Annotated in this window: 43 protein-coding genes, 1 tRNA gene and 1 rRNA gene (1 of these 45 cut by a window edge); 13 read left to right on the top strand and 32 right to left on the bottom strand. The window is 73.9% G+C overall.

The genetic code is table 11. The features are described 5' to 3' along the window. The 3 genes from ACGF15_RS10785 to ACGF15_RS10775 form a co-directional block, all read right to left on the bottom strand. Positions 1-379, bottom strand: the start of a protein-coding gene (locus ACGF15_RS10785; protein WP_392797804.1) for a GNAT family N-acetyltransferase. The gene continues 395 nt to the left of window position 1, outside the view; only the first 379 of its 774 coding nucleotides appear in the window; its start codon is at positions 377-379; its stop codon lies off the left edge, out of view. Between the two features lie 76 nt (positions 380-455). Next, positions 456-2,342 (bottom strand): IucA/IucC family protein, encoded by a 1,887-nt coding sequence (locus ACGF15_RS10780; RefSeq protein ID WP_362611833.1) that lies wholly within the window; start codon positions 2,340-2,342, stop codon positions 456-458. A 98-nt stretch (positions 2,343-2,440) separates the two neighbouring features. Next, positions 2,441-3,835: a diaminobutyrate--2-oxoglutarate transaminase family protein gene (locus ACGF15_RS10775; protein ID WP_345613848.1), complete on the bottom strand. Its 1,395-nt coding sequence runs from the start codon at positions 3,833-3,835 to the stop codon at positions 2,441-2,443. Between the two features lie 404 nt (positions 3,836-4,239). Here ACGF15_RS10775 and ACGF15_RS10770 point away from each other — a divergent pair, with 404 nt between their 5' ends. Next, positions 4,240-5,415 (top strand): trypsin-like serine peptidase, encoded by a 1,176-nt coding sequence (locus tag ACGF15_RS10770; protein WP_392797799.1) that lies wholly within the window; start codon positions 4,240-4,242, stop codon positions 5,413-5,415. A gap of 130 nt (positions 5,416-5,545) precedes the next feature. Here ACGF15_RS10770 and hflX read toward each other — a convergent pair whose 3' ends face one another. The 6 genes from hflX to miaA all read right to left on the bottom strand — a co-directional run bounded on the left by hflX (position 5,546) and on the right by miaA (position 13,688). Continuing rightward, positions 5,546-7,036 carry a GTPase HflX gene (gene hflX, locus ACGF15_RS10765; RefSeq protein WP_345613846.1) on the bottom strand — a complete coding sequence of 497 codons (1,491 nt, stop codon included), beginning with the start codon at positions 7,034-7,036 and terminating at the stop codon, positions 5,546-5,548. A 190-nt stretch (positions 7,037-7,226) separates the two neighbouring features. Continuing rightward, a complete protein-coding gene (locus ACGF15_RS10760) occupies positions 7,227-8,741 on the bottom strand; it encodes a M1 family metallopeptidase (RefSeq protein WP_392798281.1) in 1,515 nt (504 codons plus the stop codon). A 155-nt stretch (positions 8,742-8,896) separates the two neighbouring features. Next, complete coding sequence (locus ACGF15_RS10755; protein ID WP_392797796.1) at positions 8,897-10,993, bottom strand: RelA/SpoT family protein; 2,097 nt, start codon at positions 10,991-10,993, stop codon at positions 8,897-8,899. Between the two features lie 250 nt (positions 10,994-11,243). Further along, positions 11,244-12,158, bottom strand: coding sequence for a diaminopimelate epimerase (dapF, locus tag ACGF15_RS10750; RefSeq protein ID WP_362611844.1), 915 nt, complete (start codon positions 12,156-12,158; stop codon positions 11,244-11,246). A 44-nt stretch (positions 12,159-12,202) separates the two neighbouring features. Then, complete coding sequence (locus ACGF15_RS10745; RefSeq protein WP_345614007.1) at positions 12,203-12,643, bottom strand: hypothetical protein; 441 nt, start codon at positions 12,641-12,643, stop codon at positions 12,203-12,205. 106 nt (positions 12,644-12,749) lie between these two features. Further along, on the bottom strand, positions 12,750-13,688 hold the full coding sequence (miaA, locus tag ACGF15_RS10740; RefSeq protein ID WP_345613842.1) for a tRNA (adenosine(37)-N6)-dimethylallyltransferase MiaA: 939 nt from the start codon (positions 13,686-13,688) through the stop codon (positions 12,750-12,752). A gap of 346 nt (positions 13,689-14,034) precedes the next feature. Here miaA and ACGF15_RS10735 point away from each other — a divergent pair, with 346 nt between their 5' ends. After that, positions 14,035-14,295 (top strand): antitoxin, encoded by a 261-nt coding sequence (locus tag ACGF15_RS10735; RefSeq protein WP_345613841.1) that lies wholly within the window; start codon positions 14,035-14,037, stop codon positions 14,293-14,295. An 83-nt stretch (positions 14,296-14,378) separates the two neighbouring features. On the opposite strand, the gene ACGF15_RS10730 is transcribed toward ACGF15_RS10735, so the two are convergent. Next, positions 14,379-15,101: a hypothetical protein gene (locus tag ACGF15_RS10730; protein WP_345613840.1), complete on the bottom strand. Its 723-nt coding sequence runs from the start codon at positions 15,099-15,101 to the stop codon at positions 14,379-14,381. Between the two features lie 88 nt (positions 15,102-15,189). After that, a complete protein-coding gene (gene miaB / locus ACGF15_RS10725; protein ID WP_345613839.1) occupies positions 15,190-16,719 on the bottom strand; it encodes a tRNA (N6-isopentenyl adenosine(37)-C2)-methylthiotransferase MiaB in 1,530 nt (509 codons plus the stop codon). A gap of 122 nt (positions 16,720-16,841) precedes the next feature. On the opposite strand from miaB, the gene ACGF15_RS10720 reads away from it, so the two are divergent. Both ACGF15_RS10720 and ACGF15_RS10715 read left to right on the top strand, forming a co-directional pair. Beyond that, positions 16,842-17,843 carry a TAXI family TRAP transporter solute-binding subunit gene (locus ACGF15_RS10720; protein ID WP_392797790.1) on the top strand — a complete coding sequence of 334 codons (1,002 nt, stop codon included), beginning with the start codon at positions 16,842-16,844 and terminating at the stop codon, positions 17,841-17,843. A gap of 96 nt (positions 17,844-17,939) precedes the next feature. Continuing rightward, a complete protein-coding gene (locus ACGF15_RS10715; protein WP_345613837.1) occupies positions 17,940-18,323 on the top strand; it encodes a VOC family protein in 384 nt (127 codons plus the stop codon). A gap of 94 nt (positions 18,324-18,417) precedes the next feature. Here the strand turns inward: ACGF15_RS10715 and ACGF15_RS10710 are convergent, their stop codons facing one another. Both ACGF15_RS10710 and ACGF15_RS10705 read right to left on the bottom strand, forming a co-directional pair. Continuing rightward, complete coding sequence (locus ACGF15_RS10710; RefSeq protein WP_345613836.1) at positions 18,418-19,824, bottom strand: HAMP domain-containing sensor histidine kinase; 1,407 nt, start codon at positions 19,822-19,824, stop codon at positions 18,418-18,420. A gap of 14 nt (positions 19,825-19,838) precedes the next feature. Further along, positions 19,839-20,549, bottom strand: coding sequence for a response regulator transcription factor (locus ACGF15_RS10705; protein WP_345613835.1), 711 nt, complete (start codon positions 20,547-20,549; stop codon positions 19,839-19,841). A 357-nt stretch (positions 20,550-20,906) separates the two neighbouring features. Between ACGF15_RS10705 and ACGF15_RS10700 the strand changes: the two genes are divergently transcribed. The 5 genes from ACGF15_RS10700 to ACGF15_RS10680 all read left to right on the top strand — a co-directional run bounded on the left by ACGF15_RS10700 (position 20,907) and on the right by ACGF15_RS10680 (position 26,131). Further along, positions 20,907-21,692 (top strand): amino acid ABC transporter ATP-binding protein, encoded by a 786-nt coding sequence (locus ACGF15_RS10700; RefSeq protein WP_345613834.1) that lies wholly within the window; start codon positions 20,907-20,909, stop codon positions 21,690-21,692. A 61-nt stretch (positions 21,693-21,753) separates the two neighbouring features. Further along, positions 21,754-22,596: a glutamate ABC transporter substrate-binding protein gene (locus tag ACGF15_RS10695; protein ID WP_392797785.1), complete on the top strand. Its 843-nt coding sequence runs from the start codon at positions 21,754-21,756 to the stop codon at positions 22,594-22,596. Between the two features lie 75 nt (positions 22,597-22,671). Then, a complete protein-coding gene (locus ACGF15_RS10690) occupies positions 22,672-23,340 on the top strand; it encodes an amino acid ABC transporter permease (RefSeq protein ID WP_345613832.1) in 669 nt (222 codons plus the stop codon). Beyond that, entirely contained in the window at positions 23,337-24,236 is a 900-nt protein-coding gene (locus ACGF15_RS10685; RefSeq protein WP_345613831.1) for an amino acid ABC transporter permease, read from the top strand. The genes ACGF15_RS10690 and ACGF15_RS10685 overlap by 4 nt, the downstream gene beginning before the upstream one ends. 269 nt (positions 24,237-24,505) lie before the next feature. Then, positions 24,506-26,131 carry an FAD-dependent monooxygenase gene (locus ACGF15_RS10680; RefSeq protein ID WP_345613830.1) on the top strand — a complete coding sequence of 542 codons (1,626 nt, stop codon included), beginning with the start codon at positions 24,506-24,508 and terminating at the stop codon, positions 26,129-26,131. A 178-nt stretch (positions 26,132-26,309) separates the two neighbouring features. Here ACGF15_RS10680 and recX read toward each other — a convergent pair whose 3' ends face one another. The 4 genes from recX to ACGF15_RS10660 form a co-directional block, all read right to left on the bottom strand. Then, complete coding sequence (gene recX, locus ACGF15_RS10675; RefSeq protein ID WP_256525593.1) at positions 26,310-26,879, bottom strand: recombination regulator RecX; 570 nt, start codon at positions 26,877-26,879, stop codon at positions 26,310-26,312. A gap of 3 nt (positions 26,880-26,882) precedes the next feature. Beyond that, positions 26,883-28,001, bottom strand: coding sequence for a recombinase RecA (gene recA, locus ACGF15_RS10670; RefSeq protein WP_345613829.1), 1,119 nt, complete (start codon positions 27,999-28,001; stop codon positions 26,883-26,885). Between the two features lie 222 nt (positions 28,002-28,223). Continuing rightward, positions 28,224-29,366, bottom strand: a complete 1,143-nt coding sequence (locus ACGF15_RS10665) for an AI-2E family transporter (RefSeq protein WP_392798278.1) — start codon at positions 29,364-29,366, stop codon at positions 28,224-28,226. Positions 29,367-29,748: 382 nt separating this feature from the next. After that, positions 29,749-29,943: a DUF3046 domain-containing protein gene (locus ACGF15_RS10660; protein WP_392797779.1), complete on the bottom strand. Its 195-nt coding sequence runs from the start codon at positions 29,941-29,943 to the stop codon at positions 29,749-29,751. Positions 29,944-30,022: 79 nt separating this feature from the next. Between ACGF15_RS10660 and ACGF15_RS10655 the strand changes: the two genes are divergently transcribed. Continuing rightward, positions 30,023-30,964, top strand: coding sequence for a hypothetical protein (locus ACGF15_RS10655; RefSeq protein WP_345613826.1), 942 nt, complete (start codon positions 30,023-30,025; stop codon positions 30,962-30,964). A gap of 82 nt (positions 30,965-31,046) precedes the next feature. Here the strand turns inward: ACGF15_RS10655 and ACGF15_RS10650 are convergent, their stop codons facing one another. The 3 genes from ACGF15_RS10650 to ACGF15_RS10640 form a co-directional block, all read right to left on the bottom strand. Further along, the gene (locus tag ACGF15_RS10650) at positions 31,047-31,355 is read right to left on the bottom strand and encodes an AzlD domain-containing protein (protein WP_345613825.1); all 309 of its coding nucleotides are present in this window, start codon (positions 31,353-31,355) and stop codon (positions 31,047-31,049) included. Continuing rightward, on the bottom strand, positions 31,352-32,110 hold the full coding sequence (locus tag ACGF15_RS10645; protein ID WP_392797775.1) for an AzlC family ABC transporter permease: 759 nt from the start codon (positions 32,108-32,110) through the stop codon (positions 31,352-31,354). The genes ACGF15_RS10650 and ACGF15_RS10645 overlap by 4 nt, the downstream gene beginning before the upstream one ends. A 207-nt stretch (positions 32,111-32,317) precedes the next feature. Continuing rightward, positions 32,318-33,193 (bottom strand): AraC family transcriptional regulator, encoded by an 876-nt coding sequence (locus tag ACGF15_RS10640; protein ID WP_345613824.1) that lies wholly within the window; start codon positions 33,191-33,193, stop codon positions 32,318-32,320. 259 nt (positions 33,194-33,452) lie between these two features. On the opposite strand from ACGF15_RS10640, the gene ACGF15_RS10635 reads away from it, so the two are divergent. Both ACGF15_RS10635 and ACGF15_RS10630 read left to right on the top strand, forming a co-directional pair. After that, positions 33,453-38,078 (top strand): ATP-dependent helicase, encoded by a 4,626-nt coding sequence (locus ACGF15_RS10635; RefSeq protein WP_392797772.1) that lies wholly within the window; start codon positions 33,453-33,455, stop codon positions 38,076-38,078. A 185-nt stretch (positions 38,079-38,263) separates the two neighbouring features. After that, a complete protein-coding gene (locus ACGF15_RS10630) occupies positions 38,264-39,061 on the top strand; it encodes a DNA-formamidopyrimidine glycosylase family protein (RefSeq protein WP_362609876.1) in 798 nt (265 codons plus the stop codon). On the opposite strand, the gene ACGF15_RS10625 is transcribed toward ACGF15_RS10630, so the two are convergent. The 10 genes from ACGF15_RS10625 to ACGF15_RS10580 form a co-directional block, all read right to left on the bottom strand. Next, entirely contained in the window at positions 39,018-39,242 is a 225-nt protein-coding gene (locus ACGF15_RS10625; protein WP_392797769.1) for a hypothetical protein, read from the bottom strand. The genes ACGF15_RS10630 and ACGF15_RS10625 overlap by 44 nt on opposite strands. Positions 39,243-39,394: 152 nt before the next feature. Further along, positions 39,395-39,865: a DNA starvation/stationary phase protection protein gene (locus ACGF15_RS10620; RefSeq protein ID WP_345613821.1), complete on the bottom strand. Its 471-nt coding sequence runs from the start codon at positions 39,863-39,865 to the stop codon at positions 39,395-39,397. A gap of 160 nt (positions 39,866-40,025) precedes the next feature. Next, entirely contained in the window at positions 40,026-40,409 is a 384-nt protein-coding gene (locus tag ACGF15_RS10615; protein WP_256525581.1) for a helix-turn-helix domain-containing protein, read from the bottom strand. Positions 40,410-40,518: 109 nt separating this feature from the next. Beyond that, positions 40,519-41,028, bottom strand: a complete 510-nt coding sequence (locus tag ACGF15_RS10610) for a CinA family protein (RefSeq protein WP_392797765.1) — start codon at positions 41,026-41,028, stop codon at positions 40,519-40,521. After that, positions 41,025-41,702 carry a CDP-diacylglycerol--glycerol-3-phosphate 3-phosphatidyltransferase gene (gene pgsA, locus ACGF15_RS10605; RefSeq protein ID WP_345613819.1) on the bottom strand — a complete coding sequence of 226 codons (678 nt, stop codon included), beginning with the start codon at positions 41,700-41,702 and terminating at the stop codon, positions 41,025-41,027. The genes ACGF15_RS10610 and pgsA overlap by 4 nt, the downstream gene beginning before the upstream one ends. Beyond that, positions 41,699-43,165 (bottom strand): 30S ribosomal protein S12 methylthiotransferase RimO, encoded by a 1,467-nt coding sequence (gene rimO / locus ACGF15_RS10600; protein WP_345613818.1) that lies wholly within the window; start codon positions 43,163-43,165, stop codon positions 41,699-41,701. The genes pgsA and rimO overlap by 4 nt, the downstream gene beginning before the upstream one ends. Before the next feature lie 129 nt (positions 43,166-43,294). After that, entirely contained in the window at positions 43,295-44,119 is an 825-nt protein-coding gene (locus ACGF15_RS10595) for a helix-turn-helix domain-containing protein (protein ID WP_256525577.1), read from the bottom strand. A gap of 199 nt (positions 44,120-44,318) precedes the next feature. Next, a complete protein-coding gene (locus ACGF15_RS10590) occupies positions 44,319-47,072 on the bottom strand; it encodes a DNA translocase FtsK (RefSeq protein ID WP_345613816.1) in 2,754 nt (917 codons plus the stop codon). Positions 47,073-47,281: 209 nt separating this feature from the next. Next, positions 47,282-47,959, bottom strand: coding sequence for a response regulator (locus ACGF15_RS10585; protein ID WP_345613815.1), 678 nt, complete (start codon positions 47,957-47,959; stop codon positions 47,282-47,284). A 274-nt stretch (positions 47,960-48,233) separates the two neighbouring features. After that, entirely contained in the window at positions 48,234-53,681 is a 5,448-nt protein-coding gene (locus ACGF15_RS10580) for a HAMP domain-containing protein (protein WP_345613814.1), read from the bottom strand. Positions 53,682-53,961: 280 nt separating this feature from the next. Here ACGF15_RS10580 and ACGF15_RS10575 point away from each other — a divergent pair, with 280 nt between their 5' ends. Then, positions 53,962-56,625 carry a SpoIIE family protein phosphatase gene (locus ACGF15_RS10575; protein ID WP_345613813.1) on the top strand — a complete coding sequence of 888 codons (2,664 nt, stop codon included), beginning with the start codon at positions 53,962-53,964 and terminating at the stop codon, positions 56,623-56,625. Between the two features lie 67 nt (positions 56,626-56,692). On the opposite strand, the gene ACGF15_RS10570 is transcribed toward ACGF15_RS10575, so the two are convergent. Both ACGF15_RS10570 and rrf read right to left on the bottom strand, forming a co-directional pair. Further along, positions 56,693-56,768, bottom strand: a tRNA-Thr gene (locus tag ACGF15_RS10570). A 303-nt stretch (positions 56,769-57,071) separates the two neighbouring features. Continuing rightward, positions 57,072-57,166: ribosomal RNA gene (gene rrf, locus ACGF15_RS10565) — 5S ribosomal RNA — on the bottom strand; the annotation flags it as partial.

The raw sequence follows: 57,166 nt of genomic DNA, 5'->3' as shown, positions 1-57,166 counted from the left end.
GGTGGGCGAGGGTGGTGGAGGCGGGGCCCGCAAGCTCCCAGAAGGCGGCCACGGCGGGGTCGTTCATCCAGCGGACCAGCAGGTCGAGGTCGCGTTCCGGGACCACGGGCACGAGGCGGAAGGCGCCGGCGGGGGTGGGGACGGTGCTCCCGCCGGGGGGCAGTCCGTCTGCGGCGGGGGACGGGCGCGGGGCGGCCGGGGCCCGGCGGAGGGGCGGTGCCGCCGGGTACGGGGCGGGGGGCCCGGCGGGGTCCTCCGGGACGGCGGGCTCCCCGGGGCCGGCCGGCGCGGGCCCCCGGCCCGCGGTGCGGGGGTGCGGCGCGGCCTGCGGGGGTAAGGGCACGCCGGTCCTCGCACGCGGCGGGGGCGTTGCGCTCATCGGGGCCTCGGTTCCTTTCGTTCCGCTCCCCCGGTCGGGGCCGGCGGGCCGCGACCGGGGCTGGTGGGAGGCCGTCTCAGGTGTGCAGCGGATTGGCGATCTCCACGTACACGGACTGGGTGTCGACGGGCCCGACGAGTTCGTCGAGTCCTCGCAGCCGGGTCAGGAGGTTGGCCTTGGCGCGCAGCACCGGGGCGTCCAGGAGGAGGCCGGGCAGCGGGGAGCCCTGGGCCGCCTCCGCGGCCAGGAAGCGCCGCAGCCCCGCGAGGAGCACGCGCTCGTCGGCCAGGTGCTGGGAGCCGAACGCGCCGATCAGGCCGAGGACGTTGTTGATGCCCAGGTAGTAGGCGAAGCGCTCGTCGGCGATCCGGTCGGGGACGAAGGTGTCGCTTCGGTCTCCGATGCCGGGCAGCCGCCGGGTGAGCTGCTCCCGGTGGGACTCTCGGAAGTAGTAGCCCTGGTTGTCGCGGTAGCGTCCGCCGACGGGCCAGCCGTCCGGGTCCAGGACGACCAGGGTGTTCTGCTGGTGGGCCTCCAGCGCGACACCGGCCTCGGCGTCGAGCCACAGCAGGGGGCGCACGACGTGGTCCAGATAGCGCAGGAACCACTCGGCCGCGACGGCGGTGGAGGGGCGCCCCGAGCGGCGGGCGAGGCCCCCGACCACGGCGGCCAGGCGGGAGCGCATCCGCGGACGGCCGGGCCAGGGGCGGGGGGAGGTGAGCGAGGCGATGCACACCGCGTCGTCGCCCGGGCCGAAGGGGTTGTGGCGCAGCACCAGGTCCAGTCCCGGGACGGGCTCGCCGTCCGGGGTGTCGACGGCCGCCCAGGCGGGGTCGCGGACGATGTCGAAGCCGGGGTGGGCCGCCCGCCACCGCGCGGCGAGCCCGGTGCGCAGCAGGCGGTGCACCTCCACCCCGCGGTGCAGCTCCTTGCGGAGGTTCTCGCGCCGGGAGTTGGTGATGCGCAGGCCGAGGGAGAGCTTGAGCATGGCGGGTGCGCCGGGGCGGTGGACCGTCCGCACGGAGGAGGTGGGGTGCCATGCGCCGCCCCGCGGCCCGAGGTCGCGCAGGAGTCCCGCGTCCAGCAGCTCGGCGACGGCCGGGCGGTGCAGGACCTCCCGCGCCTGCCAGGGGTGCAGGGGCAGCACGGCCGTGTCCGGCGGGAGGTCCGCCTCGGCCGCGGCCCGGCGGATGATCCGGTCGGCGCTCAGCGGGCGGCCCTGCTCGGTCCAGGCGGAGTCGGTGGCGAGCACGGAGTCCGCGACGGCGATCCAGTGCAGGGGGAAGGAGCCGTGGACCTCGGGTGAGAAGCGCCGGCCCTCCGTGTCGGAGAGCCCTTCGCGGCTCTTGGGCGTGGGGTGGAGGGGGTGGCCGAGCAGCAGGGACTGCTCGGCTGCGAGGAAGGCGTCGGCGCCCGGCGGGTCCTCGGGTGACCGGCGCCGGGCGGTGACGAACCCGGTGGTGCGGCGGACCGAGTCGGCGACCCGGCCCACCAGTTCGGCGGCCTCGGCCTGCCCGGCCTCCCGGCCCAGCAGGGCGGCGACGGTGACGGCGTCGGCCGGCTCCGCCCCCTCGGGGCTGCCGTCGAGCACGGGCGGCCCGAAGCGGTGCCAGCCGGTGGGCGACCAGTAGCGGACGGGGACCAGCAGTGCGGTGCCGCTCGCCGCGAGGGGGATGTGCAGGACCTCGCCGGCGGGGCGGGGCAGGGCCCGTTCGCGGACCCAGCAGCGCAGCAGGTTCTCGGTGGCGGCCGCGTCGGCGACCCGGTAGGGGTCCGGGGCGTCGAGGGGATCGTCCGCGGCGGGCAGGGAGGCGTCGTCGAGGCGCTTGGCGTGCTGGCGGGGCACCGCCGGAGCGTCGGCCTCCGGGGCGAGGGGGGCGCGCGGCGCGCTCCCGCCTGCGCCCCGGCCGGGAGCGCGGTCGCCGCGGGTCTCGGGCGCATCGGGTGCGGGGGTGGGGTTCACGGGCTTCCTTGGGCGGTTCCGGGGTGCGGGGGCAGGGTGGCGGCCGCGGAGGGGGGACCGGAGCGCGGCTCGCGCTCCGGCGTACGGCCCGCGGCCGGTCAGCGGGCGCGCGGGGGCGCCGCCCCGGCCGCGCGGGCGGGAGGGTCCCCGACCGCGCGTTCCGCCGCGGCCAGGGCGTCGGCGAAGCGGTCCAGTACGGCCTCCGCCTGCTCGTCGGTGAGGGTGAGCGGGGGGAGCAGCCGCACCACGGCGGACTGCCGCCCGCCGAGCTCGACGATCAGTCCCCGGCGCAGGCAGGCGTCGCGCACCGCGGCGGCGAGACCGGGGGCGGGGGCGGGCGCGGAGGATCCGGCGGACGGCGTGTCCGGGTCGACCAGCTCCACACCGATCATCAGCCCCCGCCCGCGTGCGTCGCCCACGCACGGGTGGCTCGCCGCGAGACCCTGGAGCCGGGCCAGCATCCGCGCCCCGAGCGCGGAGGCGCGCTCGGCCAGGCGGTTCTCCCGTACGAAGGCGAGGGTGGCGGCCCCGGCGGCCATGGCCAGCTGGTTGCCGCGGAAGGTGCCCGCGTGGGCACCCGGGGGCCAGGCGTCCAGGGCGGAGCGGTAGACGACCACCGCGAGCGGGAGGGAGCCGCCGATGGCCTTCGACATGACCATCACGTCGGGGACCACCCCGCTGTGCCCGACGGCCCAGAAGGCCCCCGTGCGCCCGACGCCGGTCTGCACCTCGTCGGCGATGAGCGGGATGGAGCGGGCCTCGGTGAGGGCGCGCATCCGGCGCAGCCACGCGTCGGGCGCGGGGACGACACCACCCTCGCCCTGAACCGGTTCGAGGATCATGCCGGCGGGGGACGGGGTGCCGCTCTTGGGGTCGTCGAGCAGGCTCTCGGTCCAGCGGGCCGCGAGTTCGGCTCCGCGGTCCCCGCCGACGCCGAAGGGGCAGCGGTAGTCGGACGGGAAGGGCAGGCGGGTCACCCGGGTGTCGGTGGCACCGCCGGACACGTCCAGCGCCCCGGCCGTCATGCCGTGGTACGCGCCGGTGAAGGCGAGCATGCCGGTGCGGCCGGTGGCGGTGCGGACGAGCTTCAGGGCGGCCTCGACGGCGTCGGTCCCGGCCGGCCCGCAGAACTGGATGCGGGCGTCGGCCGCCAGAGCGGGCGGGAGGGTGGCGAACAGCTCCGTGGTGAAGGCGTCCTTGACCGGGGTGGCCAGGTCGAGGACGTGCAGCGGGGCGCCCGAGTCGAGGACCTTGCGGACCGCTTCCAGGACCACGGGGTGGTTGTGGCCCAGCGCCAGCGTGCCGGCGCCGGAGAGGCAGTCGAGGTAGCGGCGTCCGTCGGCGCCCTCGATAGTCAGCCCCCGGGCGCGGACGGGCACGATCGGCAGCGAGCGTGCGTAGGTCCGGGCGGCCGACTCGCGCAGGGCCTGCCTGCGCAGGATCCCCTCATGGGCGGTGGTGGCTGCCGTCGGGGCTGGTTGGGTCACGGCCACGGCTGTCGGTCCTCCCGCTGTCACGGTTGCGTCGTCCCCGGATGCACCGGGTGGGCCGGGCGATCGCGGCGCCCGCCTCCCTCCGGGGTCCCTCCCGGAGTACGGCCGCGGCGCGCCGAGCGCTCGATGCGGGGCAGCACCGCTGTCCCCCCACAAGGACCAACGACCGTGGTCCCGAAAGATCACGGGCTGCGCGGAAGAAGCCCGGAGCGGGGAACCGAGGACCTGGTGATCGCCGTCCCCATCGGCACCGGCATAGTGGGGGGCCGCAACCGGTGGCCGTCCGGGCCGGGAGGCAGCGGACGGCCGCCCGCTCCTTCCGGGTGCGGCGAGGCGCCGACACCTCCCGCAGGTTGCACGGTCCGGACAGATCAGCAGCACCGAAGTCCCAGGGGGATCACGAGATGCGACCCATTCGCCCGACGCTGGCGGCGGTTTCCCTTGCCGCCGCACTCGCGCTGACCGCCACCGGCTGCGGTCCGGGCGAGGACTCCGCGGCGGACAAGCCGAGTGCCCCGGCGAGCCAGGCGGCCGACGGCGCGCTCACGATCCCGGACGATCTGGTGGACCGGCTCAAGGAGCAGGGGATCGACCTGGACAAGTGGCGCGACGGCGAGTGGCGCGACTGGGACGCCGACACCTGGCTCCGCGAGGCGAAGGACTTCGTCAACCCCATCATCGAGGACCTGTGGGACCCGGACCGGATGCGGGACGCGGAGACGCCCCCTGCGGACCCGGTGGACCCGGACATCTCCGGGGACGAGGGCGTGACGGACCCGACGCCCGCACCCGTCGACGCGGTGCCGGCGAAGGCCCCGTACCACGCGAGCGCGGCCGAGGCGGGCAAGGTGTTCTTCGACGGGCCGGAGGGCTCGATGGTCTGCTCCGCGACCGTGGTGGAGGACCCTGCCAACCCGGGGCGCTCCAACATGGTCTGGACGGCGGGCCACTGCGTGCACGCGGGCAAGAGCGGCGGCTGGTACCGCAACATCGCCTTCGTGCCCTCGTACAACGACGGGGCGCTGCCCACCGCGGAGTTGGAGCAGGCCTCGGAGGACCAGGTCGCGCCCTACGGCGTGTGGTGGGTGGACTGGGCGCAGACCTCGGACCAGTGGATCGCCGAGGGCGGTGCCACCGGGGGCGACGGCGCGTCCTGGGACTACGCCGTCATGCACGTCACGCCCGAGAAGGGCGGTTCGGGCAAGTCCCTGGAGGAGACGGTCGGCACCGCGCTGCCCGTCGACTTCACGGCACCCGCGGTGCCGGAGATCGCGTCCCTGACGGCCACCGGCTTCCCGGCGTCCCCGCCCTACGACGGCCAGCGGATGTTCCAGTGCACCGACGCACCGGGCCGGCTCTCGCTCGGTGCCGGGCAGCCCACGATGTACCGGATCGGCTGCACCATGACCGGTGGCTCCTCCGGGGGCGGCTGGGTCGCGCAGGGGCGCGACGGCGCGCCCGCCCTGGTCTCCAACACCTCGATCGGCCCGGTGACCGCCGGCTGGCTCGCCGGACCGCGGCTGGGCGAGGAGGCGCGGGGCGTCTACACGGAGGTCAGCCGGAAGTTCGCCGGGCAGTGAGGCACCGGGACCCGGCCGCGGGGCGGCCGGGTCCCGGCGGCTGCGCGCCGCCCGCACACGCGGAGCGAAGGAGCCCGGGACCGCCCCCGACGGGGGGCGGTCCCGGGCTCCTTCGCGGGGCGTGGCCCGCTCAGCGGGCCGCGGGCACGTAGGGGGCGAGCGCCGAGGCCAGTTCCTCGTGCACCCGTGCCTTGAGCAGGGTGCCCTCCGTGGTGTGCTCCTCGGAGATCACCTCGCCCTCGCCGTGGACCCGGGAGACGAGCCCCCCGTGGGTGTACGGCACGAGGGCCTCGACCGCGACCTCGGGCCGCGGCAGCAGGGCGTCGATCATCGCGAGCAGCTCGGGGATCCCGGCACCCGTGCGGGCGGAGACCGCGAGGGCCCGGCGCTCGATCCGCAGCAGGCGCTGGAGCACCAGCGGGTCCGCCGCGTCGGCCTTGTTGACCACCACGATCTCCGGCACGTCGACGGCGCCCACCTCGCGGATCACCTCGCGCACGGCGGCCAGCTGCTCCTCCGGCGCGGGGTGCGAGCCGTCCACCACGTGCAGGATGAGGTCGGAGTCGCCGACCTCCTCCATGGTGGAGCGGAACGCCTCGACGAGGTGGTGCGGCAGATGGCGCACGAAGCCGACGGTGTCGGCCAGCGTGTACAGCCGCCCGCTCGGGGTCTCGGCACGGCGCACGGTCGGGTCGAGGGTGGCGAACAGCGCGTTCTCGACCAGGACGCCCGCCCCGGTGAGCCGGTTGAGCAGCGAGGACTTGCCGGCGTTGGTGTACCCGGCGATGGCCACCGAGGGGACCCGGTTGCGGCGGCGCTCCTGGCGCTTGATCTCGCGGCCCGTCTTCATCTCCGCGATCTCGCGGCGCATCTTGGCCATCTTCTCGCGGATCCGCCGGCGGTCCGTCTCGATCTTGGTCTCACCGGGGCCGCGCGTGGCCATGCCGCCGCCACCGCCGCCGCCCATCTGCCGGGAGAGCGACTGGCCCCAGCCCCGGAGCCTGGGCAGCATGTACTGCATCTGCGCCAGCGCGACCTGGGCCTTGCCCTCACGGGACTTGGCGTGCTGGGCGAAGATGTCGAGGATCAGGGCCGTCCGGTCGACCACCTTGACCTTGACGACGTCCTCCAGGTGGATCAGCTGTCCGGGACTGAGCTCACCGTCGCAGACGACGGTGTCCGCGCCCGACTCCAGGACGATGTCCCGCAGCTCCTGCGCCTTTCCGGAGCCGATGTAGGTGGCCGGGTCGGGCTTGTCGCGGCGCTGGACGACACCGTCGAGGACCAGGGCGCCCGCGGTCTCGGCGAGCGCGGCGAGCTCCGCGAGGGAGTTCTCCGCCTCCTGGGCGGTGCCGGTCGTCCAGACGCCGACGAGGACGACGCGCTCCAGCCGCAGCTGGCGGTACTCGACCTCGGTGACGTCCTCGAGCTCGGTGGAGAGTCCGGCGACCCGTCGCAGCGCGGCACGGTCGGAGCGGTCGTACTGCTCGCCGTCCCGGTCCGTGTCGTGTCCGTGGCTCCAGGCGACGTCCTCTTCCATCAGGGCATCGGCCCGAAGGCTCCGGTCGCGCGTCTCCGCGAAGCTCTGCTCGGCCTGGGAAGGGGATGAAGAGGAGGTCATTGGATCCTTCGCGTGGAGGAGGGGTCGGCGGGCCGGGGGCCGGCGCCGTCGAGGGGAGGGCCCGAAGGGCGCCCCCCGGGCAGTGTGCCCGGTTTCACCGGGAAGAACGTGTCACGGCCGGGGAAGATTCCCGGCCGTGTCCCGGGGCGGCCGGCGGCCCGTCGATGGTCGCACGGCGCCGTCGGCGGCGTCACCCGGAATTCCCGGGTGCGGCGCCTCCCGGGAGGGCGGCCCGGTCCGCGGCCGCGGACGGCCCCTGCCCCGGGACGTCGCTGCGCCAGTCGGGGTGGCCCGGCATGGGCGGCGTCCGGGGGGCGTGCAGCCAGCCGTCGAAGAAAGCGTCCAGGTCGCGGCCCGTGACGCGGGAGGCGAGGCGGGCGAAGTCCGCGCTGTCCGCGGTGGCGTCCCGGTGGACGGACAGCCAGGCGCGCTCCAGCCGTTCGAAGGCGGCCGCGCCGACGGTCTGGCGCAGGGCGTAGAGCACCAGGGCGGAGCCGTCGTAGACGACCGGGCGGAAGATGCCGAGCTGCCGGCCGGGCGCGGGCGGGTCGGGGCGTGCCGGGGGGCCGCCGGCGGCGCGCCAGCCGTCGCTGAGCCGGTAGGCGCGGCGCATCCGCTCCGTGAGCGGCGGGCCGCCGTGCTCCTCCGCGTACAGGGCCTCGTACCAGGTCGCATGGCCCTCGCTCAGCCACAGGTCGGACCACATGCGCGGCGTGACGCTGTTGCCGAACCACTGGTGGGCCAGCTCGTGGACCATGATCGAGTCCACGTACCAGGAGGGCAGGGCCTCGCTGGTGAGCAGGGAGCGCTCGAACAGGGAGAGGGTCTGCGTCTCCAGCTCGAAGCCGGTGCGCGTGTCGGCGACGAGCACACCGTAGGTCTCGAAGGGGTAGCGCCCGACCCGCCGCTCCATCCACGCGATCTGGTCCGGGGTCCCGGCCAGCCGGGGCTCCAGCGCCTCGCGGTCGGCCGCGGGCACCACGTCCCGTACGGGCAGGCCGTGCGGCCCTTTGCGCTCGACGACGGCCAGGTCCCCGATGGCGACCTGGGCGAGTTCCGTGGCCATCGGGTGGGCGGAGCGGTAGGTCCAGGTCCGTGCGCCGTCCTCCTCGCGGACGAGGCCGGTGCGGCGCCCGCCCGCGACGACGGTGACGGACCCGGGCGCGGTGACCCGGAACGTGAGGTACGCCTTGTCCGAGGGGTGGTCGTTGCAGGGGAAGACCCGGTGGGCGGCGTCCGCCTGGTTGGCCATCACCAGCCCGTCGCGGGTCCGGACCCAGCCGCCCGCGCCGGCGGGCCCGCGGGGGTCGCTGGTGTGGGCGACGGTGATCCGCAGACGGCTCCCGCGGGCCAGGGCGCGGTCCGGTTCGATCACCAGGTCCTCCTCCGCGGTGGCGAAGGATGCGGGGGCTCCGTCGACCTCCACCGAGCGCACGGTGCCGTGGGTGAAGTCGAGGTTGACCCGGTCGAGGCGGCGGGTGGTCCGGGCGTCCACGGTGGTCACCGCCTCCATCGGCCGGTCGTTGGCACCCGGGTAGGCGAGGGCGATGTCGTAGGCGAGGACGTCGTAGCCGGGGTTGCCGAGCAGGGGGTAGAGGCGGTCGCCGACGCCGAGGGCGCGGGGCCCGGGCAGGGTGGCGGCGACGAGGGCCGCCGAGGCGGCGGTCAGCAGGAGGGCACGCACGCGGCGCCGTGGGGTGGCCAGCACGCCCCTACCGGTACCAGCGGGCCCGTCCGGCGCGGGGTGCGGCGCGCGAGGCCGGGGGCCGCACCCACCCGAAGGAGGGCGTCGGGGAGCCGGGGCGGGCCCGGGGCGGCCGGGTCCGGAGGCTCACTCCGAGCGCGGCCGAGTCCGGAGGCTCACTCCGAGCGCGGCCGGGTGACGGCCGGTGCGCCGCGGTGCTGGGTACGGCTCACGTCGTAGACCCCGGGAACGTCGCGCATGGCGCGCATCAGCGCCGTCAGGCCGGTCGCGTCGGGCAGGTGGAGCGTGTAGGTGTGCCGCACGCGCTGCTCGGTGGGGGGTTCCACGGTCGCGGAGACGATGGCGGCGCCCTCGGCGGCGATCGCCTCGGTGAGGTCGGCCAGCAGCCCGGGGCGTCCGAAGGACTCGGCGACCAGGGTGACCCGGCAGTCGGCGGCGTCGCCCCAGCGGACGGCCACCGGCGAGCGGCCCGCCCTGGTCATCCGGGCCACGGCGGGGCATTCCCGCCGGTGGACGGTGACCGCTCCCCCGCGGACGGGGAAGCCGGTGACCCGGTCCGGCGGCACGGGGGTGCAGCATCCGGCGAGGCGCACCGTGGCGTCCGGCAGGTCGACCACGGCGTTGGCCGCGGCGGGCCGCTCGGCGGTGCGCTGGGCGGGGCGGCGGGGAGCGGCGGGCGGCGTGCGGGAAGGCTCGGGGTGGGCGTCGAGCCAGCCGCCGATGGCGATGCGCGCGGCGGGGGTGCGGGCGTGGTCGAGCCAGTCCGGGGAGGGGCCCGAGCTGGTGTCCTGGGCGAGCAGCACCTGCACGGTGTCCCCGTCCCGCAGCGGCGTCCCCATGGCGGCGAGCCGCCCGTTGACCCGGGCGCCGACGGTGGCGTGGGCGCGCTCGCCGTACTGGGCGTACGCGGCGTCGACGCAGGTGGCCCCGGCGGGCAGGCCCAGGGAGCAGCCGTCCGCGCGGAAGACGGTGATCTCGCGGTTGTGGGCGAGGTCGGCCCGCAGCGAGGTCCAGAAGTGGTCCGGGTCGGGGGTGGACTGCTGCCACTCCAGGAGCCGGGAGAGCCAGCCGGGCCGGGTCGGGTCGGCGCGCTCGCCGTCCGCGGGCTCGGCTCCCTCGGTGGGCGCGTAGGGGTTGCCGAGGGCGACCACGCCCGCCTCGGCGACGGTGTGCATCCGGTGGGTGCGGATGAGGACCTCGGCGACCGCTCCGTCCGGCCCGGCGACGGCGGTGTGCAGGGACTGGTAGAGGTTGAACTTGGGCGCGGCGATGAAGTCCTTGAACTCGGAGACCACCGGGGTGAAGCAGGTGTGGAGTTCGCCGAGCACCGCGTAGCAGTCGGCGTCCTCGCCCACCAGCACCAGCAGTCGGCCGAGGTCGGTGCTGCGGGGCTCGGCCCGCTTCAGGCACACCCGGTGGACGGAGACGAAGTGGCGCGGTCTGAGCAGGACCTCGGCGGGGATGCCGGCCTCGCGCAGGACCGTGCGGAAGCGCTGGGCCATGGTGTCCAGGGCGGTGCAGGCCCCGGAGTGCTCGGCGATCAGCGCGCGGGTGCGCTCGTACTCCCGCGGGTGGAGGATCGCGAAGACCAGGTCCTCCAGCTCGGTCTTCAGCGCCTGGACGCCCAGCCGTTCGGCGAGCGGGATCAGGACGTCGCGGGTGACCTTGGCGATGCGGGCCTGCTTCTCGGGGCGCATCACGCCGAGGGTGCGCATGTTGTGGAGCCTGTCGGCCAGTTTGATCGACATCACCCGGACGTCGTTTCCGGCGGCGACGAGCATCTTGCGGAAGGTCTCGGGTTCGGCGGCGGCGCCGTAGTCCACCTTCTCCAGTTTGGTGACGCCGTCGACCAGGTAGGCCACCTCCGCACCGAAGCCGGTGCGCACCTGGTCGAGGGTCACCTCGGTGTCCTCGACGGTGTCGTGGAGCAGCGAGGCCGTCAAGGTGGTGGTCTCCGCGCCCAGTTCGGCCAGGATGAGGGTGACGGCGAGCGGATGGGTGATGTACGGCTCGCCGCTCTTGCGGAACTGGCCCCGGTGGGAGGACTCCGCGAGCACGTAGGCGCGGTGCAGCGTGGCGAGGTCGGCGTCCGGGTGGTGGGCGCGGTGGGCGTCGACGACATGGCCGATCGCGTCGGGCAGGCGGTCGCGCACCGCGGGGCCCATCAGGGCGGCGCGCCCGAGTCGGCGCAGGTCGATCCGGGGGCGGCCGCGGCGGCGGTTGTGGGCACCTGGGTTCGCGGCCTCTGTCATCGGGCACCTCCGGCGTCGACCGGCGCAGGGGAGAGTCGGGTCGCGCCTCCCTGCCGGTGCTTGATGCTACCGAGCCGACCACGTGGAGCAGTGCCGCTCTCGCCGAGCGTGAAACGGATCACCCATTCGAGGGATGGCGCGGGCGGGTTCCGTGCGAATCGGCGCGCACTCCGCGCCCGCACCGGCGCGACCGCGCGTCCGGCGCCTGGCCCGCGCCGCCGCCGGACGCCGCGCCGCGACGGCCGGGCCCTCAGCCGGCGGCGGTGCCCGCGAGCAGTGCGGGCTCCACGGTGCCCTCGGCGACGATGACGGCCGCACCGGTCATGTCGATCGCGCCGTCGGGGTGCTCGGTGATGACGAGGCGTCCGCCGGGCAGGTCGACCGTGTAGCTGACCGGGGTGCCGGTGGCCGCGGGGTCGGTGCCGTCCCTGCGGGCGGCGGCGACGGCCACCGCGCAGGCGCCGGTGCCGCAGGAGCGGGTCTCGCCGGAGCCGCGCTCGTGGACGCGCATCGCGACGTGGCGCTCGCCGCGGTCGACGACGAACTCCACGTTGACACCGTCGGGGTAGACGGAGGCGGGCCCGTAGGAGGGCTCCGTCAGCAGGTCCCCGGCGTGGGCGAGGTCCTCGACGAAGGCCACCGCGTGCGGATTGCCCATGTTCACGTGCCGCGCGGGCCAGCTGCGTCCGCCGACGGCCACGGTCACCTCGTCGTCCGGGGTCCGGGCCCGGCCCATCGAGACGGTCACGTCGCCCTCGGGGGAGCCGGTGCCCGCCTTGGCGATGTGGACCCGCTTGACGCCGCCGCGCGTGGCCACGGCGCACTCCCCGACCCGGGCGTGCCCGGCCCGCTGGAGGTAGCGGGCGAAGACGCGGACGCCGTTGCCGCACATCTCGGCGACGGAGCCGTCGGCGTTGCGGTAGTCCATGAACCACTCGGCCTCGTCGGCCATGTGCCGGGCCTCGGGGTGGGCGGCGGAGCGGACGACGCGCAGGATGCCGTCGCCGCCGATACCGGCCCTGCGGTCGCACAGGCGCGCGACGGCCGCCGGGGAGAGGTCGAGGACGCCGTCCGGGTCGGGGACGATCACGAAGTCGTTCTCGGTTCCGTGGCCCTTGAGGAAGCGGACGGGCTGGGTCTGCGTGGCGCTGGTCACGCCCCCCATCGTACGAGACGGGGTCCGGACCGGCCTCGCCGCCGGGAGGGGGGTCAGCGGAGGCGCGCGACCCGCCACACCGCCAGGGCGACGAGGACCGCGGCCACCCCTGCGTACAGGGCGACCACCCGCCAGTCGGGCCGCCGGCCGGAGCCGCGCTCGGGCAGGCCGGGCCAGGTGTGCCCGACGCGCCGTGCGGCCATGACCCCCCAGCCCGCGGCGCAGCCGCAGATGAGGAGGCCGAGCATCGCGACGACGGCCCCGCCGTCCCCGGTGCCGAAGGCGAGCGGGAAGGCGAACATCAGGGAGCCGAGGGCGGCCAGGCCCACGATGGGGGCGAGCTGCCAGATCCTCAGCCGCCGCGGGGGCCGGAGCTCGACCTCGACCTCGTCCGCGAGCACGTCCTGCTCCTCGGGTCCGTCGGGGCTGAGCCCCGGTGCCACCTCGACGGCATCGCGCTGCTCGTGCTCGGTGTCGCGAGGGCCGGCCTCCATCGCCACGCGCCCTCCCCACTCGGACTCAACTGTCGATCGATGCTCGATGATGGCACGCCCTCGGAGGGCCGTATGACACCCGGGGCATCCCGATGCCATCACGTGATCAGGCTGTGACCGCCCGTTCGATCAACGCCAGGGCACGCTGCGGAAGTTCCTCGCGGTCGGCTTCCGCGCCGCTGAGCCAGTGGACGCGGGGGTCGCGCCGGAACCAGGAGTCCTGGCGGCGGGCGAAGCGCTTGGTGGCGCGCACCGTCTCCTCGCGTGCCCGGAGTTCGCCGTACTCGCCCGCGAGCGCCGCGAGCACCTGCTGGTATCCGAGGGCCCGGGAGGCGGTGCGGCCCTCGCGCAGCCCGCGCGCCTCCAGCGTGCGCACCTCCTCCACCAGTCCGGCCTCCCACATGCGGTCCACGCGGACGGCGATGCGCTCGTCGAGCTCGGGGCGCCCGACGTCCACGCCGATCTGCACGGTGTCGTAGACGGAGTGGTGGCCGGGGAGGTTGGCCGTGAACGGCCTGCCGGTGATCTCGATCACCTCCAGGGCGCGCACGATGCGCCGCCCGTTGCCCGGCAGGATCGCCCGGCCCGCCTCGGGGTCCGCGGCGGCCAGGCGGGCGTGGAGGAGGCCGGGCCCGTCGGCCGCGAGCTCCTCCTCCAGCCGGGCGCGCACCGCGGGGTCGGTCCCGGGGAACTCCAGGGCGTCGATCGCCGCGCGGACGTAGAGGCCGGAGCCGCCGACGAGGACGGGGGTGCGGCCCTGGGCGAGCAGCCGGTCGATCTCGGCGCGGGCCAGTCGCTGGTACTCGGCGACGCTGGCGGCCTCGGTGACGTCCCAGATGTCCAGCAGCCGGTGGGGTATCCCGCCGCGTTCCTCCTGCGTCAGCTTGGCGGTGCCGATGTCCATGCCCCGGTAGAGCTGCATGGAGTCGGCGTTGACGACCTCGCCGCCGAGCCGCCGGGCGAGGTGGACGCCCAGATCGGACTTGCCGGCCGCGGTGGGTCCGACGACTGCGATGACCCGCGGTGCGGGAGCTGCGCTGTTCACCGCCCCAGTCTCCCAAACCGCGGGCCGTGCCCGGCACGGGCGGAGCCCCGCCCGGCCCCGGTGCGGGGCTGCGGCGGGCGGAGTCCGCGCGCCCGGCGACGCTCCGGCGCCCGAAGGGGGAGCCGCGGGTACGCTGAGGAGTGATCGCAGGCGTTTTCTTCCGGTTCTGCGCGGTATCGACCTGTTCGCCATGAGGTGGGGCGGCACGGCACCGGTCCCGTGCCGCGGGACGCATGTCCCGCGGCACCGCCGCCGTCGGCCCGCGGGGCGCGGCGAGGGCGGCGGGCGGAGCCGTCGGAGGACGCCCGGAGCGGTCCCCGCGCGGGACCACGAGGGAAGGTGGACCATGGGCTTCCTGGACACCCTGAAGACCAAGCTCGCCCCGGCCAAGGAGAAGGTCGCCGACCTGGCCCAGCAGCACGAGGGCAGGATCGGGCAGGGCCTCGACAAGGCCGCGAGGACGGTCGACGACAGGACCAAGGGCAAGTACAGCGACAGGATCGATACGGGCACCGGGAAGGCGAAGAACGCTCTCGGGCGCATCGCGCACCCGGAAGGGGGCGGGCGCCCCCCGGAGGGCGGCGGCCAGCAGCCTCCCGCCTCCTGAGGACCCGTGGCACGGGCCCCGGGCCGCCCCGCCGCGGAGCACCGCGCCGGGTGCGGGCCGGGGCCCGCGGCCGTCCCCGGGGGTCAGGACCAGGCGGCGACGACGTACCCGACCCCGTAGGGCGCGTCCTCGTAGAGCAGGCGTCCGCCCAGGCCCGCCCCCTCGGCGGCCCCCGCCAGGACCTGCCAGGGCGCCCGGCCCGAGACCTTGAGCTGGTGGGCGAGGCCCGTGTCGAGTGCGAGGAGCGCCGCGAGGTCGGCCGCTCCCAGGGCCCGCGCGATCCGGGTGTCGAAGCCGACGGCGCGCTCGTCGAGGTAGCCGGGCGCCTTCACGGTCCGGCGGGCGCTGCCGTCGCCCATGACCAGCAGGGCCGTGCGGCCGGACCGGCCGCCCGGGGCCCGTCCGGCGAGGTCGCGCCCCGCGGCGGCGCAGTCCTCCGCCGCGAGCGCCTCGTCGACCGCCAGGCCCTCCACGGGGCAGTCGCCGAAGTCGGCGCGGCCCAGCAGCCATGCCCCGACGGCGAGCGAGGGGGGCAGGGGGCGCTCGGCGCCGGTGCCGTGGCCGAGGCGGACGCCGAGGTCCACGCCGAAGCCGCGGAAGGAACCGGTGCTGCCCGGCGGGTAGGGCCCGTCGCCGTCCACGTCGGCCGGTCCGACCACGACGAGCCGGTCGGGCCGGGAGGCGGCGAGCACTCCGATGGCGTCCATGCAGGCGTCCCGCGCGGCGTCCAGCTCGGCGGCGGCACCGGCCGCCACCTCGGGGACGAGCAGCGGCGGGCAGGGGCACACGGCGGCGGCGGCAAGCATGATCGCCAGCCTAGTCCGTGCGGAGCGGGCATGGGCGGCGCCGTGCGGGGACCGCCGCACGGCGCCGGTGCCGGTCGCTCGCGGCCGGTCAGTCCCGGCCGCACCCGGGGGCGGCCGCGGCGGGCAGCGGCGCGGGGACGCCGACCGCCGGCAGGCCGAGCATCACCCCGGCCGGCTTCGCCGCCTCGGCCCGGCGGCGCTCCCAGGCGTCCCCGGCGCGCGTGCGGCGCACGGCGAGCGCCGCGCCCTCCGCCAGAAGGTGGTGCGGGGCCGCGTAGGTGATCTCGACGGTGACCACGTCGCCCGGGCGGACCTCCTGCCCGGGCTGGGTGAAGTGGACCAGCCGGTTGTCGGGGGCGCGGCCGGACAGGCGGCGGGTGGCCCCGTCCTTGCGGCCCTCGCCCTCGGCGACCATGACGTCCAGGGTGCGCCCGACCTGCTTCTTGTTCTCCTCCCAGGAGATCTCCTCCTGGAGGGCGACCAGCCGCATGTAGCGCTCCTGGACGACCTCCTTGGGGATCTGCCCCTCCATGGTGGCCGCCGGGGTGCCCGGGCGCTTGGAGTACTGGAAGGTGAAGGCGTTGGCGAACCGGGCCTCGCGCACGGTGTGGAGGGTCTGCTCGAAGTCCTCCTCGCTCTCGCCGGGGAAGCCGACGATGATGTCGGTGGAGATGGCCGCGTGCGGGATGGCGGCGCGGACCTTCTCGATGATCCCGAGGAAACGCTCCTGCCGGTAGGAGCGGCGCATCGCCTTGAGCACGGTGTCCGAGCCGGACTGCAGGGGCATGTGCAGCTGCGGCATCACGTTCGGCGTCTCGGCCATGGCGGCGATGACGTCGTCGGTGAAGTCCCGCGGATGCGGCGAGGTGAAGCGGACCCGCTCCAGCCCCTCGACCGCGCCGCAGGCGCGCAGCAGCTTGCCGAAGGCCTCGCGGTCGCCGATGTCGGAACCGTAGGCGTTGACGTTCTGCCCGAGCAGCGTGATCTCCGAGACGCCCTCGGCCACCAGTGCCTCGACCTCGGCCAGGATGTCGCCGGGCCGGCGGTCCTTCTCCTTGCCGCGCAGGGCGGGCACGATGCAGAAGGTGCAGGTGTTGTTGCAGCCGACGGAGATCGACACCCAGGCCGCGTACGCGGACTCGCGCCGTGTCGGCAGGGTGGAGGGGAAGGCCTCCAGCGACTCGGCGATCTCGACCTGCGCCTCCTCCTGCACCCGGGCGCGCTCCAGCAGGACCGGGAGCCTGCCGATGTTGTGGGTGCCGAAGACGACGTCGACCCAGGGGGCCTTGCCGACGATGGTGTCGCGGTCCTTCTGGGCGAGGCAGCCGCCGACGGCGATCTGCATACCGGGGCGGGACGCCTTCACCGATGCGAGCCGGCCGAGGTTCCCGTACAGCTTGTTGTCGGCGTTCTCGCGGACGGCGCAGGTGTTGAAGACGACCACGTCGGCCTCGCCGTCCGAGCCCCCGGGCGCGCGGACGTAGCCGGCCTCCTCCAGCAGACCCGACAACCGCTCGGAGTCGTGGACGTTCATCTGGCACCCGTAGGTGCGGATCTCGTAGCTCCGGGCAAGGCCCACGTCGTCCACCGCTCCCGCGCGGTCACTGCTGCTGGTCATGCCACCAGGGTAAGGGGGCCCGGGGACGGCCCCGTCCGCCCCGGGCCGGGGCCGTCGGCCGGTTGCGCCCCCGGACGGACCCCCCTGGCCAGGGCACCGGGGGACCTGGCAGGATCGCGCGCATGTGCCCGGCCTTCGTCCTCCGCCTCAGCCGCAACCGCGCCCTCGCGGCCTCGGTGACCGCGCTGGTGGTGTGCGGGCTGCTCGCCTGGTGGCTGGTCCCCTTCGGCCGTCCCTCGCCGAGCGGCGAGCTGACCTTCAGCACCGGCTCCCGCAGCGGCGTGTACCAGCGCTACGGAGTGCTGCTGGAGCGCGCACTGGCCGAGGACATGCCGGACGTCCGGATAGAGCTGAGGACCAGCGAGGGCTCCCAGCAGAACCTGGCCAGGCTGGCCTCCGGCGAGGCCGACTTCACCATCGCCACCGCCGACGCGGTGGCCACCTACCGGCACCAGGACCTCCCCGAGGCGGACCGGCTGCGGGGCTGCGCCCGGCTCTACGACGACTACGTGCACCTGATCGTCCCCCGCCGCTCCCCCGTGCGGTCGGTGGCCGACCTGCGGGGCAGGACCGTGGGCGTCGGGGAGCCGGGGTCCGGGATCCGGCTCGTCGCCGACCGGCTGATGGCGGCCGCGGGCCTGGACCCGACGGACGACATCACCCCCGTCCCGGCGGGCATGGACACGATGCCCGCGCAGCTGGAGGGCGGGGAGCTGGACGCCTTCTTCTGGTCCGGCGGCCTGCCCACCGGCTCGGTGCAGGCGCTGTCGGAGCGGTTCGACATCCGCCTGGTGCCGCTGGAACAGGAACTGGTCGGCAGGCTGCACGCCGGCGGTGACTCGACCACCTACTACCGCTCCGCGGTGATGCCTGCGGACGCCTATCCGCAGGCCCAGGGCGGGGTTCCGGTGCCGACGGTCGCCGTGGCGAACCTGCTGGTCACCACCGACCGGATCGGGCCGGTGCTGACGGAGGGCTTCACCCGCACGGTGATCGACAGCCGGGACCGCATCGGCAAGACCGTCCACCCCGCCCAGCTGGTGGACCTGCGCACGGCCGTCTACACCTCGCCCCTGCCCCTGCACGACGGCGCCCGCCGCTACTACCGCTCGGCGAAGCCGTAGTCCGCGCGGAAAGCGTCCCGCGGGCAGCTACGGCGTCCGGGGCCGGCCCCGGGCGGCCCCGGGCCTTCCCCCTGAGCCTTCCCTACACTCGCGGACATGGCTTCGCGCATCAGTGAACTGGTCATCGACTGCACCGACCCCGACCGCCTCGCCGCCTTCTGGGGCGGGGTGCTGGGCTATGTCGAGCTGGGCCGGGAGGAGGACGGAAGCATCGAGATCGGGCCTCCCGGCGCCGGCTTCGGCGGCCCGCAGCCCACCCTCGTCCTGAGCCCCGGCGGCGGTCCCCGGAGCGGGAAGCTCCCGCTGCACATCGACGTCAACGCCACCGACCGCGACCAGAGCGCCGAGCTGGAGCGGCTGCTCGCCCTCGGCGCCAGGCACGCCGACGTGGGCCAGACCGGCGAGGAGTCCTGGCACGTCCTGGCCGACCCGGAGGGCAACGAGTTCTGCCTCCTGCGCACCCGGCTCCCACCGCTCTGACGCGCTGCCTGCCGACCGCGCACGGCCGGCAGGCACCCGCACCGCCGGCAGGCACCCGCACCGCCGCACGGGCGGCCTTCGGCGGGCACCGGGCTCAGGGCGCGTCGGGCGCGTCGGGCGCGGTGCGGGGCACCGTCAGCACCACCCGCAGGCCGTGCGGCCGGTGGTGGGCGAAGGCGATGGAGCCGCCGCCCGCCGCCAGCAGCGCCCGCGAGATGGACAGGCCCAGACCCGACCCCTTGACGTTCTGGTGGCGGCCGCTGCGCCAGAACCGGTCGCCGATCCGGGCGAGTTCCTCGTCGCTCAGCCCGGGACCCTTGTCGGTGACGACGACCGTGGAGGTGCCCCCGTTCGACGCCACCTCCACCGTGACCGCCTCCCCCTGCGGCGTGAACTTCAGCGCGTTGTCGATCACTGCGTCCAGGGCGCTGGAGAGGGCGACGGGGTCCGCCCAGGCCGTGACCGCCGCCGTGTTCCCGGCCAGCGCCACGCCCTTCTCCTCGGCCAGCGGGCGCCAGGCGGCGACCCGCTCGGCGGCGAGCGCGCCGATGTCGGTGAGCCGCAGGTCGGCCGCCGCGTGCTCGGCGAGCGCGAGGTCGAGCAGGTCGTCGAGGACCTGGGCGAGGCGCTTGCCCTCGGTGCGCACCGAGGCGATCTCCGCATTGCCCTCGGGCAGCTCCAGGGCCAGCAGCTCGATCCTCAGCAGCAGTGCGGCCAGCGGGTTGCGGAGCTGGTGGGAGGCGTCGGCGACGAAGGCCCGCTGCTGCTCCAGCACGGTCTCGACGTTGTCGGCCATCTCGTTGAAGGACCGGGCCAGGCGGCGCAGTTCCGGCGGGCCCCCGGACGGGGCGACCCGGGAGTTCAGGCGCCCGGTGGCGATGTCGTGGGTGGCCGCGTCGAGGACCCGCACGGGCCGCAGCACCCAGCCGGTGAGCCGGAAGGCGGCCCCCACCGCCAGCAGCATGGCCGCGCTCTCCCCCGCGGCGATCAGCAGCCAGCCGCGCAGCACCCGGGAGCGGAGCTGGCCGGTCGGCGAGTCGGTGAAGACCACGGCGACGACGTCGCCGTCGCTCACCACGGGTGAGGCCACCACCAGCCGCTGCCCCTGCTGCCAGGGCCAGACCTGCGGAGGGTCGTCGCTGCGGCGCCCGGTGAGCGCCTCCTCGAAGGCCTCCAGGCCCTCGCCCTCGGTGGGCAGGGTCCAGTTCTGCGGTGCGCGGGCGAGGGAGTTGCGCTCGCGGTAGAAGACGCCCGCGCGGATGCCGTAGGTGTCGTGGTAGCGGTTGAGCTGGTCCTGGAGCGTGGCACGGCGCTCGTCCGAGCCCTCGGGCCCCTCGGTGACGAACTGGGCGAGTGCCGCGAAGCGGACGGTGTCGTCGATGCGGTCCACCACCACGCCCTGCTGCTGCGCCGCGGCCAGGCTGACGGCCAGCGGGAAGCCGAGCGCCAGCAGCACACCGGCCATGAGCACGATGAGCAGAGGAAGCAGACGGGTACGCACGGGGACGACGCGCCTCAGGCCGGGGCGGGTGCGACGAGCCGGTAGCCCACGCCGCGCACCGTCTCGATGAGCGCCGGCATGCGCAGCTTGGAGCGCAGGGAGGCGACGTGCACCTCCAGGGTGCGGCCGGTCCCCTCCCAGCTGGTGCGCCAGACCTCGCTGATGATCTGCTCCCGACGGAAGACCACCCCGGGCCGCTGGGCCAGCAGGGCCAGCAGGTCGAACTCCTTGCGGGTGAGCTGCACGTCGGAGCCGTCCACGCTGACCCGGCGGGTGGGCAGTTCGATGGTGACGGACCCGAGCCGCAGGGCGTCGTCCGCACCGCCGGCGGCGGCGGTCTCCTCCGCGGCGTGGGTGCGGCGGCTGACGGCGTGGATACGGGCGAGCAGTTCACCGGTGTCGTACGGCTTGACCACGTAGTCGTCGGCACCGAGGTTGAGGCCGTGGATGCGGGAGCGGACGTCGGAGCGGGCCGTCACCATGATCACGGGGGTGGCCGTCAGCTTCCGGAGCTTGCCGCAGACCTGGTAGCCGTCCTGGTCGGGGAGGCCGAGGTCGAGCAGGACCACGCCGAAGGGAGGCTTGTCGGCCTGCCCGTCGGGGAGCACGGCGCGCAGCGCCTCCTCGCCGTTGCGCGCGTGGACGACCTGGAAGCCGTGCCTGCCCAGCACCGCGGAGAGAGCGGCGGCGACGTGGTCGTCGTCCTCCACGAGGAGCAGCCTCATGGTCCTCTCCATTCCCGTGCTGTGGTCCGGCGGATGCGCCGTGGGATCGTGCCCGTCGGCCGGTGCCCTGAGCGGCTTCCCGCCGCACATCCCGCCTGCGGACGGGCGGGCCGCCGAGCGGCGGACGGCTTCGCACCCAACAGGGCATGAACACCGATCGGACAGCCCCCCGTCAAGAGGTAACAGGCCGTACCCGCGGTTCCGTTATGGAGCCGGTACGCGGGCCGTCGACCCGTTCACTCATCGTGTCCGGGTGCAGCCATATCGTTATGCTCAATTTCCGCTCAGATGTAATGACGCTGCTCGCACGGCGTGATTAGGGTCCTCTGCAACCGAGGAGGATGGAGCAAGAGGCCGATGAGCGAAGTGTCCGTGACCAAGGAGTCGGAGGGCCCTCAGCCCCCGGCGGGCGACCTGGTCGTGCTCAGCGATGTGAACAAGCACTTCGGCGCGCTGCACGTGCTCCAGGACATCGACCTGACCATCGCCCGGGGTGAGGTCGTCGTCGTGATCGGCCCCTCGGGGTCGGGCAAGTCCACGCTGTGCCGCACGATCAACCGCCTGGAGACGATCGACTCGGGGTCGATCACCATCGACGGGAAGCCGCTGCCCCAGGAGGGCAAGGAGCTCGCCCGGCTCCGTGCCGATGTCGGCATGGTCTTCCAGTCGTTCAACCTGTTCTCCCACAAGACGGTCCTGGAGAACGTCGTCCTGGGGCAGGTCAAGGTCCGCAGGACGGACAAGAAGACGGCCGAGGCCAACGCGCGGTCGCTGCTCGACCGGGTCGGCGTCGGCGCACAGGCCGACAAGTACCCCGCGCAGCTGTCCGGTGGGCAGCAGCAGCGCGTCGCCATCGCGCGGGCGCTCGCCATGGACCCGAAGGTGATGCTCTTCGACGAGCCGACCTCCGCCCTGGACCCCGAGATGATCAACGAGGTCCTGGAGGTCATGCAGCAGCTCGCCCGGGACGGCATGACCATGGTCGTCGTCACCCATGAGATGGGCTTCGCCCGCTCGGCGGCGAACCGGGTGGTGTTCATGGCCGACGGCAAGATCGTCGAAGAGGCCGCCCCCGAGGAGTTCTTCAACAACCCGCGCAGCGACCGGGCCAAGGACTTCCTTTCGAAGATCCTCCACCACTGAGTCCCGGGCCGGCCCCCGCCGGTCCGCTCCGTACGCGTCAACCCAAGGGAAGTCATCCATCATGAACCTTCGCAAGGTCACCGCCGCCTCGGCCGCCGTGCTCGCCCTCTCGCTGACCGCCACCGCCTGCGGCTCCGAGGACAAGGACAGCGACGCCGGCTCCTCCGCCGGCGACAAGAAGATCACCGTCGGCATCAAGTACGACCAGCCGGGCCTCGGTCTGAAGACCCCCGACGGCTCCTTCACCGGCTTCGACGTCGACGTCGCCACCTACGTCGCCAAGGAGCTGGGCTACGCGGAGGGCGACATCGTCTTCAAGGAGACGAAGAGCGCCGACCGCGAGACCGCTCTGGAGCGGGGCGACGTGGACTTCATCGCCGCCACCTACTCCATCACCGACGAGCGCAAGGAGAAGGTCGACTTCGCCGGCCCGTACCTCCTGGCCCACCAGGACCTGCTGATCCGCGCCGACGACACCGTGGCCAAGGGCGAGGACCTGAACGGCAAGAAGCTCTGCTCGGTCACCGGCTCCACCTCGGCGCAGAACGTCAAGACCAAGTTCGCCCCCGACGCCCAGCTGCGCCAGGTCGGCACCTACTCCGAGTGCCTGACCGGGCTCCAGAGCGGTGCCGTGGACGCGCTGACCACCGATGACTCGATCCTCGCCGGCTACGCCTCGCAGGACCAGTACAAGGGCAAGTTCAAGCTGGCCGGCCTGGAGCTGAGCAACGAGAACTACGGCATCGGTGTCAAGAAGGGCGACACCGAGATGCTCAACAAGATCAACGCCGCGCTGGAGAAGATGGTCTCCGACAAGGCCTGGGACGAGGCGGTCAAGGCCAACTTCGGCCCGGCCAACTACGAGAACGAGGCCGCGCCGCAGATCGGCAACATCGTCAAGTGAAGCACGGCCGAGACGGCGCGCCGCCGGTGACGGCGGCGCGCCCGGCCATCCCCACACGCGGAAGCGCGGGAGATCGTGTTCGACTTTCTTGAAGGCTACGACCTGCTGGGGGCGTTCTGGGTGACGGTGAAACTCACCGTCTTCTCCGGGATCGGCTCCCTCGTCCTGGGCACGCTGCTGGCGGCGATGCGCGTCAGCCCCGTCCCCCTGATGCGTGGCTTCGCCACCGTCTACGTCAACGTGGTCCGGAACATTCCGCTGACCGTCATCATCGTCTTCGCCTCGCTGGGTCTCTACGACGTGTTCGGCGTGACCCTGGGTGCCGCCGACGACTTCGACGAGCTGGCGTTCCGGCTGGCCGTCCTCGGACTCGCCGGCTACACCGCGGCGTTCGTCTGCGAGGCGGTGCGCTCGGGCATCAACACGGTGCCGGTCGGGCAGGCGGAGGCGGCTCGTGCGATCGGGCTGAGCTTCACGCAGGTCCTTCGGTTCGTCGTGCTGCCCCAGGCGTTCCGCTCGGTGATCGGCCCGCTGACCAATGTGCTGATCGCCCTCACCAAGAACACCACGGTCGCCTCGGCGATCGGTGTCACGGAGGCGGCCCTGCTGATGAAGGAGATGATCGAGAACGAGGCGCAGCTCGTGCTCATCGCGGCCGTCTTCGCCTTCGGTTTCGTAGTCCTCACCCTGCCCACGGGCCTGTTCCTGGGCTGGCTCGGCAAGCGCATGGCGGTGAAGCGATGACCTCCGTTCTCTACGACGCCCCGGGCCCCGGGGCGAAGAGGCGCAATGTCCTCTACACCGTCGGCTTCGTCGTGCTGCTGGGGCTCGGTTGCTGGTGGGCGCTGCGGCTCATGGCGGACAAGGGGCAGCTCGACTGGGCCCTGTGGGAGCCGTTCACCCAGGCGCAGGCGTGGACCACCTATCTGCTGCCGGGCCTGGGCAACACCCTCAAGGCCGCGGCGCTGGCCATGGTCATCGCCCTGCCGCTGGGCGCGCTCCTCGGTATCGCGCGGCTCTCGGACCACCGCTGGGTCCGGGGCCCCGCGGGGGTCGTGGTGGAGTTCTTCCGGGCGATCCCGGTGCTGCTGCTGATGCTGTTCGCCAACCAGTTCTACTCGGTCTCCACCGACCTGAGCTCGGACATGCGTCCGCTGTACGCGGTGGTCACCGGACTGGTCCTCTACAACGCCTCGGTCCTCGCCGAGGTGGTGCGCGCGGGCATCCTCTCGCTGCCCAAGGGGCAGACGGAGGCCGCCAAGGCCATCGGCCTGCGCAAGGGCCAGACGATGACCAGCATCCTGCTGCCGCAGTCCGTCACCGCCATGCTCCCGGCGCTGGTCAGCCAGCTCGTCGTGATCGTGAAGGACACGGCGCTGGGCGGTGCGCTGCTCGCCTTCCCCGAGCTGCTCAACGCGCGGGGCACGCTGGCGGCCAACTACGCCAACGTCATTCCGAGCTTCATCGTCGTGGCGCTGATCTTCATCGTGCTCAACCTGATACTCACCAGCTTCGCCTCGTGGCTGGAGCGCAGGCTGCGCCGTGCCAAGCGCAGCAGCGGTGCGGTGCTCCACGCCGAGCAGGCAGGAGCCGAGGAACCGGTGGCCGAACCGGGTGTGACCACCAAGGAAGGCCCCTGAGCACGGCAGCTCACCGGGTGTGACGACCGCCGAGGGGCGGCGGCCTGCGGGCCGCCGCCCCTCGGCGCGCGGTGCGTCCCCCCGGGGGCGCACCGCGGGTGCTTGCCGGTGGGGTGCCCGGCGGGTGCTTGCCGGTGTCGCTTGACGCGAGCACTCACAGTGAGTTGCATACGTTCTGTGATCGCGTACCGGGCTTCCTCTGCACCGTCCCGCCCGCCTCTCGCAGCCGTGCCCGCCCCGGCGGACGGCTGCCCGGACGGAGGCGGCCCGTGGACCCGGTGATCGTGGTGGGGGCCGGACCCGTCGGCCTCGCCCTCGCCCTCGCCCTCGCCGACCAGGACGTGCCCAGCGTGGTCCTCGACGAGACCGGCGGCAAGGAGGAGATCCGTCCGGCACGGTCGGTGGTGCTGCGCCCGGACACCGCGGCACTGGCGGAGCGCCTGTGCGGCTCCGGACCCGGCGAGGAGGGGGCCCGCTGGTCCGGTTGGCGCTCGATGCGCCGCCGCACCGAGGTGCGGCGCCTGGCGCTGGGGGCGGACGAGGCCCCCGCTCCGCTGCATCTGCCCCAGCACGCGCTGACCCGCGCGCTGCGCGCGGCCGCGGACGGCCGCAGCCTGGTGCGGCTGGTCACGGAGAGCCGCCTCGACACGCTGGAGCAGGACCGCTCCGGGGTCACCGCGCACACCCGGGGACCGTCCGGCACCTGGTGGCGGGGAAGCTACCTGGTGGGGTGCGACGGGGCGCGCTCCACGGTGCGCAAGCTGCTGGGCATCCGCTTCCCCGGGCGGACCGCCGTCGAGCGCCACGCCGTCGCCGCGCTCCGGGCCGAACTGCCGTGGCCGGGTGAGGCGCTGCTGCACCGCCGCCCGGTGTTCCTGCCCGGCACCGAGGAGATCACGGCCCGGCCGCTGGCCGAAGGGGTGTGGCGGCTGGACTGGCTGCTGCCTCCGCGCGGGGACCTGGTGACCCCCGAGACACTGGTGGCCCGGGTCCGCGACACCCTCGGCGCCTGGTGCGGGGGGACACCGCCCTACGAGCTGCTGGACACCGGGGTGCACACCCTGCACCACCGCCTCGCACGGAGCTGGCGCGCGGAGCGGACCTTCCTGGCCGGGGACGCGGCCCACCTGCTCGGCGCGCTGGGGACCCAGGGGGTGGACGAGGGGCTGCGCGACGTGGACAACCTCGCCTGGAAGCTGGCCTTCGCCTGGCACGGCCGGGCGTCCTCCGCTCTGCTGGACAGCTACGAGGACGAGCGCCGCACCGCCGTGGCCGCTCGGCTGCGGGCCGCCGACCAGTGCCTGCCGATACTCCGCAGCGGCGGCGGTCTGCGGACCTACCTGCCCGGAGCCGCCCGGGGGCACGACCAGATGCTCACCGACGCGCATCTGGGGCAGGGGCCGCTCGGGGCACCGCCGGTGTACGCGCATTCGGCCCTCACCCCGGGCGGCTGCCCGACGCGGACCGCCGTGGCCACACCGGAGGGCGCTCCCGTGGAGGACGTCCGGGTGACCTCCCCCGACGGCACCGGCGGGCTGCTGCGCGAGCGGCTGGGACGCGGGCTGCTGGTGGTCCTCGTCGCCCCGGGCACGGGTGTCTGGGAGCGCAGGCACTGGGTCGGGGCGGGCGTCATGCCCCGCCTGGCGGCCGCGGTGGAGGGGCTGCCGGTGGCGGCGGAGCTGCTGGTGACGGAGGGCTATCCCGGGGCTCCGGCGCACTCGGTGCTGATGGTACGGCCGGACGGACATCTGGCGGCGGCCTTCTCCGGGGTGAGGGCGGAGGACCTCCACGCGGCGGCCTGCGCCGTGGGCGGCGGCTCGGCCCCCGGGTCCGCGGACGACGGACACGCGAAGCGGCGCCCCGGGGTCGCCGAGGAGCGGGCGGACCCGGACTGAGCGGGCGGCGCCGTCGCCCGTTGCCGGTGGGCGCCGCGCGGTGCTCGGCCCCGGCGGGGCCGTCCTGCCCGGTGCGGTCCTGTCGCCGCCCCTGCGGCCCGGTCGGCACCGTCCCTGATCGGCGGCCGGGGCTTGGCCGACCGCGCTGCGGCCGGGCGCCGGCGCCCGGCAGGGGCCTTCAGTGCACCGGGCCCTCCAGGTCGTCCACGTCCTCCCCCTCCGCTTCGAGGGCCTGGCGGACGATCCGCAGTGACAGGCCCTCGGGGTAGCCCTTGCGGGCCAGCATCCCCGCCAGCCGCCGGATGCGTCGGTCGCGGTCCAGACCGCGGGTGGACCGGAGCTTGCGGGCCACCAGTTCGCGTGCGGTCTCCTCCTCCTGCTCGCCGTCGAGCTGCCCCACCGCCTCGTCGATCAAGGCGCCGTCGACGCCCTTGGTGCGCAGTTCGCGCGCGAGCGCCCGGCGGGCGAGACCGCGGCCGTGGTGGCGGGACTCCACCCAGGCGCCCGCGAAGGCGGCGTCGTCGATCAGGCCGACCTCCTCGAAGCGCGAGAGCACCTCCTCCGCCACGTCCTCGGGGATCTCGCGCTTGCGGAGCGCGTCCGCGAGCTGCTTGCGGGTGCGCGGGGTGCCGGTGAGCAGGCGCAGGCAGACCGCCCGCGCCCGCTCCGCCGGATCCTGGGGCGGCAGCGCCTCCCCGGCCCTCGACGGGTCGGCGCTGTCGCCCGGCCATTCGGTGCGCCGGGTCACGGATCAGGCCTTGGCCGCCGCCTTGGCCGACTTCGCCTTGGCCGCCGGCGCCGGCACGGCCTTGGCGTCCTCGGCCGGGGTGGCGGCCGGGGCCTCGGCTCCGCTCTCGGACGTCTCGGTGTCGGGGCGCACGCCGACGCCGAGCTTCTCCTTGATCTTCTTCTCGATCTCGTTGGCGAGGTCCGGGTTGTCCTTGAGGAAGTTGCGCGCGTTCTCCTTGCCCTGCCCCAGCTGGTCGCCCTCGTACGTGTACCAGGCTCCGGCCTTGCGCACGAAGCCGTGCTCCACGCCCATGTCGATCAGGCCGCCCTCGCGGCTGATGCCCTGGCCGTAGAGGATGTCGAACTCGGCCTGCTTGAACGGCGGCGCGACCTTGTTCTTGACCACCTTGCAGCGGGTGCGGTTGCCGACGGCCTCGGTGCCGTCCTTCAGGGTCTCGATGCGCCGGATGTCGATACGCACCGACGCGTAGAACTTCAGGGCCCGGCCACCGGTCGTGGTCTCCGGGGAGCCGAACATCACACCGATCTTCTCGCGGAGCTGGTTGATGAAGATCGCCGTGGTCTTCGACTGGTTGAGGGCGCTGGTGATCTTCCGCAGGGCCTGGCTCATCAGCCGGGCCTGGAGACCCACGTGCGAGTCGCCCATCTCGCCCTCGATCTCCGCCCGCGGCACCAGTGCGGCGACGGAGTCGATCACGATGAGGTCCAGCGCGCCGGAGCGCACCAGCATGTCGACGATCTCCAGGGCCTGCTCGCCGTTGTCCGGCTGGGAGAGGATCAGACTGTCGATGTCGACGCCGAGCTTCTTGGCGTACTCCGGGTCGAGGGCGTGCTCCGCGTCGACGAAGGCGACCTGGCCGCCGGCGCGCTGGGCGTTGGCCACGGCGTGCAGGGTGAGGGTCGTCTTGCCGGAGGACTCCGGGCCGTAGATCTCCACGACGCGTCCACGCGGCAGGCCGCCGACGCCGAGGGCCACGTCGAGAGCGGTCGACCCGGTGGGGATGACCTCGATGGGCTCGTTCGGCCGCTCGCCGAGCCGCATGACGGCACCCTTGCCGAACTGCCGTTCAATCTGCGCGAGCGCGGCGTCGAGCGCCTTCTCGCGGTCGGTTCCTGCCATGGGTTCCACCCGATTTGCTTGAGTCGATCGCTTCACGTCACAGACGCTAACCCCTGCCACTGACAACGGGCCCCGACGTCCCTCCGGCCTGTGGACAACCGCGGCCCACCGCGGCACCGACCGGACCTCCATAAGAATGGATGTTCGATTTTCGTGTCAAGCGCCCACGCGGGGGCCCGGCCGGAAGCCGCGGCCTCCCGCCCGGCGCATCGACCGCGCCCCTCACCCGTCCCCCGGCGCCCCGGCCGCCCCGTCCCGGCGGTCCGCCAGCGCGCGCCGCACCTGGGCCACCACCCGGCGCCCGCCGCGCCGCCGCCGGCCCTGCAGCCGGCGTTCGTCGGCCACGTCGTAGCGCTTCACATAGGCACCGAGGAACGCCTGGAGCGTCGCGACCGCCGGAATGGCGATCAGCGCACCCACCGCCCCGAGCAGCGCCGTGCCCGCGACCACCGACCCGAACGCGACCGCCGGATGGATGTCGACGGTCCGCGCGGTCAGCTTGGGCTGCAGGACGTAGTTCTCGAACTGCTGGTACACCACGACGAAGCCGAGCACCCAGACCGCGTACCAGGGGTCCACGGTGAAGGCGATGAGCATCGGCAGGGCCCCCGCCAGGTAGGTGCCGATGGTGGGGATGAACTGGGACACCAGACCCACCCAGACCGCCAGCGCCGGGGCGTAGGGCACTCCCAGGAACTCCAGCAGGACGAAGTGGGCCAGGCCCGAGACCAGGGCCATCAGCCCGCGCGAGTAGAGGTAGCCGCCGGTCTTGTCGACGGCGATCTCCCAGGCCCGCAGCACCTCCGCCTGCCGGTTCGGCGGGAGGACCGAGCACAGCGCGCGCCGCAACCGGGGCCCGTCCGCGGCGAAGTAGAACGAGAACAGGAAGATCGTGAGCAGCCGGAAGAGCCCGCCGAGCACCTGGGCGGAGACGTCCAGCACGCCCGAGGCGCTGTTCTGCACGTACTTCTGCAGCCAGTCCGAGCGCAGGAGGCTGTCCTGGACCTCGACGCGGGAGAGCTCGGTGTGGAACGTGCCGTTCACCCACCGGATGACGGAGTCGATGTAGGTGGGCAGGTCCTCCACCATGTCGATGATCTGACCGGCGAGCACCGATCCGAGGATCACCACGAACCCGACACCCGTCACCAGGACGGCGGAGAACACCAGGAACGTGGCCAGCCCCCGCCGCATCCCGCGCGCCGCCATCCGGCTCACCGCCGGTTCCACCGCCAGGGCGATGAAGAAGGCGATCAGGACGTTGACCAGCAGACCGATGAGCTGGTGGAAGGCCCAGGTACCCAGCTGGAGGCAGGCGTAGAGGGCGAGCGCCAGCACCATGGCGCGCGGCAGCCAGCGCGGCATCCGCGCCGCGGCCGGAGCACCGGCCTCCGGCGGCGGTCCGCTCCCGGAGGCGGCGGGGGCCGCCGCCCGGCCGCCCTCCCGCGGGGGAGGCGCGGCGGGGGCGGGATGCTCCGCGGGGTCGGGATGCTCCGCGGGGTCGGGGGCGCCGTCGTCCCGGCGGGTGCTGTCGGTCAGGTCCACCGGGCCAGTGTCGCGTATCGGGAGCGGGCCCCGCCGCCCCGCCCCGTGACGTGCGGCGGCCGGACCGCCCGGACACGCGGGCGGGCACACCGACGCCCCCGCCGCGTCCGCCTTCCTGCGGTGCCGCGCGGGCGCGCGCGGGCGGGCACACCTCGCGCGCCGCGGCGCTGCCGGGGCCGGGCACGGCGCTCCCCGGGACTCCTCAGCGCTTCTCGGCGGGGATCTCCATGGCGGAGCAGACCGCCCGCCAGACGTCCTTCGCCTCCCATCCGGCGTCGAGCGCCTGGTGGACCGTCCGGCCGCCCAGCTCCGCCATCACATGGTCCCGGGCGAAGGAGTCCGCGTACCCCGAGCCGAAGTGGTCCGCCATCCGTTCCCAGAAAGTCGTCAACCGCATGACGCCAGTATCCCGCCCCTGGGGGTGCAGCCCGCCCGGAGAGCCTTGCCGAAAGCCTTTTCCGCCCTAACGTCGGACCATGGCTGGAACCGGAGCAACCACAGCGACGCCGACCGCGTCCTCACTCGCCCGCGCCGAGCGCTTCGTCTGGCTGACGGCACGCGTCCTCGAACAGCGGCGTTTCGCCTACCACTTCCTCGGAGGGGCGGCCGAACCCGTCGAGGCGGCCCTGGCCGCGTACCGCAACGAGGACGGGGGTTTCGGCCACGCACTCGACCCCGATCTGCGGGGGCCCGTGAGCCAGCCCCTGCACACCGCCCACGCCCTGCGCGTCCTCGACTCCATCGGGCGCTGCGGCGGTCTGAGGGTGGAGCGCATGTGCCGCTACCTCACGGCGGTGTCCACCCCGGACGGCGCCCTGCCCGCCGTCCACCCCTCGCAGCGCGGCTTCCCCTCGGCCCCCGCGCTCGCGGTCGCCGACGACCCGCCGAGCGCCCTGCTCGCCACCGGCCCGGTGGTCGGTCTGCTCCACCGCAACCAGGTCTGGCACGCCTGGCTGTTCAGGGCCACCGACTTCTGCTGGGCGGCGGTGGACGCGCTCGGCGGGACCGCGCGCCCCCGGGACGTCGGGGCCGCCGTCGTCTTCCTGGACAGCGTTCCCGACCGCTCGCGGGCCGAGGCCTCGGCCGACCGCCTCGGCCGCCTGGTGCGCGAGCGGCGCCTGGTCGTGCTCGACCCGCCGCCCGGGGAGGGTGCCGACCCCGCGGGCGGGACCCCCTCCGGCGGCGGGCCGCTGCCGCACGACTACGCGCCGACCCCCGGCTCGCTGGCCCGGCGCTGGTTCACCGACGAGGAGATGGAGCGGTCCCTGGACCGCCTCGCCTCCCGCCAGCAGGAGGACGGGGGCTGGCCCGCGCCCGGGCGGGAGTGGACCCCGGCGGCGTCACTGGAGACCCGGCCGATCGCGACGGTGGAGGCCCTGCGGACGCTGCGTGCCCACGGGCGGCCCGTCGGCCCCTGATCCGGCCTCCCCCGCGACCGGGGGAGTCGGGCGCCCCGCCCCGGCGGGGCGCCGCGGGCCAGCGGAGCGCCGCGGGCCGGGCTCAGCCGCCGAGGGCCCGCACACCCGCCGTGACCGCCACCGCCGCGCCCACGACCACCAGGAAGGGCGCCCGCAGGACGAGGGCGAGGCCGGCCGCGGCGACTCCCGCGGCCCGGGCGTCGAGCACGAGGGCGTGACCGTCGCCGAAGGTCTGCTGCGCCGTGAGCGAGGCGAGCAGGGCCACGGGGAGCAGCGCGGCGAGCCGCTGCACGGAGGGGCGCTCCAGGGTGTGCGCGGGCACCAGCAGCCCGACCAGTTTGGCCAGGTAGCAGCCGGCGGCCGTCAGTGCGATGGCGATCCAGACGCTCACCGGTCCTCCTCGGGGGTCGTCGGGTGCGCGGCGCCGTCCGCCCGGGCGGAGGCCGGCGGGCGTCCGGATCCGGGTGTACCGAGCGCCCGCCCCTTGAGCCACAGCACGGCGGGGGCGGCCAGTCCGGCCACCAGCACCGGGACCCCGGCGGGCAGCACCGGCAGCAGGCCGAGGCCGAGCAGCACGGCGAGGGCGGCGACCGCCCGCTCGGTGGCCGTGCGCAGCATCGGTGCGAGCAGTGCCAGGAACACCGCGGGCCCGGCCGCGTCGAGGCCCCAGGCCCCGGTGTCGCCGAGCGCCTCGGCGCCCAGGGCGCCGAGCAGCGTGGTCAGGTTCCACAGGACGTACAGGGTGAGCCCGGTGACGGTGAACCCGAGGCGGACACCGCGGCGGGAGCGCTGCGCGAGCGCCACGGCCGTGGTCTCGTCGATGACCCAGTGCGCCGCGAGGGGCGTGACGGAGCGCGGCAGGGCGAGCAGTTGCGACAGCCGCAGCCCGTAGAAGGCGTTGCGGACGCCGAGGAAGAAGGCCCCGGCGGCCGCGGTGAGCGGGTTGCCACCGGCCGCCAGGGCTCCGACCAGGGCGAACTGCGAGGCGCCGGTGAAGACGAGCAGGCTGAGGGCGCAGGTCTGCAGGACGCTCAGCCCGGCGCCGGCCGAGGTGACGCCGAAGGCGAAGCCGGACAGGCCGACGGCGACGCCGACGCCGAGCGCGTCCCGGACGACGGCCGTGTCGGACGCGGCCGTGTCGGACACGGGCGGGGCGGCCTCGGCCGGGCCGGGCCGGTGGGGCGTGCCGTGCGGGGGCGCGGCGGCCGGTATCGGGCGTGTGCCGTCCCCGGGCGGGGCGCCCGGGGGTGTTCCGGGGGGAGCTGGAGCTTTCTGTTCTGCCACGCCGCGAGACTAGGCACGCCCCCGGCCTGCGGTCTTGTACGTTCTTGCGGCCCGCGGGGGTGCCGCCGCTCAGCGCCCCGCGCCGCTTCCGGGAGGGCTCCCCGCCCCGGTGCGCTCCCGCCGGTACGCACCGGGCGGTACGCCGACGATCCGGGTGAAGTGGCGGTTCAGGTGCGGCTGGTCGGTGAAGCCGACGGCCACCGCCGCCTCCGCCGGGGTGGCGCCCGCCTCCAGCAGACCGCGCGCACGGCGCACCCGGGCGTCGGTCAGCCAGGTGTGCGGCGGCAGGCCGTACGCCGCCTTGAACGCGCGCAGCAGGGCGAAGGTGCCGGTGCCGAGCTCGCGCGCCAGCTCCTCCAGCGAGGGGGGTGCGGCCATCCGCGCCTGAAGCACCTCGCGGGCCAGCGCCGCGGTACGCGCCCCCGCCGCCGGTGCCGGCCTGGCGGGAAGGGCGCCCCCGTGGCGGCGCAGCAACCGGGCGACCACGAGCCGCAGCACGCTGTCGGCGGCGAGCGCGTTGCCCTCCTCCGCGGCCCGGTGCACCGCGTGCACCAGGTGGGAGGCGGAGGGGTCGCGGACGATGGTCTCGGCGAAGCCCGCCGTTCCGCGCAGGCTCGTCGTCTCCGCGGCGATGCCCGCGACCAGTGCGGACGAGGGGTAGAGCGTGGAGTACACCCAGCCCTCGGGGACCCCGGCCCTCGCGGAGTGCGGCACCTCGGGGTTGATCATCACCACCGTGCCGGGCAGGGCGCGTATCGTGCCGCCGGGCAGGGCGACGTCCTCGATGCCCCGCCGCACCGCGCCCAGCACGAAGCCCTCGTGGGTGTGGCGGGTGAAGGAGTGCCGCACATAGCGGGCCTGCAGCAGGTCCAGGCCGGGCACACCGGGGTACTGCCAGTGGCGGGCCCACTCGTCCTTCCGGTCCGGTGCCGCGTGCGTCTCCATACAGGCCATTCTGCGCCCCGCCGCCGACATGCCGGGTCCGCGTCCGCCGCTCGGGACACGCACGGGCACCGCGCGGGCGGGCCACCGGATCACCGCCCGGCCTCCTCCGCCTCCCGCGTCGCACGGGCACCGCGCGGGCGGGCCACCGCCACCGCCACCGCCACCGCCACCGGTGGGCCTCGGCCCCGGGGACGCCTCTCCGCGGGGGCTCGGCCCCGGCGGACCGCCGTTGTCGGTGGCGGGGTGCACGATGGGGTTCATGGCCCCCACAGCGCTCGACCGGTTCTCCCCCGCGACCCGCGGCTGGTTCACGGGTGCCTTCCGCGCCCCCACGGCCGCCCAGGAGGGAGCCTGGCAGGCGATCGGCGAGGGCTCGGACGTCCTCGTGGTGGCCCCCACCGGGTCCGGCAAGACGCTGGCCGCCTTCCTCTCCGCGCTGGACCGCCTCGCCGCCGCGCCCCCGCCGGCCGATGCCCGCAGCCGCTGCCGTGTGCTGTACGTCTCCCCGCTGAAGGCCCTGGCCGTCGACGTGGAGCGCAATCTGCGCAGCCCGCTGACGGGCATCCGGCAGGAGGCCGTCCGCCTGGGGCTGCCGGAGCCCGAGGTGCGGGTCGGCATCCGCTCGGGGGACACGCCCGCGGCCGAGCGCAGGGCCCTCGCCACCCGCCCCCCGGACATCCTGATCACCACGCCCGAGTCGCTGTTCCTGATGCTGACCTCCTCCGCGCGGGAGGCGCTGGCGGGCGTCGAGACCGTGATCCTCGACGAGGTCCACGCCGTCGCGGGCACCAAGCGCGGGGCGCACCTGGCGCTGTCGCTGGAGCGGCTGGACGAGCTGCTGCCCCGCCCGGCCCGCAGGATCGGCCTGTCCGCCACCGTCAGACCGGTCGACGAGGTGGCCCGCTACCTGTCCCCGCAGCGCCGGGTGGAGATCGTGCAGCCGCCGTCGGGCAAGGAGTTCGACCTGTCGGTGGTCGTCCCCGTGGAGGACCTGGGGGAGCTGGGGGGAGCGCCCGCGGCCGACGCCTCCGGGACCCCCGGCGAGCGGCCCTCGATCTGGCCGCATGTCGAGGAGCGCATCGCCGACCTGGTCCAGGCCCACCGCTCCACCATCGTCTTCGCCAACTCCCGGCGGCTGGCGGAGCGGCTGTGCAACCGCCTCAACGAGATCGCCCACGAGCGGGCCGAGGGCGCACCGCTGCCCGAGGGGGCGCCTCCCGCGGAGATCATGGCCCAGTCGGGCTCCGCGAAGGGGGCCCCTGCCGTGCTGGCCCGCGCCCACCACGGCTCGGTGTCCAAGGAGCAGCGCGCCCAGGTCGAGGAGGACCTGAAGGCGGGCCGGCTGCCCGCGGTGGTGGCCACCTCCAGTCTGGAACTCGGCATCGACATGGGGGCGGTGGACCTGGTGGTCCAGGTCGAGTCGCCGCCCTCGGTCGCCTCCGGCCTCCAGCGCGTCGGCCGGGCGGGCCACCAGGTGGGGGCGGTGTCCACGGGTGTCGTCTTCCCCAAGTACCGCGGAGACCTCGTGCAGGCCGCCGTGGTGACGGAGCGGATGCGGTCGGGGGCCATCGAGTCCCTGCGGATCCCGGCGAACCCGCTCGACGTGCTGGCGCAGCAGCTGGTGGCCATGACCGCGCTCGACAGCTGGGGGGCCGACGACCTGCTGGCCCTGGTACGGCGGGCGGCCCCCTTCGCCGCGCTGCCCGAGTCCGCGTTCACGGCCGTGCTGGACATGCTGGCCGGCCGCTACCCCTCGGACGCCTTCGCCGAGCTGCGCCCGCGGGTGGTCTGGGACCGGGTGGCGGGCACCGTCACCGGGCGGCCGGGGGCGCAGCGGCTCGCGGTCACCTCCGGCGGAACGATCCCTGACCGGGGCATGTTCGGCGTCTTCCTGGCGGGGGCCGACCCCAGGAAGGGCGGCGGCCGGGTCGGGGAGCTCGACGAGGAGATGGTCTACGAGTCACGGGTGGGGGACGTCTTCACCCTCGGCACCACCTCCTGGCGGATCGAGGACATCACCCGCGACCGCGTCCTGGTCTCCCCCGCTCCCGGGGTGCCGGGGCGGCTGCCCTTCTGGAAGGGGGACCAGCTGGGGCGGCCGCTGGAACTGGGGCGCGCGGTGGGCGCCTTCCTGCGGGAGCTGGGCGGACTGCCGCCCGAGGACGCCCGTCAGCGGCTGCGCTCCGCAGGGCTCGACACCTGGGCCGCGGAGAACGTCCTGGCCTACCTCGAGGAGCAGCGGCGCGCCTGCGGCCACGTCCCGGACGACCGCACCGTGCTGGTGGAGCGCTTCCGCGACGAACTCGGCGACTGGCGGGTCGTCATCCACTCCCCGTTCGGCGCCCAGGTGCACGCCCCCTGGGCGCTGGCCCTGGGAGCCAGGCTGGCCGAGCGGTACGGCATGGACGCGCAGGTCATGCACGCCGACGACGGGATCGTGCTGCGGCTGCCCGACGCGGATCTGATGGGCCTCGACCTGCTGGACGGCGATCCGGCCCACCCCGGCGCCGCGTTCGACGGGGAGCAGGCTCCGGTCGGGGCGTCGGACACGGTCTTCGACCGGGGCGAGGTCGCACAGATCGTGACCGACCAGGTGGGCGGCTCCGCCCTGTTCGCCTCGCGCTTCCGCGAGTGCGCGGCGCGCGCCCTGCTGCTGCCGCGCCGGAACCCGGGGCGCCGCACCCCGCTGTGGCAGCAGCGGCAGCGGGCCTCGCAACTGCTGCAGGTCGCCGGCGAGTTCGGCTCGTTCCCGATCGTGCTGGAGGCCGTCCGCGAATGCCTTCAGGACGTCTTCGACGTCCCGGGCCTCACGGAGCTGATGGGCGACATCGAGTCCCGCCGGGTGCGCCTGGTGGAGGTCACCACGCCCGAGCCCTCGCCCTTCGCACGCTCCCTGCTCTTCGGCTATGTGGCCCAGTTCCTCTACGAGGGGGACTCCCCCCTCGCCGAACGCCGGGCGGCGGCGCTCTCCCTGGACTCCCGGCTGCTGTCCGAGCTGCTGGGCCAGGCGGAGCTGCGCGAGCTGCTGGACGCGGAGGTCCTGACGGAGCTGGAGCGCGAACTGCAGTGGCTCACCGAGGATCGCCGGGTGAAGGACGCGGAGGGCGTCGCGGACCTGCTGCGGGTCCTCGGTCCGCTGACGGACGCGGAGCTCGCCGCGCGCGGGGCGGATCCGGCCTGGGCGGTGGCGCTGGAGGGAGCGCGCCGCGCGATCCGGGTGCGGGTCGCCGGGCAGGACCACTGGGCGGCCGTCGAGGACGCGGGGCGACTGCGGGACGCGCTGGGCACGGCTCTCCCGGTGGGTGTGCCGGAGGCGTTCACCGAGCCGGTCAAGGACCCTCTCGGCGATCTGCTCGCCCGGTTCGCGCGCACCCGGGGCCCGTTCACCTCCGCGGGGGCCGCGGCGCGCTTCGGGCTGGGCACCGCGGTGACCGAGGGTGTGCTGGCGCGGCTGGCCGGGTCCGGCCGGGTGGTCCAGGGGGAGTTCCATCCCGCCGGCGCGGGCCAGGAGTGGTGCGACGCGGCGGTGCTCCGCAGACTGCGGCGGCGGTCGCTGGCCGCGCTGCGCCAGGAGGTGGAGCCGGTCCCGCCGTCGGCGCTCGCCGCGTTCCTTCCCCAGTGGCAGCACATGGGTGCGGGGCGGCTGCGCGGGATCGACGGTCTGGCACGGGCGGTCGAGCAGTTGCAGGGCGCGGCGGTTCCGGCGTCGGCACTGGAGCGGCTGGTGCTGCCCTCCCGGGTGCTCGGCTACGCGCCCGCACTGCTCGACGAGCTGACCACCGCCGGAGAGGTGCTGTGGGCGGGTGCGGGTGCGCTGCCCGGCAAGGACGGGTGGGTGCGCCTGTACCTCGCCGACGCCGCTCCCCTGCTGCTGCCCCCGCCCCATCCGCTGGAGCACACCGCACTGCACGACTCCGTGCTCGGCGCCCTGTCCGGGGGCTACGGGCTGTTCTTCCGGCAGATCGCCGACCAGGTGCGTGCCACCACGCACCCGGAGGCGACCGACGCGCAGCTGGCCGACGCCGTATGGGACCTGGCCTGGTCCGGCCGGCTCACCAACGACAGCCTCGCCCCGCTGCGCGCGCTCCTCGGATCGGGGCGCACCGCCGGTTCCACGGCGCACCGCGCCCGCCGCACCGTGCCCCGGGGCCGCTACGGGGTCGCGTCGGCGGGGGCCCGGCCGGTGTCCCGCTCGGGTCCGCCGACGGTGGCCGGGCGCTGGTCGCTGCTGCCCGCGCCCGAAGAGGAGGCGACCCTCCGCGCCCATGCGCTCGCGCGCACCCTGCTCGACCGGCACGGCGTGGTGACCCGGGGGGCGGTCTCCGCCGAGGGCGTCGAGGGCGGGTTCTCGGCGGCCTACCGGGTGCTGTCCGCCTTCGAGGACAGCGGCCAGGCCCGTCGCGGGTATGTGGTCGAGGGTCTGGGCGCCGCGCAGTTCGCCATGGACGGCGCCGTCGACCGGCTGCGGGCCGCGGCCTCCGCACGGGACCGCGCGGAGGGGTCCTCCACACCCCGGGCGGTGGTGCTCGCCGCGGCGGACCCGGCGAACGCCTACGGCGCGGCCCTGCCGTGGCCGGAGCCGCCGGAGGGCGCGGGGCACAAGCCGGGGCGCAAGGCGGGATCCCTCGTGGTGCTCGTCGACGGGGAGCTCACGCTGTACATGGAGCGCGGCGGCCGGACACTGCTCGCCTGGGCGCGGGACCCGGACGCCCCGGCGCTGGACACGGCGGCGCGCGCCCTGGCGGACGCCGCGCGCGAGGGGTCGCTGGGCACGGTGACGGTCGAGCGGACCAACGGGGCGCCCGCGCTGACCTCGCCGCTCGGGCGGGTGCTGGAGGGGGCGGGCTTCCACGCCACCCCGAGAGGGCTGCGCCTGCGTCCCTGACGGTCGGCAGCCGCGAGAGCATGCGGGGCGCACGGGGCTCGCGGGGCCCGGCGCGCTCGGGGCTCGCGGGGCCCGGGCACGCGCGGTCTCGCGGCGGCGCTCGGGCCGCGCCGCCCGCGGCCCCTGAGGGCGGCCCCCCGCGCCCGGCGCGCCGCGGTCCCGCCCCGGTCGCGCATCATGGAGGCATGCCCGAAGGAGACACCGTCTGGCTGGCCGCGCACCGGCTGCACGAGGCCCTGGCCGACCGGGTGCTCACCGTCTCGGACCTGCGGGTTCCCCGGCTCGCGACCGTGGACCTGACCGGACGGCGGGTGCTCGGCGTCGTCCCGCGGGGCAAGCACCTGCTCACCCGGTGCGAGGGCGGGCTCACCCTCCACTCCCACCTGCGGATGGAGGGCTCCTGGCGGGTCTTCGCCGCGGACGAGCGCCCGCGCGGAGGCCCCTGGCACGAGATCCGCGCCGTGCTCGGGAACGCCTCCCGTACCGCGGTCGGCTACCGGCTCCCCGTGCTCGACCTGCTGCCCACCGAGGACGAGCACCGGGTGGTGGGACATCTCGGGCCGGACCTCCTCGGGCCGGACTGGGACCCGGGGGCGGCCGCCGCCCGGCTGGTCCGCGATCCGGCCAGGCCGCTGGCCGACGCCCTGCTCGACCAGCGCAACCTCGCGGGGATCGGCAATGTCTACGCCTGCGAGCTGGCCTTCCTCGCCCGGGTCTCCCCCTGGCTGCCGGTCGGTGACCTGCCGGGGGACGTCCCGCTGCGCCTGGTGACGACGGCGCACCGGCTGCTGGAGGCCAACAAGACCCGCAGCGACCGCACCACCACCACGGCCCGCACTCCCGGCCGCCTGCATGTGTACGGCCGCGGCGGGCGCCCCTGCCCGCGCTGCGGCACCCCGGTCGCCAGGGCGGGCCCCGAACCGGGCCGGAACGAGCGGGTCACCTACTGGTGCCGGGGCTGCCAGCCCGGTCCGGCGCCCTGACGGCCTCCCCGCGCCGGGAGGCACGGGAGGCGACGTGCACGGGCAGCAGGCTGAGGCCCCAGCCGCTCGCCGCCACCGCCCCCTCCAGCACCCCCGTGTGCTCCGGCGCCACCACCAGGCGCAGCACGGCCCACCACCACAGGCCCCCCGCGGCGACCGCGGCGACCGCGGCGACCGCCATGGCCGCCGCGGTCACCGCGCCCGCCGCGGGGAGAGGGTGCCACCGGGCGTGCCACCGGGCCCTGCCGGGTATCGCGCCGGGCGCCCCGCCACCGGGCCGGGCCGCACCGGGCGCGTGCTCCGCGCGGTGCCGACGGGGTGGTCGGGTCCCGCTCAGGCCGACTCCGCCTGGAACATCCAGGCGTGCTTCTCCAGATCGGCGGTGAGCGAGATCAGGATGTCCTGGCTGACGGGGTCGGGCTTCTCCGTCGCCTCGATCCGCTCCCGCATCCGGCCGACGACCGCACCGAGGGCGTCCACCAGGGCCTTCACGGCGTCCGTGTCCTGGATCCAGCCCTCGGGCACGGTCCCGATCGCGCTCTGGGCGGCGACGGTCCCCGCGCGCCCGTCCGGATTCACGCCGATCGCGGAGGCGCGCTCGGCGACGGTGTCGGAGTGCTGGCGAGCCGTGTCGACGACCTCGTCCAGCTGGAGGTGGACGGAGCGGAAGCGGGGCCCGACCACGTTCCAGTGCACCTGCTTGGCGACCAGGGCCAGATCCACCAGGTCCACCAGCGCGCCTCGCAGTGCCTCACCGACCGCCTTCAGGTCGGTCTCCGACAGCGGGCTCTTCACGACAGACATGCGTCCTCCATCCGGGCTTGCCGACTACGCCCCACGATCGCACAACTACCCAAAAGGGTCATGTGGGGAGGGACCGCACCGGAAACGGCGCAGGCCCCGAGCGGTACGCGGGTACCACTCGGGGCCTTGCCCGAAACACCTCGGCTCGGATGCCCGTGGATCAGGCGGCGACGACGTCGACCGCCTCCGCGGGCGCCTTGATCGTCACGCGCTCGGTCGGCACACCCGTCACCGACGTCACGGAGACGGAACCCAGCATCGGACGTACCGGAGCGGGCACCGGCTCGGTGGCGGCGGCCGACTCGGCCAGCTCGGCCAGGGACAGTTCGTCGCTCACCTCACGCATGAGCTCGGACATCCGTACGTCAAGCGCGTCGCAGATGGCGGAGAGCAGCTCGGAGGAAGCCTCCTTCTGCCCCCGCTCCACCTCGGAGAGATAGCCGAGTGAGACTCGGGCGGACGAGGAGACTTCGCGCAGAGTACGGCCCTGGCGCTGGCGCTGCCGACGCAGCACGTCACCCAGCAGGCGACGGAGCAGAATCATCGGTGGCTCCCTCCTCGGACCGCGTAGCCGCATCCTTCACGCCCCACCGTACCGCCTCGCGCCGCGGCCGTGCGGGGAGCGATGTCGTGTTCACTCAGGGCTGCAAACATCAAGTCCCCCCGTTCTGTTCCGTATCCTGTGCCCGCGCATTCCCGTGCAGTTCGCCGGAGAGCAGGTCGATTACCCTCAGCACACTCTCTCTACGGATTTCCTCCCGACCGCCGTTCAATCGCAGCGCGGCGCTTTTCCCTGCTCCCGAGGGTCCCGAAACGGCAACGTACACCGTTCCCACGGGGTGCCCGTCCTGTCGATCGGGCCCTGCGACGCCGGTGGTGGCGATCCCCCAGGCGGCGCCGAGCAGCCGCCGCACCCCGGCCGCCATCTGCTCCGCGACCTCGGCGTCCACGGCTCCACGGGCGGCCAGCAGCGCGGGGTCGACGCCCAGCAGCCCGCTCTTGACGTCCGTCGCATAGGCCGTCACCGAGCCCCGGAAGCTGCGCGAGGCCCCGGGGACGCCGGTCAGGGCGGCCGCGACGAGGCCGCCCGTCAGGGACTCGGCCACGGCCAGGGTCTCACCGCGCCGCGCCAGGAGGTCCAGGACCCGGGCGGCGGCGCTCATGCGGGACGGTCCCCCGCCGCCACCGCGGCGGCCCGCTCCTCGGCCAGGCCCCGGCGCCTGAGCACGACCGCCTGGCGCACGTAGTCGAGGCCGGTGGCCACCGTGAGCAGCACGGCCACGGCCATCACCCAGAAGCGCAGGGTGGCCAGCGGCCCGGTGAGCGCCAGGACGTACATGCCCACCGCCGTCCCCTGCGCCAGGGTCTTCATCTTGCCCCCGCGGCTGGCGGGGATGACCCCGTGCCGGATCACCCAGAAGCGCATCAGCGTGATCCCCAGTTCACGCAGGAGGATGACGCCCGTCACCCACCAGGGCAGGTCGCCCAGTACGGAGAGGCAGATCAGCCCCGCCGCCATGATCGCCTTGTCGGCGATCGGGTCGGCGATCTTCCCGAAGTCGGTGACCAGGTCGTACGTCCGGGCGAGGTGCCCGTCGAAGACATCCGTGATCATGGCCACGGCGAAGGCGGCCCAGGCCCAGGCCCGCCACACGGGGTCGTACCCGCCGTCCTGGAGCAGCAGCACCACGAACGCGGGCACCAGCACCAGCCGGATCATCGTGAGGATGTTGGCGATGTTCCACAGACTGGCCTGGTTGACGGCCGCCGCGGCCAGCTTGCCGCCGGACGCCGGCCTGCCGGTGCCGCCCGTCGCGGATGCCGGCACTCCGGTCATCTCCCCGCCCCCTCGCCCAGTGGTTCGGCCACCAGGTCCACGCCCTCGGCCGCAACGGCCTTGGCGGTCACCATCCGGCCGGGGACCAGGCCCGCGGAGTCCGTCAGAAGGATCTGGCCGTCGGTCTCGGGTGCCTGGTGGGCCGCGCGGCCGAGGGCGCCCTCCTCCTCGTCGACCGACTCGACGAGCACGTGCAGCGTCTGGCCCAGCCGCTCCTCGGCGCGCTGGGCGGTCAGCTCCTCGGCGACCCTCGACAGGTGGGCCAGCCGCTCGGCGATCACGTCGGAGCCGAGCTTGTCCTCGTAGGAGACCGCCTCCGTGCCCTCCTCGTCGCTGTAGCCGAAGACACCGATCGCATCGAGGCGGGCGGCCCCGAGGAAGCGCTCCAGCTCGGCGAAGTCCTCCTCGCTCTCGCCGGGGAAGCCGACGATGAAGTTGGAGCGCACCCCGGCCTCGGGGGCCTTGGAGCGGATGGTCTCCAGCAGTTCCCAGAAGCGCTCGGTGTCGCCGAAGCGGCGCATGGCACGCAGTACCCCGGGAGCGGAGTGCTGGAAGGAGAGGTCGAAGTAGGGCGCGACCTTCTCGGTGGAGGTGAGCACCTCGATCAGGCCGGGCCGCATCTCGGCGGGCTGGAGGTAGCTCACCCGCACCCGCTCGATGCCGTCGACGGCGGCGAGCTCGGGCAGCAGGGTCTCCAGCAACCGGATGTCGCCGAGGTCCTTGCCGTAGGAGGTGTTGTTCTCCGAGACGAGCATGACCTCCTTCACACCCTGCTCGGCCAGCCAGCGGGTCTCGCCCAGGACGTCGGCGGGGCGGCGGGAGATGAAGGAGCCCCGGAAGGACGGGATGGCGCAGAAGGTGCAGCGGCGGTCGCAGCCCGAGGCCAGCTTCACGGAGGCGACGGGGCTGGAGCCGAGCCGGCGGCGCAGGGGGGCCCTGGGGCCGGACCGCGGGGCGAGGCCCTCGGGGAGGTCGGCAGGGGCGGGGGCGGTGTCGCCGTGCCCGGGAAGGGCGACGTCGGTGGCCTGCTGGCGCTCCACGGGGCTCAGGGGCAGCAGCCTGCGCCGGTCCCGGGGCGTGTGGGAGGCGTGGACGCCGCCGCTCAGGATGGTCCGGAGCCGGTCGGAGATGTCGGCGTAGTCGTCGAAGCCGAGCACGCCGTCGGCCTCGGGCAGGGCCTCGGCCAGCTCCTTGCCGTAGCGCTCGGCCATGCAGCCGACCGCGACCACGGCCTGGGTGCGGCCGTGGTCCTTGAGGTCGTTGGCCTCCAGCAGGGCGTCGACGGAGTCCTTCTTCGCGGCCTCGACGAAGCCGCAGGTGTTGACGACGGCGACGTCCGCTGCGGCGGCTTCCTCGACGAGCTCCCAGCCGTCCGCTGCCAAGCGGCCTGCGAGTTCCTCCGAGTCCACCTCGTTACGGGCGCAGCCAAGGGTGACAAGGGCGACGGTACGGCGTTCGGGCATGGGCTCAAGACTACTTCGTCCCGGCCCTCGCCCCTGCCCCGAGGCCTCCTCCGGCCCCACGCGCCGCACCGGGGCCCCGCCGGTACGCCGGGGGCGCGCCCTCGAACGCGCCCCCGGCGGCTGCGCGGATCAGCCGGCGGCGGGGTCGCCCTTGGTGTACGACAGGCGCTCGACTCCGCCGAGCTCGAAGTCGTCGTCGATCTTCTTTCCGTTCACGTACAGCTCGATCGCCCCGGCGTTGCCGAGGATCAGGTCGACCCGCTCGTCGTCCTGGAAGGTCTTCGACTGGCCCTTGAGCAGGGTCCCGTCGAAGAGCAGTTTGCCGTTGTGCGACTTGGCCGAGATCCAGCTCTTGTCGTCGACGACGGAGAGCTTCACGGTCACCTTGTCCTTCGGCACCGCCGCGATGGCGCTGTCCGAGGGCTCGGGCTTGGGGTCGGCGGGCTTGACCGGGGTCGCCGAGGGCGTCGGCTCGGCCTCGGGCGCTGTGCCCTCGGCGACCGCCGAGCCGCTGTCCTCGCCGTCGCCGCTGAAGAGGGTGAAGCCCGCGAAGCCGACCACGGCGACGATGGCCGCGACCATGGCGGCGGTCCAGTTCGGGCGCCGCGGCTCGGGCCGGATCCGTTCGGCCTCGAACAGCGGCGCGGCGGGTGTCGGGGAGGGGCGGCCGCCGTGCTCGGCGTCGTACCGGGCGATCAGGGGCTCGGGGTCGAGCCCGACGGCCCGGGCGAGTGTGCGGATGTGCCCGCGTGCGTAGACGTCGCCGCCGCAGCGGGAGAAGTCGTCGTCCTCGATCCCGTGCACGATGGGAACGCGCACCCGGGTGGAGACGCTGACCTCGTCGACGCTCAGACCGGCGTCGACACGCGCCTGCCTGAGGGCATGGCCGATCGACGGCCGGTCGTCGTCGGGGGCGGAAGGCCGGTTGTCTTCGGGGGAGTTGCCGATGGACACGGGTGCGCCTTTCGAGCGTGAGCCACCTGCTGGAGGTTCAGTCTAGGGGTGGGGCGAAAGGGTGGGGCAACCGGGCGGCGTAACTTTGTACGCCATCGGAATGGCCTTGTGACCGGCCGGTCCGCCCGATGGTGGAACAGGGCTCGCCCCTCCCTCCAACCTGACGTACGGCCGGGGGAAACGGTTGCCCGAATCTCCCTTACGAAGAAGTCTCTCCCCGGATCAGGGCGAGCACTCCCTCCAGTTCGTCCGGTTTCACCAGAACGTCGCGTGCCTTCGAGCCCTCGCTCGGGCCCACGATGTTCCGCGACTCCATCAGGTCCATGAGCCTGCCCGCCTTCGCGAAGCCCACACGGAGCTTGCGCTGGAGCATGGAGGTGGAGCCGAACTGGGTCGAGACCACCAGTTCGGCCGCCTGGCACAGCAGGTCGAGGTCGTCGCCGATCTCCTCGTCGACCTCCTTCTTCTGCTTGCCGCCGACCACCACGTCCTCGCGGAAGACCGGGGCCATCTGCTCCTTGCAGTGCCGGACGACGGCCGCGACCTCCTCCTCCGTCACGAAGGCGCCCTGCATACGGGTCGGCTTGTTCGCACCCATCGGCAGGAACAGCCCGTCGCCCTTGCCGATCAGCTTCTCGGCACCCGGCTGGTCGAGGATGACCCGGCTGTCGGCGAGGGAGGACGTGGCGAAGGCGAGCCGGGAGGGGACGTTGGCCTTGATGAGGCCGGTGACGACGTCGACGGAGGGCCGCTGGGTGGCCAGCACCAGGTGGATGCCCGCGGCGCGGGCCAGCTGGGTGATGCGCACGATGGCGTCCTCGACGTCCCTGGGCGCCACCATCATCAGGTCGGCCAGCTCGTCCACGATGACCAGCAGGTAGGGGTAGGGCTGGAGCTCGCGCTCGCTGCCCTCCGGCAGCTTCACCTTGCCCTCGCGGACCGCCTCGTTGAAGTCGTCGATGTGCCGGTACCCGAAGGCGGCGAGGTCGTCGTAGCGCAGGTCCATCTCGCGCACGACCCACTGGAGCGCCTCCGCGGCGCGCTTGGGGTTGGTGATGATCGGCGTGATCAGGTGCGGGATCCCCTCGTACGCGGTGAGCTCCACGCGCTTGGGGTCGACCAGGACCATCCGGACGTCCTCGGGCGTCGCCCGCATCATGATCGACGTGATCAGGCAGTTGATACAGGAGGACTTGCCGGAGCCCGTGGCGCCGGCGACCAGCATGTGCGGCATCCGCGCCAGGCTGTGCATGACGTAGCCGCCCTCGACGTCCTTGCCGAAGGCCACCATCATCGGGTCGTCGTCCTCGGCGAGGCGCAGCACGTCCCCGAGGTTGACCATCTCCCGGTCGCTGTTGGGGATCTCGATGCCGACCGCGGACTTGCCCGGGATCGGGGAGATGATCCGCACGTCCGGGCTGGCCACCGCATAGGCGATGTTCTTGGTCAGCGCCGTGATCTTCTCGACCTTCACCGCCGGGCCGAGCTCCACCTCGTAGCGGGTGACCGTCGGGCCGCGGGTGAAGCCCGTGACGGCCGCGTCCACCTTGAACTCCGTGAACACGGTGGTCAGGGAGTCCACGACGGCGTCGTTGGCCGCGCTGCGGGTCTTGCCCGGTCCGCCGCGCTCCAGCAGGTCCAGCGAGGGCAGCGCATAGGTGATGTCGCCGGACAGCTGGAGCTGCTCGGCGCGCGGGGGGAGCGGGGGGAGGTCCTCGGGGGAGGGCTTGGTCAGGTCGGGTACGGAGGACCGCCCGGAGGTGCCGGCGCCCTCGGGCTCCCGGGCGGTGGGCACCGGGGTCGCGGCGCGCCGCCGGTCCGCCGTCACGTCGCGGGTGAGGTCGGCGACCACCGGGGAGGGCGGCATTCCGTTGAGCACCGCGCCGTCGAGCGCGGCGGCGGCCGCGGCGGCGACGTCCACCGGGTCCAGCCCGTCGCGCGCTCCCGGCCGGGGGCCCGTACGGCGGGTGCGGCGGCCCTCGGCGGCCTCCCGCTCCGCGCGTTCCGGGTCCTCGTCGGCGGGCCGTGCCGTGCGCCGGGAGGAGCCCCGGCGGGCGGGTGCGGGCAGCGCCTCGCGCCACTGCTCCTCGTAGCGCTCGTCGTCCTCCGAGGCGGAACGCTCCGGCAGGGGCTCGACGATGCCGAGGCGCGCCCCGAACTGCCGCAGGCGCTGGGGAATGGCGTTGACCGGGGTGGCGGTGACCACCAGCACCCCGAACACGGTGAGCAGCAGCAGCAGCGGGACGGCCAGCACCTCGCCCATCAGGAAGACCAGCGGCTGGGAGGCGGCCCAGCCGACGAGACCGCCCGCGTCCCGGACGGCCTCGCTCCCCTCGCCGCGGCCCGGGGATCCGCAGGCGATGTGGACCTGGCCGAGCACGCCGATCACCAGCGCGGACAGCCCGATGACGATCCGTCCGTTGGCCTCGGGCTTCTCCGGATACAGGATCAGCCGGACGGCGACGGCGCCGAGCAGCAGGGGCACGAGCAGGTCGAGACGGCCGAACGCGCCGGTGACCAGCATCTCCACCAGGTCTCCGACCGGGCCCCGCAGCTGCGACCAGGTACCGGCGGCGACGATCAGGGCGAGCCCGAGGAGCAGCAGGGCCATGCCGTCCTTGCGGTGCGCCGGATCAAGTCCCTTGGCTCCCCGCCCTATTCCACGGAGCATCGCCCCGATGGCGTGGGCGACGCCCAGCCACATGGCGCGCACGAGCCGGTAGACGCCCCCGGTGGGGGACGGTGCGGCGGGGGCGGGCTTGCGGGCGGCCGCCTTCTTGGCCGGGGCCTTCCGCGCGGCGGGCTTGCGTCCGGAGGCGGGCTTCGCGGCGGTCTTCCCCGCGCCGGCCTTGGCGGGCGCAGCCTTCTTCGCCGCACCGGTCGTACGGCTGGTGCGCGGTTTCGCGGTGCTCGCCGTGCCCTGGGAACCCTTGCCGGACGTGCGTGAGGCCATGGTGGTGAGGTTACCGGTGCGGGCGCCCGGGGACACGTGTGGCCACTGCTTCACCCGTTCGTGTCGGGCCGGAAGAGGACGAAGGCTGACGCCCCGTCACCCGGGCGCCCCCGCAGGGCAGGCCGGGTCGCCGGAGGCCCCGCGACGGGCGGTGACGCGGGGAACCGGCCGGAGGCGGCCGTCCGCCGCGCCCGCCTCGGACGGGGGGCTCAGGAATGCGACGGCAGCGGCGGCGCCCCGCCCGCTCCCGGCTCCAGGGCGTCGAGCGCGCGACGCAGTCCGGTCAGCTTGCGCTCCAGATGGGCGGCCGTGGCGACCGCAGCGGCATCGGCCGCGTCGTCGTCGAGCTGCTTGGACAGGGCCTCCGCCTGCTCCTCGACCGCCGCCAGCCTGGCGGACAACTCGGCCAGCAGCCCGGCCGGCTCACGGCCCGCGGCGCTCTCGGCCTGACCGCCCTCCAGCTGGAGGCGCAGCAGTGCCGCCTGCTCGCGGAGCTGGCAGTTCTTCATGTAGAGCTCGACGAAGACGGACACCTTGGCCCGGAGCACCCACGGGTCGAAGGGCTTGGAGATGTAGTCGACCGCACCCGCCGCGTACCCGCGGAAGGTGTGGTGGGGCCCGTGGTTGATCGCGGTGAGGAAGATGATCGGGATGTCCCGGGTCCTCTCGCGCCGCTTGATGTGCGCGGCCGTCTCGAAGCCGTCCATGCCCGGCATCTGGACGTCCAGCAGGATGACGGCGAAGTCGTCCGTCAGCAGCGCCTTGAGCGCCTCCTCCCCGGACGATGCCCGCACCAGGGTCTGATCGAGCGCCGAGAGGATGGCCTCCAGCGCCAGCAGATTCTCCGGCCGGTCATCGACCAGGAGGATCTTGGCCTTCTGCACCATTCCCCGTCCTCCTCGTCCCGGCATGGGGTCTCCCCGGCTCGCAGAGCCGGAGGACGCACCGGGCGCCGCCCCAGGGGACGACTGTCTCGCGTCGCCCGTCCTTGTGCCGGTCATGGTAGCCGCACCCCGCCCGTCGCCACACCCTGTCACCGTGATGTCACTGTGCACGTACCGAAAACGTGGGGGGAGATCGGATCGTTCCCCGAAATGTACTCCCCCACACCCCTTCGGACGGAGTCGATCGGCGGCTGCGGGAGAACTCCTCCCCGAGTGATCATCGCGCGTTCATCCACTGCTCCATCACCGACAGCAGGTGGTCCGGGTCGACGGGCTTGGTCACGTAGTCGGAGGCACCCGACTCGATCGCCTTCTCCCGGTCGCCCTTCATCGCCTTGGCCGTCAGCGCGATGATCGGCATTCCCGCGAACTGCGGCATGCGCCGGATCGCGGTCGTCGTCGCATAGCCGTCCATCTCGGGCATCATGATGTCCATCAGCACCACGGTGACGTCGTCGTGCTGCTCCAGGACCTCGATGCCCTCGCGCCCGTTCTCCGCGTACAGCACCGACAGCCCGTGCTGCTCCAGCACGGAGGTCAGGGCGAAGACGTTGCGGATGTCGTCGTCGACGATGAGCACCTTCTCACCGTCGAAGGAGAACTGGCGGCGCTCCTCGGGCGCCTCGGCCCCGGCCGCCTGCTCCGGCTCCGCGGCCCCGCCCTCGCGGGCCTGCTCCGCGGCGAGCGCCTTGCGGCGGCGCCGGAAGAGGGCGGCCGGGCCCGGTGCCGGCACCGGGGCCGCCGCGGGCACGGCACCCACCGACGCCGGGGGCTCCCCCTCCCCCGGCTCCTGCGCCCCGGGCAGCTCCATCGGAACCGGGGGCGCCCCGAGGGCGATCCCCGGGTAGCCCTGCGGGGGCAGCTCGCCCGCGTGCAGCGGCAGGTACAGGGTGAAGGTGGAGCCGCGGCCGGGTTCGCTGGCCGCGTGGATCTCGCCGCCGAGCAGGCGCGCGATCTCCCGGCTGATGGACAGCCCCAGGCCCGTGCCCCCGTACTTGCGGCTGGTGGTGCCGTCGGCCTGCTTGAACGCCTCGAAGATCACCCGCATCTTGCCCGCGGCGATCCCGATACCGGTGTCGGTGACGGAGAAGGCGATCAGCTCGGCGTCCGCGTCCTGGAGCGAACCGGCCTCCAGCAGCTGCTCGCGGATCGAGGCGGGCACATCCGCTCCGGCGGGCCGGATGACCAGCTCGACGGCCCCGCTGTCGGTGAACTTCACCGCGTTCGACAGCAGGTTCCGCAGCACCTGGAGCAGCCGCTGCTCGTCGGTGTGGAGCGTGGCCGGGAGCTCCGGCGAGACCCGCACCGAGAAGTCGAGCCCCTTCTCCGCCGTCAGCGGCCGGAAGGTCGCCTCCACGTAGTCCACGAGCTGGACCAGTGCGATGCGGGTCGGGCTCACGTCCATCTTGCCCGCCTCGACCTTCGACAGGTCGAGGATGTCGTTGATCAGCTGGAGCAGGTCGGAGCCGGCGCCGTGGATGGTCTCGGCGAACTCCACCTGCTTCGGCGAGAGGTTGGTGTCCGGGTTGTCGGCCAGCAGCTTGGCGAGGATCAGCAGCGAGTTGAGCGGCGTGCGCAGCTCGTGGGACATGTTCGCCAGGAACTCGGACTTGTAGCGCATCGAGACGGCCAGCTGCTCGGCCCGCTCCTCCAGGACCTGCCGGGCCTCCTCGATCTCGGTGTTCTTCACCTCGATGTCCCGGTTCTGCTGGGCCAGCAGCTCGGCCTTCTCCTCCAGCTCGGCGTTGGACTCCTGGAGGGCCTTCTGCCGGTTCTCCAGCTCGGCGGAGCGCTCCCTCAGCTGCTCGGTGAGCTCCTGGGACTGCTTCAGCAGCACCTCGGTCTTGGTGTTCACGCTGATCGTGTTGACGCTCGTGGCGATCATCTCGGCGATCTGGTTCAGGAAGTCCCGCTGGATCTGGGTGAACGGCTGGAAGGAGGCCAGCTCGACCACGCCCAGGACCTTGCCCTCGAACAGCACGGGCAGCACGATCACATACGCCGGGGACGCCTCCCCGAGCCCCGAGGAGATCTTGAGATAGCCCGGCGGCACGTTGACGAGGATGGTGCGCTTCTCCTCGGCCGCGGTCCCGATCAGCGTCTCTCCGGGCCGGAAGGACGTCGGCATCAGCCCGGCCGAGTAGCCGTAGCTGCCGCGCATCACCAGCTCGTAGGACTCCCCGCCGGACGACACGTCCGAGCTGCTGCCCGTCGGCATCGCCAGGAAGAAGGCACCGTGCTGCGCGGAGACCACGGGGGTCAGCTCGCTCATGATCAGCGAGGCCACGTCGTCGAGGTCCCGGCGCCCCTGCATCAGGCCGGAGATCCGGGCCAGGTTGCCCTTGAGCCAGTCCTGCTCCTCGTTGGCGAGGGTGGTGTCGCGCAGGTTCGCGATCATGGTGTTGATGTTGTCCTGGAGCACCTGGATCTCGCCCGCGGCGTCCACGTCGATCTTCAGGTTCAGGTCACCGCGGGTCACCGCGGTGGCGACCGCGGCGATCGCGCGCACCTGCCGGGTCAGGTTCCCGGCCATCTCGTTCACCGACTCGGTCAGGTCCCGCCAGGTGCCGTCGACGTCCCGCACCCGCGCCTGCCCGCCCAGCTGCCCGTCGGTGCCCACCTCCCGGGCCACCCGGGTGACCTCCTCGGCGAAGGAGGACAGCTGGTCCACCATCGTGTTGATGGTCGTCTTGAGCTCCAGGATCTCGCCCCGCGCGTCGATGTCGATCTTCCGGGTGAGGTCGCCCTTGGCGATCGCCGTGGTGACGGTGGCGATCTGGCGCACCTGGCCGGTCAGGTTGGAGGCCATCGAGTTCACGGACTCGGTCAGGTCCTTCCAGGTGCCCGAGACGCCGGGGACGTGCGCCTGGCCGCCCAGGCGGCCGTCCGTGCCCACCTCACGGGCCACCCGGGTCACCTCGTCCGCGAAGGACGACAGGGTGCGCACCATGGTGTTCACCGTGTCGGCGAGCTCGGCGACCTCGCCGCGGGCCTCGACCGTGACCTTCTTCGTCAGGTCGCCGTTGGCGACCGCCGAGGACACCCGTGCGATGTTGCGCACCTGGTTGGTCAGGTTGTTGGCCATCAGGTTGACGTTGTCGCTGAGGTCCTTCCAGATGCCCGTGACCCCGCGCACCCGGGCCTGCCCGCCGAGCACGCCCTCCGTGCCCACCTCCCGGGCGACGCGGGTCACCTCGTCCGCGAAGTCGGAGAGCTGGTCGACCATCGTGTTGACGGTGGTGACCAGCTCCAGGATCTCGCCCTTGGCATCGACGGTGATCTTCTTGGAGAGGTCGCCCTTGGCCACCGCCGTGGTCACCTCGGCGATGTTGCGGACCTGGCTGGTCAGGTTGTTCGCCATGAAGTTGACGGACTGGGTGAGGTCCTTCCAGGTGCCGGAGACGCCCTGCACCTCGGCCTGGCCGCCCAGGATGCCCTCGGTGCCCACCTCGCGGGCCACCCGGGTGACCTGCTCCGCGAAGTTGGAGAGCTGGTCGACCATGGTGTTCAGGGTGTTCTTCAGTTCGAGGATCTCGCCCCGGGCGTCCACGTCGATCTTCTGGGACAGGTCGCCCCGGGCCACGGCCGTGGCGACCTGGGCGATGTTGCGGACCTGGCCGGTGAGGTTCTCGGCCATGCCGTTCACCGAGTCCGTCAGGTCGCGCCACACCCCGGCGACGCCGGGCACCTGCGCCTGACCGCCGAGCCGCCCGTCGGTGCCCACCTCCCGGGCCACCCGGGTCACCTGCTCCGCGAAGGCGGACAGCTGGTCGACCATGGTGTTGATGGTGTTCTTGAGCTCGAGGATCTCGCCCCGGGCGTCCACATCGATCTTCTGGGACAGGTCGCCCCGGGCGACCGCCGTGGTCACCTGGGCGATCTGGCGCACCTGCGAGGTCAGGTTCCCGGCCATGAAGTTGACCGAGTCCGTCAGCTCCTTCCAGGTGCCGCTGACGCCGTCCACCCGCGCCTGGCCGCCGAGGCGGCCCTCGGTGCCCACGTCCCGCGCCATCCGCGTGACCTGGTCGGCGAACGAGGAGAGCTGGGCCACCATGGTGTTGACGGTGTTCTTCAGCTCCAGCATCTCGCCCGCGACGTCCACGGTGACCTTCTGCGACAGATCACCGTTGGCCACCGCCGTCGTCACCTGCGCGATGTCCCGCACCTGACCCGTCAGGTTCCGGAACGCCGTGTTCACCGAGTCCGTGAGGTCCTTCCAGGTGCCGGCCGCTCCGGGCACCTCGGCCTGACCGCCGAGGCGGCCCTCGACGCCGACCTCGCGGGCCACCCGGGTCACCTCCGAGCCGAAGGACTGGAGCTGCGCCACCATGGTGTTGACGGTGTTCTTCAGCTCCAGCATCTCGCCCGCGACGTCCACGGTGACCTTCTGCGACAGATCACCGTTGGCCACCGCCGTCGTCACCTGCGCGATGTCCCGCACCTGACCCGTCAGGTTCCGGAACGCCGTGTTCACCGAATCGGTGAGGTCCTTCCAGGTGCCGGCCGCTCCGGGCACCTGGGCCTGACCGCCCAGCAGCCCCTTCGCCCCGACCTCGCTCGCCACCCGCGTGACCTCGTCGGCGAAGGTCCTCAGCGTCTCGGTCATCTGGTTGATGGTCTCGGCGAGCTGCGCGACCTCGCCCCGTGCGCTGACCGTCACCTTCTGCGACAGGTCACCGTTGGCGACGGCCGTGGTCACCTCGGCGATCCCGCGCACCTGGGAGGTGAGATTGCCCGCCATGGTGTTGACGGAGTCGGTGAGGTCCTTCCAGACGCCGGCGACGCCCGGGACGGCCGCCTGGCCGCCCAGCTCGCCCTCGGTGCCCACCTCCCGGGCCACGCGGGTGACCTCGGAAGAGAAGGACTGCAGCTGGTCCACCATCGTGTTGACGGTGTTCTTCAGCTCCAGCATCTCGCCCGCCACATGGACGGTGACCTTCTGCGAGAGGTCTCCCTTGGCCACCGCCGTGGTCACCAGGGCGATGTCCCGGACCTGGGCGGTGAGCCGGTAGGCCATGGTGTTGACCGAGTCGGTGAGGTCCTTCCAGGACCCGGACATGCCGCGCACCTGCGCCTGGCCGCCCAGCTTGCCCTCGGTGCCGACCTCCAGCGCGACCCGGGTCACCTCGTCGGTGAACGCGGACAGCTGGTCCACCAGGCTGTTCACGGTCCGGGCGACCTTGAGGAACTCGCCCCGCAGCGGGCGCACCGCCCCGTCCCTGGGGTCCGTGGAATGCGACCGCAGCTCCATCCGCTGGTCCAGGTCGCCCTCGGCGACCGCGGAGAGCACCCGGCCCACCTCGGAGACCGGCCGGGCGAGATCGTCCACCAGCTCGTTGGACGCGTCGATGGCGGAGGCCCAGGCGCCCTCCAGCGCTCCGGTCTCCAGGCGCTCGGCCAGCTTGCCCTCGCGGCCGACCATCCTGCGGACCCGGGCGATCTCCCCGGTCAGGTGGAGGTTGCGGTCGGCGACCTCGTTGAAGACCGCGGCGATCTCGGACATGACGTCGTCGCCGGACACCGTCAGGCGCCGGCGGAAGTTGCCGTCCCTCATCGCCACCAGCGCCGACATCAGCCGGTTCAGCGCCGCCGTGTCGACCTCGGTCGTCCCGTTGGTGCGGGATCGTCCGCCCTTCGCGCGCGTATCCTTCCCACGCGCCGCCATGCCAGACTCCACCGTGTCCCTCCCGCAGGGGTTTGACCGTACTGCCCGGGCCTTCTCAGGAAGCCTGCCCAGTGTTTCACCATGCCGGAACCAGGCCATAACAGTTCGGCAGCTTCGCATAGCGTCCCCGCCCCCACGGGGCGGAAACAGCCACAACCGGCATCCGCTCCGACAGCGAAGGTAAGTAACCTGGCATGCGGCTGTCCAACCGCCCCGGTCCGCCCGGCAGGGGCGGTGTGCTGCGCGTACACCACCGGGCACGGGGAGGAACGGGCCGACCATGGCAGAGCCGGGCGTCGAAACGCGTACAAGGAGTTCTGTGATCACCGCGCGGGCTGCCGCCAGCTTCGACCCCGTGGGCCGGTCCGTCGCGACCGCCCGCGCCTTCGTCCGGGACACCCTCCAGGGCTGGGGGTACGGCGACGTCGTCGACGACGCCGTGGTGCTCACCAGCGAGCTGGTGACCAACGCGGTGATCCACGCGGGCACCGCGGCGGACGTGCTGTGCCTGCGCAGCGAGGACGGGGTGCGGGTCGAGGTGTCGGACCGCTACCCGGAGCGGGAGATCCCCGTCCAGGGCGGCTCCGGGCAGCCGACCCCGGCCAGTCTGGAGCGGGAGAACGGGCGCGGGCTGATGCTCTGCGCCGCGCTGGCCACCCGCTGGGGCGTCGAGTACACCCCGACCCGCAAGCAGGTCTGGTTCCGGCTGGACCTCCCGCAGCGTGCCGTGGGCACCCGCTCCGCGGGACCGGCCCTGCCGCCCTCGATGCTTCCCGTGGCCGACGAGCGCGTGCGGGTGGCCGTGGTCCAGATCGACCAGGGCGGTGCCATCACGGTGTGGAACGAGGACGCGGCGCACCTCTTCGGCTACTCCGCGGAGCAGGTCCTCGGCAAGCCGCTGACCGACTTCGCCGCGTGGCCGCACACTCCGGGCACGAGCACGGGTGTGGCCGAGGCGCTCCGGCTCTCCCGCTGGGAGGGCAGCTACGGCATCCGCGGAGCCGACGGACGCGTCCTGCCCGTCTACGCCTCCCACCTCAGGGTCCGTGACACCCGGGGCGAGCCGTCGACCGTCTGCCTCCTGGTGCGGGACGACGAGCGGGCGGTGCTGCAGACGCCGGTGCGTTCGGCGTCGCCGGACACGGGCTCGGACCGCCGCTCCAGCGACCCCTTCGAGGTGTTCATCGGCTCTCCCGCCCCCGACGACCTCGACGGCCTGCTCCAGCGCACCGTGGAGCGGGCCCGGGACATGCTCGACGGCGACGCGGCGTTCCTGCTGCTCGCCACGGACGACGAGACGGAGCTGGAGGTCCGCGCGACCACCGGTCTGCCCTCGGCGCGGCAGCGCTTCGCCCGGGTGCCCGTGGAGGCCGGGACCGGCCGCTACGGCTCGGCGCGGATGCCCGCGGTGCACGAGGACCTGCTGGCGGTCCCCGGGGCGGTGCCCCTGCTGAACTCCACGGGCATGCGCGCGGTGGTGACGGTGCCGCTGAAGGTGGAGGGACGGCTCACCGGGTCGCTGGGGGTGGCGGCCGAGGCCGCCGGGCGCTACTCGAACGAGGAGGCGCTCCGCCTCCAGTTCGCCGCGGACCGCATCGCGCTGGCGGTGGAGTCCGCCCGCCTGGGCGAGCTGGAGCGCCTGCGGCGCGGCTCGCTGTCCTTCCTGGTGGAGGCCTCCGACCTGCTCGCGGGGACCCTGGACCGGGACCAGACGCTGGCCCTGATGGCGCAGATGACGGTGCCGACGCTGGCCACCTGGTGCGCCGTCTACACGATCGCGGACCAGTCCTCGGAGCCGTATCTGTCGTATGTGCTCCACGAGGACGAGGACCGGATCGACGACCTGAAGGCGCTGCTGTCGCGGATCGACCCGCCCGATCCCGTCCCCACGCCGGGTGCCCGGGTCTGGGCGGCTCCCGCGACGGCGGCCCAGCAGGAGGCGCTGAGGGCGTCGAAGCGGGAGCTGGGGCTGGGCCTGGCGCCCTCCTCGGTGTCCTCGGGCATCGGGGCGTCCCAGGCGACCGCGGCCGCGGTGGGCGGGGAGACGGTGGTGCTGCCGCTGGTGGCCCGCAACCGCGTCATCGGGATGCTCACCCTCGGCAAGCCCTCCGACGACCACTTCCGCCAGGAGATCCTGGAGCTGGCCGAGGACCTCTCCCGGCGTGCCGCGCTGGCCCTGGACAACGCCCGGCTGTACTCGGAGCGGGTGTCCATCAGCCAGTCCCTGCAGCGGAGTCTGCTGCCCCCGGAGCTGCCGCAGATCCCCGGGGTGGAGGTGGAGGTCATCTACCGGGCCGCCGGCGAGGGCAACGAGGTGGGCGGCGACTTCTACGACCTGTTCCCGATCCGGGACGGCGCCTACGGCTTCGCGATCGGCGACGTCTGCGGCACGGGCCCGGAGGCCGCCGCGGTCACGGGCCTGGCCCGCCATGCGCTGCGGTTGCTCGCACGGGAGGGGTTCGGCGGGCCGGCCGTGCTGGAGCGCCTGAACGCGGCGATTCTCGACGAGGGGGCACGCAGCCGCTTCCTGACGCTGCTGTACGGCGAGTTGTGGCCCCAGGCGGACGGCAGCGCCGTGCTCAAGTTCGTGTGCGCCGGGCATCCGCTGCCGCTGCGCCTGCGGCAGGACGGCACGGTGGAGCCCGCGGCCGAGCCCCAGCCCCTGCTGGGTGTCATGGACGATCTGGAGCTGTACGAGCAGGTCGTGACCCTGGACCCGGGCGACGTCCTGCTCTGTGTGACCGACGGTGTGACGGAGCGCCGGGAGGGGACGCGGATGCTCGGGGACGACGGTCTGACCGCGGTGCTGACGACGTGCACGGGGCTGACGGCCGGCGCCGTCGCGGCCCGCGTCCTGCGTGCCGTCGAGCGCTTCGCTGCGGAGCCCGCCTCGGACGACATGGCGATTCTCGCGATGCGGGTGCACGAGCCGCACCAGGACTGAGCCGGGGCGCTCTGCCGGGAAACACGAAAGGGGGCCTTCCGCCGATGGCGGAAGGCCCCCTTGTTCATGGAGCCCCCAAACGGAATCGAACCGTTGACCTTCTCCTTACCATGGAGACGCTCTACCGACTGAGCTATAGGGGCCTGTTGTCTCCGGGGTTTTCCCCGTGGCAACGAGAAGAAGCATAGCCCATGTGTGCGGGTGACTCCAAAACGCCCGCCGGGGGCGGGAGCACCGGCCGAACAGGGCGATGACGGGTGACGGGAACGGTCCGGCAGGCCCGCGACAAGGCCCGCGACCTCCGGTGTGGAGGCGGGCCGCCGAATCCGGGCGAGACCGGCGGAAACCTCCCCCGGACAGGGCACCGGAACCTCCCCGGAAAACGGTCCGGAAACACGAAAGAGCCCCGGAACACACACGGTGTTCCGGGGCTCTCCCCAACAATAGTTCGGCGGCGTCCTACTCTCCCACAGGGTCCCCCCTGCAGTACCATCGGCGCTGAAAGGCTTAGCTTCCGGGTTCGGAATGTAACCGGGCGTTT

Origin of the sequence: Streptomyces sp. NPDC048001 (genome assembly GCF_043203115.1) — a bacterium.
Classification (GTDB): Bacteria; Actinomycetota; Actinomycetes; order Streptomycetales; family Streptomycetaceae; genus Streptomyces; species Streptomyces sanyensis.
This window is presented reverse-complemented; position numbering and strand designations above follow the sequence as displayed.

What these genes read in the sequence shown, in the direction of transcription:
- ACGF15_RS10770 (WP_392797799.1), top strand. Translation starts at nt 4,240, where the DNA reads ATGCGACCCATTCGCCCGACGCTGGCGGCGGTTTCCCTTGCCGCCGCA.
- hflX (WP_345613846.1), bottom strand. Translation starts at nt 7,036, where the DNA reads ATGACCTCCTCTTCATCCCCTTCCCAGGCCGAGCAGAGCTTCGCGGAG.
- ACGF15_RS10755 (WP_392797796.1), bottom strand. Translation starts at nt 10,993, where the DNA reads ATGACAGAGGCCGCGAACCCAGGTGCCCACAACCGCCGCCGCGGCCGC.
- dapF (WP_362611844.1), bottom strand. Translation starts at nt 12,158, where the DNA reads ATGGGGGGCGTGACCAGCGCCACGCAGACCCAGCCCGTCCGCTTCCTC.
- ACGF15_RS10745 (WP_345614007.1), bottom strand. Translation starts at nt 12,643, where the DNA reads ATGGAGGCCGGCCCTCGCGACACCGAGCACGAGCAGCGCGATGCCGTC.
- ACGF15_RS10735 (WP_345613841.1), top strand. Translation starts at nt 14,035, where the DNA reads ATGGGCTTCCTGGACACCCTGAAGACCAAGCTCGCCCCGGCCAAGGAG.
- ACGF15_RS10730 (WP_345613840.1), bottom strand. Translation starts at nt 15,101, where the DNA reads ATGCTTGCCGCCGCCGCCGTGTGCCCCTGCCCGCCGCTGCTCGTCCCC.
- miaB (WP_345613839.1), bottom strand. Translation starts at nt 16,719, where the DNA reads ATGACCAGCAGCAGTGACCGCGCGGGAGCGGTGGACGACGTGGGCCTT.
- ACGF15_RS10720 (WP_392797790.1), top strand. Translation starts at nt 16,842, where the DNA reads ATGTGCCCGGCCTTCGTCCTCCGCCTCAGCCGCAACCGCGCCCTCGCG.
- ACGF15_RS10715 (WP_345613837.1), top strand. Translation starts at nt 17,940, where the DNA reads ATGGCTTCGCGCATCAGTGAACTGGTCATCGACTGCACCGACCCCGAC.
- ACGF15_RS10705 (WP_345613835.1), bottom strand. Translation starts at nt 20,549, where the DNA reads ATGAGGCTGCTCCTCGTGGAGGACGACGACCACGTCGCCGCCGCTCTC.
- ACGF15_RS10700 (WP_345613834.1), top strand. Translation starts at nt 20,907, where the DNA reads ATGAGCGAAGTGTCCGTGACCAAGGAGTCGGAGGGCCCTCAGCCCCCG.
- ACGF15_RS10695 (WP_392797785.1), top strand. Translation starts at nt 21,754, where the DNA reads ATGAACCTTCGCAAGGTCACCGCCGCCTCGGCCGCCGTGCTCGCCCTC.
- ACGF15_RS10685 (WP_345613831.1), top strand. Translation starts at nt 23,337, where the DNA reads ATGACCTCCGTTCTCTACGACGCCCCGGGCCCCGGGGCGAAGAGGCGC.
- recA (WP_345613829.1), bottom strand. Translation starts at nt 28,001, where the DNA reads ATGGCAGGAACCGACCGCGAGAAGGCGCTCGACGCCGCGCTCGCGCAG.
- ACGF15_RS10665 (WP_392798278.1), bottom strand. Translation starts at nt 29,366, where the DNA reads ATGCCGCGCTGGCTGCCGCGCGCCATGGTGCTGGCGCTCGCCCTCTAC.
- ACGF15_RS10660 (WP_392797779.1), bottom strand. Translation starts at nt 29,943, where the DNA reads ATGCGGTTGACGACTTTCTGGGAACGGATGGCGGACCACTTCGGCTCG.
- ACGF15_RS10655 (WP_345613826.1), top strand. Translation starts at nt 30,023, where the DNA reads ATGGCTGGAACCGGAGCAACCACAGCGACGCCGACCGCGTCCTCACTC.
- ACGF15_RS10640 (WP_345613824.1), bottom strand. Translation starts at nt 33,193, where the DNA reads ATGGAGACGCACGCGGCACCGGACCGGAAGGACGAGTGGGCCCGCCAC.
- ACGF15_RS10635 (WP_392797772.1), top strand. Translation starts at nt 33,453, where the DNA reads ATGGCCCCCACAGCGCTCGACCGGTTCTCCCCCGCGACCCGCGGCTGG.
- ACGF15_RS10630 (WP_362609876.1), top strand. Translation starts at nt 38,264, where the DNA reads ATGCCCGAAGGAGACACCGTCTGGCTGGCCGCGCACCGGCTGCACGAG.
- ACGF15_RS10625 (WP_392797769.1), bottom strand. Translation starts at nt 39,242, where the DNA reads ATGGCGGTCGCCGCGGTCGCCGCGGTCGCCGCGGGGGGCCTGTGGTGG.
- ACGF15_RS10620 (WP_345613821.1), bottom strand. Translation starts at nt 39,865, where the DNA reads ATGTCTGTCGTGAAGAGCCCGCTGTCGGAGACCGACCTGAAGGCGGTC.
- ACGF15_RS10615 (WP_256525581.1), bottom strand. Translation starts at nt 40,409, where the DNA reads ATGATTCTGCTCCGTCGCCTGCTGGGTGACGTGCTGCGTCGGCAGCGC.
- ACGF15_RS10610 (WP_392797765.1), bottom strand. Translation starts at nt 41,028, where the DNA reads ATGAGCGCCGCCGCCCGGGTCCTGGACCTCCTGGCGCGGCGCGGTGAG.
- pgsA (WP_345613819.1), bottom strand. Translation starts at nt 41,702, where the DNA reads ATGACCGGAGTGCCGGCATCCGCGACGGGCGGCACCGGCAGGCCGGCG.
- rimO (WP_345613818.1), bottom strand. Translation starts at nt 43,165, where the DNA reads ATGCCCGAACGCCGTACCGTCGCCCTTGTCACCCTTGGCTGCGCCCGT.
- ACGF15_RS10590 (WP_345613816.1), bottom strand. Translation starts at nt 47,072, where the DNA reads ATGGCCTCACGCACGTCCGGCAAGGGTTCCCAGGGCACGGCGAGCACC.
- ACGF15_RS10585 (WP_345613815.1), bottom strand. Translation starts at nt 47,959, where the DNA reads ATGGTGCAGAAGGCCAAGATCCTCCTGGTCGATGACCGGCCGGAGAAT.
- ACGF15_RS10580 (WP_345613814.1), bottom strand. Translation starts at nt 53,681, where the DNA reads ATGGCGGCGCGTGGGAAGGATACGCGCGCGAAGGGCGGACGATCCCGC.
- ACGF15_RS10575 (WP_345613813.1), top strand. Translation starts at nt 53,962, where the DNA reads ATGGCAGAGCCGGGCGTCGAAACGCGTACAAGGAGTTCTGTGATCACC.